The following is a 54497-nucleotide window of genomic DNA, read 5'->3' on the forward strand; positions in this document are numbered from 1 at the left end:
GGCCGAGGAGTCGGGCAAGCATCGTTGGATGAAGCCCCTGAACGACTTCCGCAACTACCTCAAGGCCCGCCACTATGATCCAGCGGCCCGCAACTGGGCGTCGCGCACTGTCGACCCGGACACCGGTTACCTGACGATCGCCGCCAACGCCTATTCGCCGGACTTCTGCCTGGAGCTCTTGCGCTATGCCCTGACGATCGATGCCGAAGAGGCCGACTGGGCCATGGCCAACCGCAAGCCGCGGCGCTTCACGCTGCTGGGCATGAAGGAGATCCTGACGATCGACCTGTACTGGGGGCGCTACGCCTACCAGCGCCCGTTCACCGCGCTCAACGAATACCGCGAGATCTGTGAGCGCGGCCGCCGGTACGCGATTCCTGAGGCCTACGAGGAGCACCCGCGGTCTGCGCTGAAGGTCGGCCAGTCGATCCAGGTTCCTTTCGCGGATCGCCACTTCAACGGCTTCCACCAGGGCCTGCGTTCGGTAAGCGCTGCAGCCGCCGGCGCCGAGCATGTAATCAACAAGGGCGGGGTCTACTACACCCACGTCAACGAGACCCAGGAATTTGATATCGACGACGAGGGGGTGGAGCTGTTCTACGAATTCGAGCTCGACCGCGCGCTCGAGTATTACGGTCCGCACACGGACATCTATCCCTCCGAGGTCGTGCACTACCTGGCGCGCTTCGGCGTGGTCTCTTTCAAAAAGGGCGGTCACTCCTCCTGGGATCGCATGTTGCGGATTGGCAACCAGCTGCATCGCGCCGGTGTGCGCGACGTGCTCAACGATCCAGAAGCGCTGGCTGCGCGGCTGCGTGCGTACGCGGCGTCCGCCGAACGCCCTGCTGCCGCCGCCCGGCCGCAGGCGGCTGAACGGCCGGCGCCGGCGGTGACTGACTTCGGCCAGTACCTGATGGCGTTCTAAGCCAGGGGGCCTACAGGCATGCAAGATACCGCCGGCGCTAGCATCCCGGATGCCCCGGGCGCATCGACGTATAATGGGATGCCTGGATAGCGCCAGGACGCGCCAGGTAGCAGAGCGTTTCAACGGGTCATGGCCACTGGGCCGAGCGCCCCAACCGAGCAGTTAACCGACGTTGCGCTGCTTTATCGGACCGAGGATTTGATATGCGTTTTCTCCTGAGCATCGTCTGGACGGCCATGTGCTTAGCCTTCTTCATGAGGCTCGGCTTCGCCCTACAGATCATGGATCCGGTGGATGTGTTTCTGGACAAGGAACGCTGCGCGGTCGTGAAGTCGTACGGTGCGTCGAGCTGCAAGGTCAGAGGCAGAGCCGAGGGCAACCTCGACGGTACCTGGACCATCACGCTGCCCGAGCCGCCACTGACGATCCAGATGCCAGACGGACCGATGGCTTATCAGCAGCCGCATTGGCGTCTGCAGGGGGGCAATTTGACCGGTGTCGGGCTGTTCGCTGGTCTGGTGATCTCTTCCCTGGCTGGGAGCTACCTGATCACCCGGCGCCGCCCTGAGCGTCAGGCTGGTGAATCGCTGGCGTGAGGTCGCGCGACATCCCGGCGATGAAATAGCGCAATGCAAGGATGCATGCTTGGGCGGCTCACTGTGCGCCAGGCGACTTAGTGGGTTGTTCGGACGTTTCGACTCCCAAGGCAGCTCCTAACACGAAAACCAGCGATGGTGAACGAGGTACCAATGCTCAATTCAGTGCAGAAAAGACATGTAGCCAAGGTGTTCCCGGAGTCTCGTGAGCAGATGGCTCAATACCTGCTCGCTGGCGTCGATGTGGTGATCTATCACCAGACCGAATGCACGCCTGATGTTCCTGCGTTTGCAGTCGCGCCAAAGGAGGACATCGAATTCTGGATAGGCTGCTGGGACAGTGCGGAAGTGGCGCAGCGCGAAGCTGAGGCCCTTGGCTTGCACGTCGTGCAGTAACGATGACCTCCCTTTCGGTTGGGTGCCCCTACGTTCTGAAGGCCGCTGAGTTCCTGGCAGACATCGGCCTGACCGTTCTGTGGCGCTCGGGCGCATCGGGCTTCATCGACCATATCGAGGTCGTTGCCGGGGCGCTGCACCTGGATCCGCGGTGCTCGATCTCGGCACTGCTGCACGAGGCTGGCCACCTGGCGCTGGTGCCGACACGCTACCGCGCGATGCTGTCCGGAGACGTCCACCGCGCGATCGGCAAGGTGTTCGACGATCCGTCGGTATCGGAGCTGCCTCCGGATCACCCGACTCTTCGAGCGCTTCTGCAGGCGAGCGACCCAGAAGCCACCGCCTGGGCCTGGGCTGCCGGCCGCCATCTGGGCGTACCGGATGAGCTCATCATCCTGGATGGGGAATACAGCGGTGGCGGCCGCGACATCCGTCTTGCGTTGGCGGCACGTCGCTACATCGGCATCCATGGCTTGATGCACGCCGGTTTCTGCGTCGTCCGCGCTGCCCCTTACCGTCCGTTGCCTACCTACCCCGACCTCGCGTTTTGGCTCCAACCATGAAGTAAGTACCTACCACAGGCCTTGATGGGCCGTTGACCCTATCAGGATGCAAATCCGCAATTTCAGACGTAATGGAGAGTTAAATGGGCATTGAAGGGTTTAAAGCTACTTGGGAAGCTCAGATTCCCGAGCTAAGTGATCGTATCAAGGCAAACTGGTACCGCCAGCTTGCCGCGGTATCGGCGAGCCCAACGCCAGCTGCAGCCACTGAGGCTGCGCTGATCGCCAAAGGCTATCTGGTCGGCTTGTTGGATGCAGAAGCCATTGATGAGCCTGCGGCAAGCCTGCTGGCTGGGTATCTCGTACAAATAGAACAGGATGTTATGGCACGCCTTGGCTCTTCGTGACGCCGGCCGAGCGTTCTCCTTCCGATGCTGAAGACCACGCAATGTTGACCTGGAAAGAGAAGCGAGATGGCCCGCCCGCCGAGGTGGCCGAGCTTCTTGGAACGCTACCCGATGCCGAGTTGGCCAAGCGACTAGGGGTCAACCGCCGCTTGATCTGGAAATGGCGCACGGAGCGTGAGATTCCGTCGCCTCCGCGCGCTGCCCCAGCGCCGGCGGTCTTGAGCCCTGACCAGGTAGCACAACTCGGCAAACGCGCGGATGGCGAGCTGGCGCGCGAATTCGGGTTCAGCGACTCCAGATCCAACAGGTACGCACGCGGCTAGGCATTTCCCGGTACGTGCCGGATCGATCAGAGATGGACGCCATGCTGGGCACCGTCACTGACCTAGCGATCGGCTCGACGCTCGGCATCGCCCAACCCGTGGTCAGCAAGTTGCGTCGGGACCGTGGCATTCCGGCGTCCCGCGACGCCCTAAACTGGACGGCCGAGTTGCAGGCGCTGCTACCCCTCCTATCTGACGATGCCTTAGCCGCCCGGGCTGGCTGCGGCGTGGTGCAGGTCCAGGCGATCCGCCGCGGCGAGCAGGTGCTTTCGAACAAGACGCCGCTCAGGGAAATTACCGGCCTGCTGGGCGTCTGGTCCGATGAAGACCTGGCGGCGCAGCACGGCGGGACCCCTGCCCGATATGCCAGCGCCCGTCAGCGCCGCGGTATCCCTGTGCGCCGGCGCGCACCTCAAGCACAAGCCGATTCAATGCGATAATCCCCCCCCTCCCCTACTACTTCACCGTCGCCCACTACCGATGCAATTTTCCTCCACCCTCCTCGCCCCTCACCAGCTCGAAGCCCGCGCCCGCATCCTGGACGGATTCAAACGGCGCGCCCGGCTGCAGGTGCATATGGCGTGTGGGACCGGCAAGACTCGGCTTGCTCAGGGTGTCGCCGCGGCGCTCGATGCCCGCAGCATCGTCATCTTCCTACCCTCGCTCGCGCTGGTCAGCCAGACGCTACAGGCCTGGGTCAGCAACGCCGAATTGGATCTGGAGCGCGTGCTGTGCGTGTGCAGCGACGAGAGCGTGGCCACGCTCGACGACGAGCATGAGGTGCTCGAGAAGCTACCGGTGGCGGTCACTACCTCGCCTGAGGAGATCGCGCTGAAGGTCGGTACCCTGGGTCGAGACCTGATCGTGTTGTGCACCTACGCCAGTGCCCCTACCCTCGCCCAGGGCCTGCCACCCGGCTTTGCCTTCGACCTGGGGATCCTCGACGAGGCGCACAAGACAGCCGGCGCCGCCGGCCGCCGCAACAGCTTCGTGCTAAACGATCACCCTACCCTGCGGATCGACCGGCGCCTTTTCCTCACCGCGACGCCGTTGGCCATCGCCGAGGAAGAAGGCCCGGCCGGCAGCGGGCCCACCTACTCCATGACGGATGAGGCCGTCTTCGGTCCCGTCGCCTACGAGCTCAGTTACTCCGCGGCCGTCGCGGCGGGGATCATCTGCGATTTCCGCGTCATCATCTCCGTAGAAGAGGTGGACGACGAGCAGCTCGCTGAAGCGCTGGACGATGAGGAGCGCCGCTACGCGGTGCATGCCCAGGAGTTACTGCGGGCGATGACAGACGTCGGCGCCCGAAAGGCCTTTGCCTTCTACTCGCGGATCTCGCAGTCGAAGCGCTTCGCCACTGCGCTGCGGGAAGCCGTCGGCGCCGGTGACTTCTGGGCGCGCCACATCGATGGCTCTTTCCCCTCGTGGCAGCGCACGCGGTTGCTGCACCAGTACGGCCGGGCCCCACGCGCAGCGCTGTCTTGCGCACGCTGCCTGGCTGAAGGGGTGGACGTGCCAGATACCGATCTGGTCGCCTTCATGCACCGGCGGGAAAGCCACGTCGACATCGTCCAGGCACTCGGCCGCGCCGTACGCAAGGCGCCGGGCAAGCGTTACGGCTATGTCCTGATACCCCTGCGCCTGAAGCGGAGCTCAGGCGAGTCCCTCATCCAGGCCGTGGCGCGCAGCGACATGTCCACGGTCTGGCGGACCCTGGCGGCGCTCGCCGAGCAGGACGACGCCATGCTCAACGAGGTGCAGCGCGCCGCGGTGGACCAGGGCGAAACCGGACAGCCTGCCTCGCCCGGCTGGTTCAACAAGCTGCACGTCATCGCGCCTGCTGGCCGTCCCGACGCCGGCGCCTGGGCCGCCAGCCTCAAGGTTGTGCTCTCAACGGAGCTGGTAGGACGCATCGCCGGCAGCTGGCCGCACTTTTACGGGCTCCTGCGCGCGTTCGTGACTGACCGCGGCCATGCCCGGGTCGCGCGCAGCTATCGCACACCGGGTGGGCACACCCTGGGCGCCTGGTGCTCACGCCAGCGCGCGCTCCACCGGCTAGGCCGACTTGCGCCTACCCGTGCCGAGCAGCTGGAGGCCATCGGCTTCGAGTTCGATCCGCGAGAGCATGCCTGGGAACGGGGGTACGAAGCCTTGCGCAGCTATTTGGCTGACACAGGATCGCCCTCCCCCGCCGTCGACGTCGTCACCGCTGACGGGCTCGCCCTGGGCCAATGGTGCAGCGAGCAGCGCAAGGCCTATCGGCTCGGCCGGCTGGCGCCGCGGAAGAAGCGGCTGCTCGAGGCCTTGGGCTTCATCCTGAGCCCCTTCGATGACGCGTGGGAAAAACGGTATCAGGCGCTCGCCGCGTTCAAAGAGGAGCATGGCCACCTGCGCATTGCCCAGCGCCAGGTGCTGGTAGACGGTACCGATCTGGCCGACTGGTGCCGGAACCAGCGCAGCCGTCAGATCGACCTGTCCAGGCGCGATCGGCTGGCCGCCCTGGGCTTCGACTTCGACGCTGGCGTGCTGGATGCTCGCTGGGAAGCCGCCTACGCCGCGCTGCAGGAGTTCGGTGCACGGCATGGCCATGTGAATGTGCCGCTCGACTTCGTGCTGCCTGATGGGACAGCGCTCGGTACCTGGGTCGGGAACCAGCGCGCGCGCTACCGCGACGGCCAAATGGACGCGCAGCGCATTGAGCTACTGAATCAGCTGGGGTTCGTGTGGGAGATGTTCGGTGCGGCCTTCGACCAGGGCCTGCAGCACCTGGAGCAGTTCAAGGCTGCGCATGGCCACTGCGATGTGCCGATCGCCTACGTGACTACCGATGGTTACAAGCTCGGCAGGTGGTGCTCGAATCAACGCACGCGGCTGAAGGACAAACCGGAGGATCCGGACCAAGGCCGGCTGCTGGCCGCTGGGTTTTCCTTCGATCCTGCGGAAGCTACCTGGCAACAGCACTACGCAGCACTTCAAGACTACCTGGCCGCCAACGCCGGCGGCTCGGTACCGGTGAAGCATGTAACTGCCGACGGGCTGCGGCTGGGTTCGTGGGTGTCTCGGCAGAAAACGCTGCTGAAGGCCGGCAAGCTCGCCGATACGAAGCAATCCGCGCTGCGCGGATTAGGCGTTTTCTCGTAGCAGCCCGCGCTGTGCGATAAAGCCTACGGGGCGCCCATATTTCGCAGTTCACGCCCTTGAAGGGGGTGAACCTGCCCCCTAACGCATTGAAACTCCTCTCTAATTCGTTAGCCGAGACCGCACTCCGCCCGTTTGATGGCATTTTGCCGCTGGAAAAGGGTGCTCTCTGTGCAATTGCGCGCGGCTCGTCCTTCGATGTCAAAACGAGTGTACGGACGTTCGCACCCCGCAAAAGATGCTGAATGCACTATTGCGGACTGAACGCTCAAAGAGCATTATTAGGCCGTTGACCATTCAAAGCGGAGTGTGGGATGAATAAGCTGTTCGAGCACGTACCGAGTCAGTTGGGCGCAAAAAACGCTGGCGCTTTGCTCCGAAGCTTCTCTGAAAAGGGAAACGCGGAGCTGGCCATGCTGCGCACCGATGTCATCAAGCCGGACGAGCAGAAACGTGCCCGCACCTGGTCCCTGGCTGAAGCCGCTCAGCTGATCGACAAGTCGCCCAATACGATACGCGCCGCCGAAGCTGAGATCGTGGCGGCCTTCGAGGCAGGCGACTCCTCTGCCAAGCCGATCCCGAAGGACGAGCGCGGTAAGTGGTCATTTACCCTGGACGACATCAACCGCTACCGCGATCGGTTCGGCTCGCGCTACCTCCGACCGGCCGGCTCCAGCTCGATCATCATCGCCGTATCGAACTTCAAGGGCGGCGTCGCCAAGACGACCACTGTCGTCCATCTGGCTCAGAAGGCAGCTATCGAAGGCCTCAGAGTGCTGGTGGTCGATCTTGACCCGCAAGCATCTAGCACGGTCAACCTCGGCCCTTATATCCCGGATATCGAGCTCAGCAGCGAAGATATCATCAACCAGGCGCTGTTGTTGGATCCCCAGGCAATTCGACGCTGCACTTTCGAATCCTATTTTCCAGGTATCCATCTGATACCGGCGAATTTGAGTTTGCAGGAGCTGGATATCCAGTTGCCTAACCCCGAGATGAACAACTCGGAAAATCTTGGCAGCCCGGTGTTCCGCCTTCGTAATGCACTCGATGTTGTCAGAGACGAATATGACCTCATTCTTCTCGACTGCGGCCCTAACATGGCGAGCGTATCGCTGAACGCCATGATGGCGGCAAATGGCCTTATTGTGCCAATCCCGCCAGGCACCTATGATTACGCATCCTTCGTGATGCTCTGCTCCGCTCTGGCCAGCCTGTTTGAGGCGGCAGAAAAGGAATTTGATTACTTGCGCCTGATGATCACCCGTCATCCAGGACCCAAGTTTCAAGCGGCGATGAAGATAGAACAGCGTATTCGCCATCTTTACGGTGACTACGTGTTAAGCAACGTAGTCAATCTTACGGCCGCCATTGAGCGCGCCAACGCGGAACTTTCTTCTGTGTACGACCAAGTTCCGTCGAGATCCACTCGCGACTCTTATCGCCGCGCGGTCGAAATTCTCGATGGCGTCAACGATGAGATTCTTAAAGATTTGAAAACTATCTGGGATCAGCAGGCGCAAGCTGCGGGGAGAGATAAGTGAGTGACATGCCTCGAGCGCCCGGTGTAGCAGGACTGTTCACCGCGCAGCTTGTCGAAGAAAAACAAAAGCAGGCTGCCGCAGGCCCCCGACGTGTTCATCCTGATGCCCAGAGCGTAGGTGGTGACAGCCTGCTTGCGCGGTTTCCTGAAAAGCCCAAAGTGCCGCAGCAACCCGAGAGTTCTGATGCCGAAGGGCACGGAAATCTCATTCAGCAGATCGACCCGTCTCTTATAGAGCCGTGGGCCTTCGCTGATCGCCCCGAAGATGAAATGGGCGATCTGGACCAGCTCACCCAAGCGATTCGCGCAGCAGGCCAGGCCGTTCCCGGGCTCGTTCGTCCTCATCATGAAAAGCCAGGTCGATACGAGCTGATCTTCGGCCTGCGACGTTGGCTGGTGGCCAAGGATCTCGAACGGCCCTTCTCGTGCGTGGTCAAGGACTTGGACGACAAGTCCGCCTTCGCCGCCATGGAGCACGAGAACAACAACCGCGAGAATCTGTCGAGCTGGGCCAAGGCCAAGTCGTATCAGCGAGCCCTGGACCAAGGCGTCTACAAGAATCAGACGTCGTTGGCTGCGGAGCTGGGCCTGCAACGGCAAACGCTTAATAACCTACTGACCTTCTTCCGGATTCCGCGTGAGCTGATGGATGCGATCGGACCCATGGGCAAGGTCAGTGTCTTGACCGCTAAGGCCATCGTGGCTCTGGTCAACGACGAGAATCACGGGGAGCGCTACAAGCGCACCCTTATAGAGCTGGCCCCACGGATCAGGTCGGGTGCCATGAGTGACAAGGTCCTGCAGCGCATGGTCCGCAGTAACCAAGGTTCTGCGGGCGCCGCTAGTGCGATCGACGTCTTAGGTAAGGGCGGTGAGAAGCTGGGCAGCATTCGTCGCACGGAGCGTGGGTCGGTGCAGATCACCCTGTCTTCAAAGCTCAATAGCGACCTGTCCCTGGATGACTTGTCGAAGCGGCTTGCTGCTTTGCTCGATCAGCAAGGAGATGCTCCCGCCAGTGAAGACTAGACCGTCGGGCAGCTGTGCATGTGGGCGAGCACCTTTTAGGTTGCTCGCCTTTCGTGCTTATAGCCCGCCGATAAGTTGCGTCGTTCAGTGCCGGTTCAATGCTGGGCGGTTGGCTGCGGGTTCTACGGATGAGCCCTCGGAGACCGGGCAGCGTACAGCGAGACCTCGCCGTCCCCTACTGAAGCACGGGGCGCTTATCTCGCGTTCCCTCGATTCGAGGGTGGTAAGGATTGCATTCGCTCCATCCTCTGTGAATTTGTCGTATGCATACGACAAATCTGATTTCGTCCTTCGTCAACGCCGCGTAAGTGAGCGAAGCGTGGACAGTCAGCCGTATGCATACGACAGCTTCGCCCTACAACAGGGGCCTCGGGCAAGGCCTGTTTCAGCACGCCCAAATTTGTCGTATGCATACGACAAAACGGTCCGGTGCTCCCCGGCGCCGGCCGCTTCCACCCTGGACGTTCAGGATTTGTCGTATGCATACGACAAGATGGCCGGTGCCTCGGCCCGGTACCTGGTGCCCGATCTGGGTAGCTGGATTTTGTCGTATGCATACGACAAAACGGTCCGGTGCTCCCCGGCGCCGGCCGCTTCCACCCTAGACGCCCGGGACTTGTCGTATGCATACGACAAGATGGCCGGTGCCTCGGCCCGGTACCTGGTGCCCGATCTGGGTAGCTGGATTTTGTCGTATGCATACGACAAAACGGTCCGGTGCTCCCCGGCGCCGGCCGCTTCCACCCTAGACGCCCGGGATTTGTCGTATGCATACGACAAGATGGCCGGTGCCTCGGCCCGGTACCTGGTGCCCGATCTGGGTAGCTGGATTTTGTCGTATGCATACGACAAAACGGTCCGGTGCTCCCCGGCGCCGGCCGCTTCCACCCTAGACGCCCGGGATTTGTCGTATGCATACGACAAGATGGCCGGTGCCTCGACCCGGTACCTGGTGCCCGATCTGGGTAGCTGGATTTTGTCGTATGCATACGACAAAACGGTCCGGTGCTCCCCGTCGCCGGCCGCTTCCACCCTAGACGCCCGGGGCTTGTCGTATGCATACGACAAGATCGCCATCGCCTCAGACCTGCGCCAGGTGCCTGATCTGGTTACTTCGGTTTTGTCGTATGCATACGACAAAACGGTCCGGTGCTCCCCGGCACCGGCCGCTTCCACCCTGGACCTTCAGGATTTGTCGTATGCATACGACAAGATCGCCATCGCCTCAGACCTGCGCCAGATGCCCGATCTGGCCTCTTCGGCTTTGTCGTATGCATACGACAAAACGGTCCGGCGCTCCCCGGCGCCGGCCGCTTCCACCCTAGACGCCCGGGATTTGTCGTATGCATACGACAAGATGGCCGGTGCCTCGACCCGGTACCTGGTGCCCGATCTGGGTAGCTGGATTTTGTCGTATGCATACGACAAAACGGTCCGGTGCTCCCCGTCGCCGGCCGCTTCCACCCTAGACGCCCGGGGCTTGTCGTATGCATACGACAAGATCGCCATCGCCTCAGACCTGCGCCAGGTGCCTGATCTGGTTACTTCGGTTTTGTCGTATGCATACGACAAAACGGTCCGGTGCTCCCCGGCACCGGCCGCTTCCACCCTGGACCTTCAGGATTTGTCGTATGCATACGACAAGATCGCCATCGCCTCAGACCTGCGCCAGATGCCCGATCTGGCCTCTTCGGCTTTGTCGTATGCATACGACAAAACGGTCCGGCGCTCTGCTGTGCAGGCGGCCTCGACCTTGGTCGCTCAGGATTTGTCGTATGCATACGACAAAATCGACGAGGCTTCGGACCTGCGCCTGGCGCCCAATATGGATGGTTCGGACTTGTCGTATGCATACGACAAAATGGTCCGGCGCACCGCTGAGCTGACCGCTTCCACTCTGGGCGCTCGGCATTTGTCGTATGCATACGACAAGATCGCCATCGCCTCAGACCTGCGCCAGGTGCCTGATCTGGTTACTTCGGTTTTGTCGTATGCATACGACAAAACGGTCCGGCGCTCTGCTGTGCAGGCGGCCTCGACCTTGGTCGCTCAGGATTTGTCGTATGCATACGACAAGATCGCCATCGCCTCAGACCTGCGCCAGGTGCCCGATCTGGCCTCTTCGGCTTTGTCGTATGCATACGACAAAACGGTCCGGCGCTCTGCTGTGCAGGCGGCCTCGACCTTGGTCGCTCAGGATTTGTCGTATGCATACGACAAAATCGACGAGGCTTCGGACCTGCGCCTGGCGCCCAATATGGATGGTTCGGACTTGTCGTATGCATACGACAAAATGGTCCGGCGCACCGCTGAGCTGACCGCTTCCACTCTGGGCGCTCGGCATTTGTCGTATGCATACGACAAGATCGCCATCGCCTCAGACCTGCGCCAGGTGCCTGATCTGGTTACTTCGGTTTTGTCGTATGCATACGACAAAACGGTCCGGTGCTCCCCGGCGCCGGCCGCTTCCACCCTGGACGTTCAGGATTTGTCGTATGCATACGACAGGATGGCCGGTGCCTCGGCCCGGCACCTGGTGCCCGATCTAGGTCGCTCGATTTTGTCGTATGCATACGACAAACCGGTCCGGCGCTCTGCTGAGCTGGCCGCTTCCACCTTGGACGTTCAGGATTTGTCGTATGCATACGACAAGATGGCCGGTGCCTCGGCTTTGTGCCAGGTGCCCGATTTGGGTAGCTCGATTTTGTCGTATGCATACGACAAAACGGTCCGGTGCTCCCCGGCGCCGGCCGCTTCCACCCTGGACGTTCAGGATTTGTCGTATGCATACGACAAGATGGCCGGTGCCTCGGCTTTGTGCCTGGTGCCCGATTTGGGTAGCTCGATTTTGTCGTATGCATACGACAAAACGGTCCGGTGCTCCCCGGCGCCGGCCGCTTCCACCCAGGACGCCCGGGATTTGTCGTATGCATACGACAAGATCGCCATCGCCTCAGACCTGCGCCAGGTGCCTGATCTGGTTACTTCGGTTTTGTCGTATGCATACGACAAAACCGTCCGGTGCTCCCCGGCGCCGGCCGCTTCCACCCTAGAACTTCAGGATTTGTCGTATGCATACGACAAAATCGACGAGGCTTCGGACCTGCGCCTGGCGCCCAATATGGATGGTTCGGACTTGTCGTATGCATACGACAAAACGGTCCGGTGCTCCCCGGCGGCGGCCGCTTCCACCCTAGAACTTCAGGATTTGTCGTATGCATACGACAAGATCGCCATCGGCTCAGACCTGCGCCAGGTGCCCGATCTGGCCTCTTCGGCTTTGTCGTATGCATACGACAAAACGGTCCGGCGCTCTGCTGTGCAGGCCGCCTCGACCCTGGTCGCTCAGGATTTGTCGTATGCATACGACAAATTGGATGACCCCATTTATAGCTTCTGGGCCAACCGGCGATTAGCGCCGACCACGATTGGCCTCCCTCGCCACTCAACAGGCTATGAGGCCGCTCCGCCAGACACAGGCCCACCACCACCTCACATAGACCGGCGCCGCCAAATCGGTAGGACGCCCAAGAAACCCGCCACTAGGCGGGTTTTTTTATGCCTAGGAAAAACACGATGACCACCCTATGCACTGTGAACGACCTCTACCATCACAGCAGATCGAAGCCCTTCACTATGATTCCCGTCACCTACCTGAGGCATCTCCAGCGCGTCGCTGAGATCGGCCTTGATAGCTTCGGAATGTGGCTCTCGCTTTACGATCTCTGCAGCAGCAATCCGAACATGGAGCGGGAGATCAGCTGGTCTTTCCTCGCGAAGCGTTTTGGGTTTTCAGAGAACACGGCCAAGCGCTTGTGCAAGCGACTGGTCGAGCGGGGGCTGCTTGAGGTCGTGGTACGAAGAGCAGAGAACGGCATGAGTCTGCCGAACGTCTTCCGCATTAGGCTCACCGAAGTGATCCTGGCCAAGCTGAACGTCAGCTGCCCTGATCGAAAGCAGCGCGAAGCTGCGCTCGAAGGGTTAGTCGAGACCCTCGAGACCAGCGGGAGAAGTAACCAGGTAGAAGGGGAGATCGGTGTGAAGCCGACGGGTATTCGTCAACCGGACGTGCCGAAGTCCACTGCCTCTACCCAGGGTGAGCTATCGGCTTCTGAAGGGCATTCAGATCAAATGGCAGTAACGGTGGAAGCGCACGGTGACGGGATATCCACCAGTGGTGACGTAGAAAGCATTTGCGCTGACGTAAAACAGACGTGCGACACGGAGGTAGATGCTGCGATGGTCATCCAGGCAGCAGCTCAGAGAGAAGGCCGTTCACTCACTGCCATCGAGCGGCTTGCCCTCAGAAGCATCGGCACAAAACCGAAATCGCCCGAGGTGCCGAGCCGGCTACTCAAGGACCAGGAGGCGCCTCGCGAAGCCGGTAATCAGGTGCCCGCGGCAGGGGGGCCAAATCTGAAAAGTGGGGGGACCAGAATTGCCCCCCAAGAAATAACTCTTCCGAAAGAAAAAACACAAAACGCGTCGTGGCTTTTTTCAATCATGGAAAAGCTTGTGAAGAGCGGCGTCGCCAGCGATCGCCTACCTCAGTTGGCCAAGGAGGTTTTTCAAAGCCTGCAAAATGGCGCGCTGGCCAAGCACCCAACAGCTAAAGCTATCAACATCGCTGCGAAGCTGATCAGGCAGGGCACGTGGACGACGCCAAGACTTCACCACCCGGCGATGCCAGCCTGATGGCCACGAAGCGATCACTACACGCCTGGGTATTGGGCAGCGCGGGTAACCACTCAGCGTCGCGATCAGAACTCGAACGCGATCTGCGATGCAGCCCCGTGAATCAGGTGAACGGGTGCATCCACGATCTGATCGGGCTTGGCCGCGTACAGCTCCGCATAACGAGCCCTGACCTCAGAGCCGGTGGTGCACGCTATGTCGAGCTTCAACGATCGCGCGACGGTCAGCCGCACGCCTGCGAGCAGTTCAGCTTCCTGTGCGGTCGGGATACAGGCGGGCCAACCCGAGACGTAGTGGAGATGCCGAGGGATCGTCGCCTCTGCAGATTCGCGTATGCGGCATACCTCTTTCGCATTACGGATTCGTTCCAATGCCTTGTGGTCGAGCAAGTGAGGGGCGATGTCGCCCAGCCAGGCGCCAGACTGAAACGAGAACGAAGACCTTGCTTCAAGGGCAACCATCCGGCGATAGGTATCCTGGTTGCTCGCGCAGGTCGCGGAAGCGATCAAATCAGGCTTGGAGGCCATGATGCAGAACGAGCAGCTCACGCGGCTCATGCCGTAACGTGTGTAGGCCTCGTGCAGCTCCCTGCCGTGGCCGGCAATCTCGCCCAAGACCTCAAGCAGCGTCCATTCGATGATCGAATTCCACACCAGGCCCTGCAGACCTCGCCGGTTGAGTCGGGTGTCTACCTTGGATACCGGCATCTTGCTGCGGCTGGAGCTTTCCTGACGACGGATGCCGGTGACGTTGATGATGTCCTGCCCGGGAAACCGCTTCTTGAGGTAGCTGGCGATCACCGCGCTCTTGAGCTCCGAGGTGCAGAAGCGCATCGACGGTGTGCTCCAGGGCAGGATCAGCTTCACGCACGAAAGGTCAGCGTAGCGACGAACGTTGTTTTCCCAACGGCCCTCCCAACGCTCCATCATCCCGCCTGCCTCACGGCGTACGACGGCGAGCTCCCAGCCGATCTCACTCGCCAGTTCCTCGCACTTGGGGAGGCTCTGCTCCCACTCCACCGAGCCAAGATCGGCATGAATCAGCAGCCGGGGACCACGGTGGCCAACCTGGTCGAGGTAGGCGGCCGTTGCCAGTGCACAGGCGTCGGAGTCCTTGCCGCCGCTGACCCCGATGGCGACCACGGCATCACGGGAGAGGAGGGCATCGATTTCAGCGGTTCGGGCGACGACAGACATGGCTGGATCCGTAGTTGGGGGGACCACTGCAGGATCTCCCATTCTCCAGGAATGCAACGTTTGCACGGTTTGGGTACATGCGGGATTGCCCTTGCATTCTCAGGAAAGGTGTCAGGGTATCGAGGTACCCCTCATGGACCTGAGACGATGGATATCCGTTACGACGATTTCGTGGAGTTACTCGAGCACCTTGCTCACGCGCCGGAGAAAGACCTGCCGCCGATGAGCGTCGCGTCAACGATCAAGAAGGCGCGAGGCACCGGCAATCCGCGGTTGCACTACGCCCGCGGCCACGTGACGGTGACGTTCCAGACGCAGTACGGGCCGCTGCAGATCGGTGAGGCGTGGGTGGCCTACCCAGGTACGGATGACGATACGACCGAGTGGGAGGTGTTCATGGCGGTCGAGCTGCACGAGCAGACCTGGTCTTTTGGCGACACCCGTATTGTCGACGAGCACGGCGCCACGGCGCTGATCGGAGCGGGTGACTTGTGCATAGAGCTGATGGATGCGATCAGTTGGGTCGGCTGGGAGCCCTATGTCGAAGCCACCCTGCCAGCGCGTGAGGCGAGCTGGAACGCGGTCAAGGATCAGTACCCTGACATCCGGGTTGACCCCTGGGGTGCGGGGTGGGGTAAATCAGGCCGGAAGGGTAGGAAGGGCCGAAAGAGCCGCGGCGGAAAAGGTCGGTCAGGCAGAAAATCCGGTACCGCGCGCCGAGGTGGCAAATAATGCGCAGTAGCAACCTGCAGACGATCGTTGAGCCGGTGTCCTGTCCGTCTTGCGGAAACCAGGCAAATTTTTTCATCAAACGACACTACCAGGGGTCAGGCGAGTACTACGTCGACCTGGACGGGGGGACCGCGGACAATACCGACATGTACTCGAACCTGAAGGTCCGCGATGGAAAGATCCTCTATTGCGCCGACTGCGATGAGCCGGTTGCCCAATGGCGCGCGGGTGACCTGGGCAAGGTTCTGTCGGGCCGCGTCGGTGAGAAGGGGAGGGTAGATGGATAAGCCGGAACCTGCAGGCACCGTCTGGCATCTGCTTGACCTGGTCTCGCTCGATAAGCCCCCGCATGGAAAGCCGTGTAATGGATGTGGCCTGTGCTGCATTGCCGAGGTGTGCGACCTCGGCAAGGAGCTGGGTGACGAAGAGCAGTGCCGGGCGCTGATGCCGCTCAGTGCCGGTCGTTTTGCCTGCGGGCTGGTGGCCGATCCCTATCGGTTTCTGCCGCCGGAGCGGTTGGTGCCTTGGCATGCGATCGACCAGCTCGCCCCGGGCGGCCAGGGCGAACAGGCCTTGAAGGCGCATTTCGCCGGCCTGCTCGGCGCCGGCCGCGGGTGCGACGCCGATGACGAGGCGATTCAGGCGTTTCAAGGCGAGGCGGATGCAAATCGGCAGCTGTCTCTGCTGTGATGCTGCAGCAGCAGGCCCTGGGCGTTTACCCCTCCCCGCTGTCTCGCACCTGGCCCTGGAGCATCGTGGGCGGGGCGTACCTATGACCAGAATCCATGTGGCGGCGCTACGACCCTAAGCGCAACGACCTGGAGCAAAGCACGGGTAGAGGTCTGCCGGAATGATGCAAGGCAGGAGACCACGCTCGACTGCCAGAACGCCCTGGAAGCCGAAGCCTCGGTGTTCCTGTTTGGCAAGGATCCTTCCAGTAACAAGTCCCCGGATATCACACCCCGGTAAGGTCTCTCGGCCAGGAGCAGAGTGGCATTCTAAGCGTCGACCGGCTCGAAAGGGGCGGTTTGATCAACTCCAGTAGCGCGGATGGGGTCTTTGGCACCAGCGGCTTGCTGCAGGTGCCACCTATGCTTTGCCTGGCCGGCACCTGGTGATACGCCAGCGGCCCTTTACGGCCTGTCCTCCTCTCCGCGGCTCAATGGCGGCATACTGACCTGACAAGCCGCCCCAGGAGAATCGCAGTGATCAAAAACGGTATGCCACCGATCCACCCGGGCGAGATCCTCAGGGAGGAGTTCCTGGTACCGCTGCAGACCGACACGATAGCGTTTGCTGAGCGGCTTGGCGTTCCGGCCGCTACGGTGGAGGCGGTGGTGAATGAGCGCGCGCCTGTGACGCCTGAGCTGGCGTCGAAGCTGGCGGCACATTTCAAGACATCTGAGGGTTTCTGGCTGTCGCTACAGGCCACCTACGATGAGAGGGTTGCAGCTGTTGCCCAGCAGGCGGCCGAGACCAAGCCTGCTTGCGGATTGAAGCAATAGCGCATGGCGTTTCAACTGACCCCTGCTGCGCCAGCGACAAGCCGATATGCAGCAACCCACGGCGACACATTGGGCGGCCGGCTATGGCCGATCTAGTCGTCCAGGCGTTCGTCGATGGTCATTGGCAGGATGCACTCAACATCCACTTTGACGATCCAGGCAGGCATCCTGTCAACAGCCCCTGCAGCTGCCGCTACCTGGCGTCATTTCTCGCTCAGTACCTGACCGAATCCGGCCCATCGCTGCAGTACGCCGTGAGCGCGAATCTCCCGCTGAGCTGGGACGTTGTTCGTCTCTCACATTGGCCGGCGTTCCTGTTCGATATCGTGCCCTCCGGTGCGGCGCGTCGATTCCTGCTTCCCCGTCTCGCGCTGGTAAGCGGGCAAGCCAACCAGCCGGCATTCGAACTGCTAGCGCGCTGTACCCTTGCCCCGATCGGTCAGCTGCGGATCCGCGAAGCAGCAACGATCGGCGAGGAGCGGGCGCCGATCGCATTCCGGCAAGACCAGGTCATTGAGCAGGGTCGCGACTTCCTTGATCACGCCTATGCGCACGGTGCCCTCCTAGGAAGCGCCACCGGCGCCGGGGGCGATGCGCCAAAGCTGCTGCTGACCCAGGGTACTCACGGCGAGCTGTACCTGGACGGCACTTTTGCTGACGACTTGGCAGCTCGGCACTGGCTCGTCAAATTTCCCCGCAACCAGGGGCGCGCGGCGGACCAGGACGTGCTTCGTAGCGAGTACCGGTATTACTTGGCGGTGGATAGCCTGGGCCTGGAGACGATCTCTGTTGATGGGCTCATGCTCGAGGAAGGTAGGCAGCCGAGCCTATGGTTGCCACGCTTCGACCGCCGACCCGGTGCCGCGGGGCTTGAGCGGGTCGCTGTCGAGTCGATCTATTCGCTGACGGAGACGCTGGTGCCCGGGAGCTACCTGGGGCACCTCGAGGCTCTTGAGGCGCTGGTGAGGGTGTGGCGGGCTTACGGCCAGGAAGCCGCCATTCCAGGCCTACTTGATGAGTACCTGCTGCGAGACCTGCTGAATAAGGTGGTCGGCAACACGGACAACCACGGCCGCAATACCGCCATCCTGCGCGACGGAGAAGGCGTACGGCTGGCGCCGATCTACGACCTGGCGCCCATGGTGATGGATGAGCAGGGGGTCACTCGGGCCACCAGATGGCCGGCGCCAGTGGAGCAGGGCGGTACCATCAACTGGCGGGAGGTCTGCCAGCTGTTGGCGGCATGGGACGATCCGGAGAGGCTGTGGCTGGCGCTGAGGAACAACGCTGAGCGACTGCGTGCGCTGCCTGACCTCCTGCAGCCGGTGCTGCCGAGGAGTACCTGGGAGCATCCTCGGATCCCGCTGCGGTGGCTAGAAAGTTACCTGCAGAGTGCGGATCTGCGATAGCGAGACCCGGCACCGTAAGTTGGTAGGTGGGTGCGAGACACTCGCCGGGCGTGCCGGCGAGAGGGTAAGCATGAGTACAGGCCCGTGCGATAAGGGCCTGCTGAGACTGGGGCTGTGGTCGGCCGGAATGGCTAGCTGGCGAAGGCCGCGGCCAGGGCTTTTGCGCGAGCTGACACCTTCAGCTGCCGCAGCTCGGCGTCTTCGATGGCGAGAGCGCTGATGAGCTCCTCAGCCAGCTGGTCGGCAGTGCTCAGATCTGCCTGGTCGAAGTCCAACTCCAGCTCCTTGTACTTGCTGTAGGCGGTGACCTTCGAGGCAATCGCTTGGATGGCGAGAGGTCCGTATGCATCCGGATCCTCGTGATAGAACGCGAAGTCGCCGACGGCAAGGTCGCCTGCTTGGCTGTGCGCACCATAGGCTTCGGCCAGGGTGCGAGCGTAGGCCGCCAACTGGTCAGCGCTCACCGGTGTTGCCGCTTGGCCGGCGAGATCGATGATGACGCCGGCCAGCTGCGCAGCGGTGAGGAGCGCCTCCGGCTCAAACGGCAGGATCTGCTGTTGCTTCGTCGACAGGCCCTTTACCAGGCCATCCTGGCTCATTACTTCGATGGCACCGAAGCGGGATGGCTCATCGCGATGAAAGACCAGGCGGCCCAATACGACGGCGCTCTGTGCGGTAGCAGTGGTAGGGGAGGGGAGGGTTTCGGTGGTCATGGTGAAGCTCCTGGTTGATATCTGCCCTCCACCCTGACACAGCTTTTCAGAACGCAAGGGGTCGGCTACCCGGCAGACCTTGCGTCGAAAGAGACCGCTATTTCTTGGAGTAGCCTGGCAGGCCGGGCTTGCCTTGCGTCACTAGGTGGTCGTGCACTTCTTGCATCGCTAACTCGTGAATGTTGAATCTCCCAATATCATGCCAATTTGTCTGCTCTACTTCTATTTTCTGCCACCACTGTATCAAATGAGAAAAAAGCAGCTTAAGAAGCATTCGATATATTGAATAAAACTCTGCTAGTGGCTGACCGCTTTTTGCTCTCTTGATCAATGCATGAGCTGAGTTATTTCTTGCCTGCCTGAAATGCTTAGGAAAACAACTATAGCTACCGTAGAACCTCGTTTCAGTCATATTATAGAAGTAAGAGCCTGGATTCTTAGATTCGATTCGCCATGCTTTCTCTATCGCTACCATTATGTGCCTTTCAGCATCGGCAGCGATTAATTGATCAAGGCTGTTTTGGTCGCGCTGAATCAGTGCGACACAGAATTCATACAGGTGATGGACAAAAGATTGAAAAGCCCCGTGTGCAAGAATTATCTGCTCAACACTATTACCAACGTGGGCCAACTGGTATTCCATATCGAAGAATTCATCATGCGCTTTTCTGCATAAGATGGACTCGTGCGCTAGCACGGCACAGAGTAGTCTGTCCTTCTCTTCACTAATAGCCATTCCTAAGGTTCCTTTTTACCAACGCTTTTAGCACCGAAGCCGAAACTGGTTAATAATGAACGCGTACGGTCAGACCTGAGCGGCTCGGCTCCGTAGCCATCTTCGAATGACATTATCTGGCCGAAATCCTACTTCCACGAAGGGCAGCAGTGGGCAGGAAGCGGTCGCTTGTCGACATCCACTTCTGGCCGTTTCCGACCTGAGCCGTCGTCCAGATAGAAGCTCCAATTCCGTCATTCAGCCATGATGCCAGAAAACCTTCGATTTCTCGCTGCCCCATGTCTCATGGCTGCCGCAAGCTTCGCCGTGTCGAGAAGATGCGCACCTACTAAACATAGGCCTGCTCATTGCGTAGGTTATAGTGTTTGTAACGAATCCGCTCATGGAATTGGACCAGCAACCGTATGGCGCGCAACACAGGAGGAGCGCCGGGTTTCATGATTGAACTGAGTACTGCGCTTTCATACAGTATAAGCGCCATCTAGCTGGGCTACAGGCCCTTTTGCGCGTTTATATCGTGCTAATTTTGACCGCAAGCGCCAGATATGGCCCGTGGCTTGGCGCGGTTTACATTACGTTACGCCTTTAGGAGATCGGTATGAGTTACGAAGAAGAAAACGAGTTCGAACGCCTTATGAAGAATCGACCACATGTCGTTATTTTAGGCGCGGGCGCAACAATGGCTGCGATCCCTGGCGGGGATAAAAATGGTAGGAGATCATCTGTCATGAGCGGATTCATCGAATCACTAGGAATGACAGAAATCCTCGAGGAGGTTGAACTTAAAACTAGTAGCACCAACTTAGAAGACATTTACTCCGAGCTTCATAGTCGCCCTGAGTGCGATGCTATACGGAAAGAACTCGACAGCAGGATACGCGCGTACTTCTCTGAACTAGAGTTGCCTGATGAGCCCAACATCTACGACCTCCTGCTCTTGGCATTAAGAAAGAAGGATATTGTCGCAACTTTCAACTGGGACCCGCTGTTGTTGCAAGCGTATCAACGTGCGTGTAGAGTCACGAAGGACTTGCCTGATCTAGCGTTCCTGCACGGGAATGTACTTGTAGGCTACTGCCGCGATCACAGACGCGGCGGAATTTTAGATACATACTGCCCCGAATGCGGCAAACCTTTTGATCCTGCCCCACTACTCTATCCTGTTGCGCATAAAAATTACGCTGCGGACCCATACATCCTAGACAACTGGAAAGCCATTCAAAACAAGCTGAAGCGCGCATATTTAGTAACGATCTTCGGCTACAGCGCCCCCAAGACCGATGTAGAGGCTATTGCTCTTATGAAGGGTGCCTGGGGTGCAGTCGAAGAGCGCAGTCTAGAAGATTTCGAGTTTATTGATATTTGCGATGAAGATTCCCTAATTGCAAATTGGCAAGAATTTATTCATTCGCATCATTATCAAGTGCATAAAGATTTTTTCTCGTCTAGCTTGGCACAGCATCCACGCCGGACGACTGTAGAACTTTTTGATCGCACCATGAATTCAATGTTCACTGGAGCTTTTCGAAAATTTATTCCGGGCATGACCTGGAAGAATATTGAGTCGCTTATAACTGAACTTGTTGAGGAAGAAAGAGGACTTTCGGCCGAGGAATTTCTGATCACACACTCGGCCTAAAAAGTCATCAAGCCAACGCCGCGTCGTGGCGCGGCTCAATTCGAGCCTCTGGGCTATCGCGTTAAGTGCCGCTCGCCGCCGCGACTGTTCCTGAAATCTGGAGCGCCCTATTGTGATCTCCGCCGCGCAATGGCCGCGACTATTTTGGGAACTGACACGTTGCGTTCTTTCGTTCCTCCGTACGCTGGCTGCATCAACTGCAGGCCACCAAGATGAAATCCATAGAATCCCTCGCCCAGGAACGGGCTTCTTTCCCCCTCGAGCACTACCACCAGGCGATCCTGTGCAGAGAGGCTTATCCCTGGGCGCGAAGGTACCTCGCATCCCTTCAGGAGGACGCTGTTCGTGACGTGCTGACCGCGGTGCCACTTCACCTACAGCGGTCCGTCCAGCTCATAGCCGAAGCCGTCCAGTGTGGTTGGTTCGTAGTGCCCAACGGCAAGAACGGGACGTTCAGCGCTCGCCAGTTTGCCGAGCGCTGGCGGATGGCCGCAGCGCTACCATGGCTGCCGGACATCTTGCAGCGCGCGCTACAGGCGGAAGCACTGGCGCGAGGGCACCGCCCCGCGGAACGCCACACCTTCGGCGTTAGGCGGCTGCCCGGTTTCGTGGATCAGGCGCTGGGCCTGCCTCACCGCCTGTCTCGGCTTCCGCTCAATCACCAGGCCGGCGCCATCACGGCAGAGCTCTGGTTCCAGGCACTGGTCGACGTGCACGCTGCGACCGTCGCGCTCACGGCGCAGATCGAGTGCTTTGCGCCGGCGTGGATGTGGGATCCGGCCGCGCCACTCGAACACCAGGTTGAGCGCCTACGGCAGCACGGATGCACGCACCTGCTGGTTTCCTATGTGTCGCAGACCCGTGACCGCTGGATCGATAGTCCTGAGCAAAAGAAGCTCGAGGATGTGTTGTACCGAGGGTTACCGGTGGTGGAGTACGAACGGTGGTACCTGGAAAGGGCGGCGCGAGCGCGAGCAGAGGAGGAGGGACGCTGGCGCGCGCACTTCGCCCGGATCCGTGAACTGGCCGGTATCTTCGACGACGCTCGCAGCTTTGCGCGGATACCGCTGGGGCGGCTGATCCGCGAGCTTTCGGGCGGCCGCTTCACACTGCAGCGCGAGGCAGATTCAAATCCCGGGCTGGTCGTCGAAGTCTCGCCAAACTACCTGGTCGGCGCGGGAGAGGGGATAGAGCAGCCCTTTGCGCTCGCAAATTTTTGCTTGGCGCTTGCCGATGCGCTGGCCGATGTTCCGTTTTCCTTTCCTGGGTACCTTGAGGCGTGCCGCCAGGCGCGCGCGTCGCTCGTCGCGTTTCAATGCGGGATGGCTGCACCCTGCGACCGTGCCGGCTAGCGCCTGAGACGAGCTAACTGCAGGTTCACACCCCTGGCCGGCGTGAACCGGGTCCGCAGCAGTGCTGAGCTATGCGAGGATGATGGTCATCTGACCTATAGGGGAGACCAACGATGAAGGTACGCATTGAAGTAACAGCGGACGAGCTCGAGGACATGGGGTGCGACTCGGTCGAAGAGCTTGCAGCCCGCCTGCGGGAGCAGCTGGATACCGGCGTTGTGGGCGACGCCGGCGAGGCAGGTAGCGATTGGCTCGTCTCCTACGAGTTGACGGCTAAGCTCGCGGGGTAGTGGAACATGGAAATCGTTCCTGCCTTCGGTGCCGACGTCATGTACGCCCTGATGTGGCTCTGCGTGATAGCCAGCGTCTGCAGCGCCGGTGTGTGGCTGTGGAAGCTCCTCATCAACCTGGATATCCGGCAGGACTACGCCCCGGCTCTGTGGGCGCTAGGCCTGGCGTTGGGGGCCGTGTTGCTGTGGTATGGCCAGGGCGCGCTCGGCAATGAAGCGCCGCGCTATGAACGAGGCGAAGCGACGTTCATCACCTTCTGGATCTTGCTGTCGGGCGTCTGCCTCGTTGGGCCTTTTGCACTCCTGTTCCATCGTTCGCCGGACTCACCCAGAGGGCCCGGCGCCTAACGCTCCAAGTCGCGTGCTTACTCCTTCTGAACAGCCTGGCAATCGTCAAGGTCAAACGCTTGCCCGCCGGCCTGGAAGCTGACATCCAGGTTGGTCAATCGCCTGTAGTGGTTTTGCCTGTCCGGCAATCTCCAAATGCCACGCGGGCGAAGGGTTCCCTCGTATCGGGACGGCGGCTGCCGGGAGCTCAGTCGTTGGGTGGGCTTATCCCCTTGCCCCCCGTCAGCAGACACGCCGGTCAGGCCCAGCCCACGTCCAAAGTCTCGTTTCCTCAGATTTCCCGCCGCAGTAGGACCTTTAAGCGAGATCGGCGATCTCTATGACCTCGGTAACCGTTGCCCATAGCAAGGAGAGGTCATGGAACAAGGAATCGATCGGCTTAGAGCGGCTCTAGCGCCGTACACCACCACAGCTGCGCCACGTCCGGCTGACAAAGCGCTGGTGGTAACCGTGAGTTATGAGGCGGCGGAAGTCACTCGCGCGGTGAAGCTTGCGGACCTGGAAAATCCGGCCAAGCTCGCCGATGTCATCAACGACTTCAGGCGCGATATGGCACTAGGCCGGGAGGGCGGTGAGGAAGAGCACGCGAAGCTGATGCGGCGCTTGGGCTCGCGCGGGTTGGAGTCCTTTAATCCAGAGCTGCATGCCTTCAGAAAGACGAAGTAGATCTACAGGGGCCTGCTGCGCCGAAGTCTTCGTCTGGCGCAGCAGGCCTGCGCTAGGCAGGCAAATCGTAACCGATGCAGCACCGTGCGCTTACCTGTCAGCTCTCCACCGGCGTGATCTTCAGCTGCTGCAGAAGGCGATGGATAAAGTCAGGGCTGGCAGTGAGTAGAATGCGGGTGAGGTTGCGTTCTCGTACGCGGACTTTCTCCGCGGTACTGAGATGCCCGGCCGCCTCGTTGCAGCGCGCGTGGGCGAGCACAAGATTTTCATTGCGGTCAGATCCGCCCGTATGTGAAGCGAGCAGATGCTCGCGTGTCATTTCCTCGCGCGTCATCTCATTCAGGCAGTAGAAGCACAGATCCCCATCGCGTTTACGCAGTGTGGCTATGTTGTGTCGCCGGGCCCTCGCCGACTTTGTTTCCGTCACCTGGTCCTGGTCCTGGTCCTGGTCAGGATCAGGTTGCGCAACGACCATGAACGGTACATAGGTCAGCTGGAGTGCGGACAGCTCGCCTTCGCAGCCGCCTGGCATCCATTCGGCTCGATTGCTTAGCACCAACTCTTCAGCACGCTGCCAAGAGGTGCTGGGGTATTGACTACCCATTGGATCGAATACCCGTACCAGACGTTCTTCATTCGCCGGGGCGAGCACTTTTGCGATAGAGGCCTGAAGGTGTCTTGGGGTCATCTTCACCATGTGACTCATCGGAGCGACACGCCGCTGAAGCCGAGCGCCATCGACAGCTGCTGCGCGGCGGAGGCGCCCAGGCGCTTCGCGAAGCGATCGAACGCATTGTCCTTGACCGTGAAGTCGACCTGGCTCGTGGCGCCCACCAGGTCCCGGGCGACGTAGTCGACATCCCCCAGCTTATCGATCAGACCCAGCTGCTTGGCCTGCTCACCAGTCCAGATCAGGCCAGAGAACAGCTCCGGATGATCGGCATCCTTCAGGCGATCGCCGCGGCCGGTCTTCACCGACTGGATGAACTGCTGGTGCGTCTGCTTGAGCACGTCATTCCAGAAGATGGTCTCTTCGGGGTTCTTCGGCTGGAATGGGTCCAGGAACGCCTTGTGCGCCCCCGAGGTGTAGGCCCGGCGTTCCACCCCGACGCGGTTCATCAGGTCAACGAAGCCAAACGACGCGGCTGTCACGCCGATGGATCCGACCAGCGAGGCCTTGTCGGCCACGATCTCGTCGGCGGCCGCGGCGATGTAGTAGGCGCCTGATGCGCCCAGGTCCTCGATGACGGCGTAGACCGGCACCTTCGGGTGCAGGCCGCGCTGGCGCTTGATCTCGTCGAACACCTGCCCGGCCTGTACTGGGCTGCCGCCGGGCGAGTTGATCTTGAGGACCACGGCCTTGGCGCGCTCGTCGTCGAAGGCGCGCCCGATGGCCTTCTTCAGCGCCGCGGCATTCGCTTCGGCGCCGTCGGCGATCTCACCTCGCACCTGGATGACGGCCGTGATCTGCTTGGCCTCATCCGCCTCGTCGAGTTGCAGGTGCTCGACCAGTACCGCGCCGGCAACCAGCAGCAGGCCGGTACCCCAGAAGGAATACTTGAGCAGCTTCAGCCGGCGGGAAGCGCGGCGCTCTTTGATGAGGTCGCGGATGAGTTCGGGAAGCAGCGTGTTGTCGTGTTCGGACATTGGAACCTCGTGGCGGGTATCAGACCGCCAGTGTCGCGAGGCCAGCGCCGCAAAAGTCACGAGTTCGCCCCGCCAATGGGCGTATACCTGCCTGGTTCCCGCCCATAGAAGGCTCGAATCGGCGGCCTCGGCAGCAGTGGCCCGCTGATACTGGTGCCTTCTTCCAGTCGGGATACCAGCTATGAAATACGCGCTCGAGCACAAGGGCGGCCGCACCCTACCGGTCGACCCGGCCATCTATCTGAAGGCCATCAAGGGTCGTTTGGCATGCGCCCAGTTGCAGGGCGCCAAGAGCATCTGGATCGATCACCGCGATGGACTGTGGCACGGCAAGGCAACCCATACCGCGCTGATCGGCGCCCTGGAGCAGCTGGCTGCCGAAGGGTACGGATTGAGCTGGGATGAGATGCGCGGCATTCAAGCGCTGCGGTTGGATGTCGATCCGAAAGTGTCCCTGGCGCCGGCGGCCGTTCGCAAAGCGCTGGGCTTGGTCGAAACCTGGGACACTACTCCCTTTGCAGCACCAGAGCCTGTTGCTGCGCCGGTGAGCCATAGTAGCCAGATGGGTGACTACCTGTTGTTCCTGATGCTGATCGCGTCCCTGGCCGGCGCCCCCTTCGGATTGGCCCGTGTGCTCGACGCGCCTACACCTGGCCCCTGGCTACTCGCGTTCTACTACGGGATGTTTGGACCGACTCTCTACAGCTGGGGCTCGGTCCTCGTGAGGGGCATCCTGGCTGCGGAACGTACGCGCCGACACACCCGTCCCGCCTGATGCACCACCGGCGCCTATCGATGACGCAAGATGCCGGCGGCTGGCTGAATGTCCTCTTGACGCTGCGCGCGACGGGAATGACATTTAGCGGCCCACGTTTCGGAGGGTGAACATGACTCAACCTCGTGCCCGGGCACCTGGCCCGGCTATCGCTGGGCCAGCGCGCAATCAGTCGGCGTCGGCTGCCGAGCATCATGCCCACTCGCTGGCGCGGCAGCTCCTGGCAGAGCTCACCGGCACGCCAAGCGAACTCCAAGCCGAGCTCGATGCAGCATCCCGGGCAACCCCCGAATCCCCTACCAAGAAGGGCGTGAATCGCCGATTACGCTGAGGGCGGCAGCTGCACACTAGGCCGACCGCCCGGGTTGACGCCTTTGCTGCCAAGTGGGAAAGCGCGTTGATCTGGGACGGACCACTTCTATCGAGGACGGCCCCATGCTCGACCTGTACAACATGATCGGTGCACTGATCCCCACCGCTGGCCCCACCAAGGCGCATCCGGATGACGCTTACCGTGAAGGCTACGCCGCCGCGGTTGACGACGCGTTGAAGAAGGTCGACCAGGCGCCGGATGCATCCACGGCCGCGATCGCCTTCGCGCTGGAGACCGATGAGGGCATGACCTTCCTGCGCTGCTGGAACGAAGGCGACTTCGACGCCATCCGCCGTGAGTGGCCGGAAGCGCCAGACGACGTCTTTGAGGGCGCTGATCCGCTGTTCAAGCGGGCGACCTCCCAGCTGCCGCCCGGCTAGCACCCCGACGCGCGAGGCAGCCGCTCATGCTCATCCACCTGGTACCACGGTTCATGACCTGCCCTGTCTCGGGACCGCACGTCCAACTGATCGACCTGCGGATCGACTCGGTTGGCCTGATCTTGCGTGATCGGGTTGACCTGGCCACGCGCCGGCCGATGCCGAACAAGCGCATGGCGATCGGCTGCCGCGAGCGTGGCCGCCTGGCGCAGGTAGGTCTGCTGACCGATGCGCTCCGGCCGGCTCAGCCATTCACCGTGGTGTATCGCTGGGCGGTAGCGGCGTAAGTTTCCTACACGTCAGCCGGTTGTCCAAAGAGGGCACCGTGATCGCCCGGCGCAAGCATCCGTTGGAGCGCTTCAAGAACCGGCGCCAGGGCCTCGTACTGCTCCACCGTGACGCCAAGGCTCGCGGCCTCCCGCACCTTGATTGCTTCATACAGATCGCGCATGCCTGCGCCCTCTGGCAACTCTGAAATAACGGTGAGGATCAAGGCCTTTTTTTCGGCACTGAGCTTCGTACCTGCGAACTGTTCCAGTAACTGAACAATAAAATCAGGTTCAGCCCGGCCCGCTTCCAACGGGTTGAATTTGAATGGTTGTACAGCGGATGGATCAATCTTCAGGATCATGGGCCTACCTACATATTCGCGGACGCGAAATCCGCGCCCTGGTACTGCAAAAGGCCCAATCAAGGGCCGGTTGTGCGCAGCGCTTTCCTTGATCAGTTGGTCTTGGCCAACTCGCGGACCTTCGCTACGAAAGCGTTGAGGCTCTCCGCAGCCGCCTCAATCCCATCGAGGGGCAGATTGCGAGGTACTTCCAGCGAAACTGACGGTTGCTCATCGACGAGTAAGGTGGCGTGAGCAATACGCTTTTGCTTGCCCTTGATCTGCATGAAGGCATTTACCATCCCTCGGACGTTGCCGGCGGGCTGTTCGAACACGATGACTTCGATTTCTGCAGTGGTGGCCATCGGTGTTTTCCTATAAGTCTGAGATCGGGAACCCGGCACCAATGAGCACTGCTCGAAGTACCGCACGTTCCTCTCGATACGTCCAAGCGCCTGGATGGTGGACTGCGGGGTGCCGCGACGCCTCCTCCCAAGAGCTATACCAGCTGTCTCCGGCCGCTATGTAAACCGGCGGCCGACCTTCAAATTGATCGCTGGTGATGTCGATGATGACACCATCACACTCAATCCAAGCATGGGAGCCTCCGTCCTTTTCTCCACACACATAATCAACCTGAAGGCCTAGCTGAGAGTTCAGATAGTCACCAAGCAACTCCGACACCACACCACAGCAGCCACGGGGGAAGTTTTTCAGATGGCTTGGGAGTTGATCCAAATCCTTCTGAGTTTCAAGCTCAGTGCGGAAAGCATGCGCTACGCAGGTGTAATCCATTGCTTTTTTCTTCTCGATCCCAGGGCTGAAAGTGCCTTGTTCGTACTGGCAAGGCCGGCATAGAGACGGCCTTCCAGGTACGGCGATGTTTTCCTAATCGGTGGTGATGTTCCGGCAATGAGGGCAAGCCCATACTGTGTGCCCATCCTTCAGGTACTGCTGCGAATAGTTCGCCGTGCCTACCGGGCAGGCTGGACAGGCTCGAAGTTTCCCACAGCGATTAACGAGAACTTCCTCATAGCCGCCCAGCTTCATGGCCATCACGAAAGGCGTAATCACGGGATCGCGGGGGCCTCGGTTTGGATCGCTCATCGTCGCGGCGCATCGTTTCCGGCCTTGTTCAAGGAGCGCGGTTGACATCTGCATACAGAATTTTCCTAGGGTTCGTTATGGAGTCAACGTCTCACGGGGCGCCGGAAACGCAAGCCCATGATCGGGCACCAATCAGCGTGCCGGCAGGCCACTCAGGAAAATGTGCTCGGAGTAAAACGGCCATGGTCGAAATCCCAACTCTGTCCCGGCTTTTTCCCACACGCCAGCAGCTTGGACCCTTTCGCCCCCTGGACACCGCCTGGCCAGATCGCAGCTGCCGCTACGCCTTTGTAAGATTCTTACACGGTGGAATGCCGGACAGCGTCCCAACGGGCTCAGGGGCTAGGCCTTGGCCGCCTGGTGCGACTGACCGATCTTGCCACCGGACCGCACGAGCTGCTTGAAGCGTCTTTTGAATGCCAAGCGCGTGAAGGCCGGCGCCCAGGGCACTATCTGGTTGGGAAGCGGCTGGATCCTCTCGAGCGACGGCCAAGGCGAACCCGGAGGTAGCAGGTCGCGTCGCTCGGTTGCCATCAGCACCAGGTCTGCCTCCTTGATGCTCGCCGGCATCTGCTCAGCGATCTCGAAGCGTGCTGCGATGGCCATCCAGATTTGCGCCTCAATCGCCTTGAAGCCTGGCAGCAGGTCTTTGAGGGGACTCACCATGTCGCCGACATAGGCCTCGGCGGCATCATGCAGCAGCGCGTGAAGCGCGTCCGCCGGCGGCACCAGGTGGCTAGCCAATACGCTGTGTTGGCCAACGCTGTAGTGGGTCTGGGTATAACCCGCAAATCGGCAGATGTTCGCCAGTGCATGGGCGATGTCATCCAGCACCACCATGTCGGCTTCAGGGGCCAGCAGGTCAAACTGCTTTCCAGACTGGGTGAGGATCCAGCTTGAGCTCATGCGCTACTCCCGTGAGGCGAAAGACCAGGTAGTGGCCAACGTAACCGATCTCCGTCGACGCGCTAGCGCCAATACCCGCCTGCGCCGGGGCCTCAATAGCGAGGGGCACTCCTCCGCGCGCGCAGTTCTACACGCCGCGGGATCGTGGACCGCAGCCGACGCTCAACCGGCGAGCTGGGCGCAGCGCAGTGCCAGCTTGTGGTGGTAGTCGGCACCGGTGCAGGTGCGCTCCAGGCGGATAACTTCGTCGAGCGCTACGTCGCGCCCGCTGCACTCGGCGGCGGCCCGGGCCAGTGCTTCGCACATTCGCACGACATAGCCGGGCGCGAGATATCGCGGATCCCGAGCGAGATCACCCTCCGCGGTACCGCGTGCTTGAAGCGCCCGCTGGATGATTCCTGCAAACGGTTCATAGTCGATCTGGGGCACGATTCTCTCCTTCAAGGGTTTCCGCGTAGCGTAGTGCGGTCTGAACGAGACGACGGCCGCCGGCGGCACGTGCGGCCTTCTGCGTTTTTCCGATCACGCGGCGAAGGCCATCGCGCGCGAGTTTTAGACTGGTCGCCTCAGCGTCGGCGGCTTCGAAAAGCGCGTACAGAATACCGTCGGCTTCCTGCAAGGCATCCAGGTCCTCGGCCGACACGTAGATCGTTGCGCCGCTCATGGCTGGTCCGCCCGGGTGTTCTGGGCTGTGTTCATCACTAAGCGGCGACGGTGCTGCACCGCCTCCACCGTTGCGCCTTGAAATGAGTCGTTCACGTCGTTCTTCTCCTGAGCAATGGGTGTTGCTCCGATCGGCCAGGCGTCGCCGCCACCGGCCGAATCGGTGACTTGACGCTATGCCGCAGCTGTTCGCCGCGGAGTGGCCACTGCGGCGCGCCAGGGGTCGTTGGCCCGGGCAATCGCCGCCATGTGCGGCGGGGAGACGCTGTTGCCGCACATGTGGACCTGTTCGGACTTGGTGAACGGCTTGCCGTCGTGGCCAAATTCGATCTGGTAGGAGTCCGGGAAGCCCTGGGCGCGGTACAACTCTCGCGGCTGCAGCATGCGCAGGCCGATGTCGACCACGATGTAGGGGGTGCCTTGAATCGTTACCGTGACGAGCGCAAGGCGGTCTTTCGTCGTGACGGTGGGGGAGGGCTCGTCCGGCCGGCTGGTGTTGTCCGCACCGTAGTAGCTCATCAGGAAGGCGGCGACGCGCAGGGCACCGGCTTCGACTTCGGGCGAGAGCTGCAGCTCGACCACCGAGGTCTTGCCGCCGCCGCCAGCGGTGATGGTCGGCGCCGGCTCGTCGATGCGTTGGCCAACGGAGCCGCCGAACTGCCGGGACAGGAAGGCGGTGATCGCGCCGTGGTGCTGGCCGGAGGCACTGATGGTGTGCAGCGGCTCCTCGAGTGAGCGGGCATCGCAATTGCCGCGCAGATGGGCGAGGGTGGCCACCGCCAGACGCTGTTGGCTGCCCGTGTTGGTGATGGTGGTCATCGGCCGTTCGACGCTGTGTGCAGGCGTGGTGTTGAAACCGCCGTTCGCCTGTTCCAGGAACGCCGTGCAGACGCCCATCGCATGTGCTGCGCCGGCGGGGCGCTGGCAGTCACCGCCACTGGTGATGGTGGGCATCGGCTCATCGGCAGCGGCGCCGGCGGAGTCAAAGCGAAATTTCACGAGGTGCGCGGCCGCGACCGCGTGCTTGATCCCACCGGCCATCACCGTGCCCAGCGGCTTGTCCAGGTCCGGTACGCGCGGTTCCTGCCCCTGGCGCTCGCCGTAGCCCACCGATACGAGCGTGGGCGCCACCACCGCGCGGTGGTTCTCGGTCAGGATGCTCCCCAGCGGGGCGCCGGCGTCGGCAGGCTTCCCTGCATAGGCCGGGCCTCCCAGGCCGATCAGCGTGGGGCTGACCAGCATCTGCTCGCCGCGGTTGGCGCACGTCACGGTCGGCAGTGGCTCACGCGGGTCGTGCACCCGATCAGCGCCCTGGTGGGTAGCCGGCGCGATGATCGGGCTTGCCACCGCGAAGGATCCGCCTCGAGGCCAAGCCGTGATGGTGTGCAGCGGCTCACCCACCGAGACGGCCGCCTCTCGGGACCAGTTGGCGATCGGCACGATGAAGGGATCAGCCGACTCCAGGACGAATTTGCGCAGGCCCTTGGCGACGCGGCGAAGTGTGGCCGCGGCCAACGGCTTTTTGCGCTTGAAGATCGACGGGCACGGGACTGACCAGTCGATGCACTCCGCGGCGACGCGCAGCGGCTTCTGTCCCTTGGCCGGCTTCTTGGCGTGGGTCTGTGCTGGCCAGACGATCGGCTGACCGTCGCAGCGAGCGATCATAAACAAGCGCTCGCGGCTAGTCGGCGCGCCATAGCTGGAGGCACGGCCCACCTCCCACTCGACTTCGTAACCCATGCCCTGCAGCAGTTGCACGAACCGGCGCCAGGTTTGCCCCTTGCGCTTGGGGTCAGGCACCAGGAATTGGTTGTGGACCGGCACCTGCTCACCGACGTCAGCTACCCGGTTCACGAACTTCTTCGGCTTCGTCGGGTGAGGGATACGGTCCAGGGTCACGACCCGGCCGGTTGCAGGGTCGCGCTTGGCGATCAGCGGGCCCCACTGCAGGATCTGCTTCACGTTCTCGAGGCTGATAACCCGTGGACGCTTCTTGCCCGCCCATTTCAGGCCTATCCAGCTGAGGTTGCGGATCTCGTGCTGCCGCGGCTGTCCGCCGGCCGCCTGGCTGTGGTGGGTGCAGTCTGGCGACATGTGAAACCAGCCCACCCGGCGGCCGCCGCACTCGGTGTCGGGGTCGCCGTCGAAGACATCGGTGGTGAAATGCCGCGCCGCCGGGTGGTTGGCGGTGTGCATGCTGATGGCTTTTGCAGAGTGGTTCTTGGCCACCGCAACTGGGCGCCCCAGGCCCATCTCGAGCCCGGTCCCGGCGCCGCCGCCGCCGCCGCCGCAGAAGAAGTCGACAACGATCTCATCTTCCTGGGCGGTGAAGCTCAGGCTGTACTGAGTCTTGAAGTCGACAGGAGGTTGCTTGCGGGGAAATGCGGTCATGGGGAGGGGCCTCAGTGCGTCGAGGCGCCAGCCGCCTCACTGAGCCCATCCTCCAGGCGTCCCTGAAAACGCAAGCTCGTGAGCCTGCACTAGCGGGCCGGCGACGTAGCCACTGGCTGCCTCAGGCAGGTAGGTCCTCAGAAGATGCGGGGTAGGGAAAGAATCTTTCGCTCCCCCTCATCAAGGCGTCGTCACCCGGGCGCGCACCGTCGCAGGCCTGGACTCCACCGTCTTGATCTGCAGCGGTGTCGTTGCGGTCGGGGCGTCGTTGATCGGCCGCACCAGCACCGTCACCCTTGCAGCAGCTGAATAGGCGCCCTCGGGGTCGCGTGCCCGGTAGGTGAAGCTGGCTGTGCCATTCCAGTCCTTGGCCGGCTCGAAGCGCAGGTTGGCGCCTTGGATGGTTGCAACGCCCACGGTCTTGAGTGGCGGAGAGACCAGCTCGAAGTAGGAGGGCGGCGCCGAGTCGATGTCGGTACCGGACAGCGTCGTCTCAACCGGCGTGTCCTCGTCCGTGGTCAGGGAAACCGGCTGGACGACGGGCGGATCATTCACCGGCATGACGACGATGGTGACCGTGCCGGTACCCGATGTGGCACCGCGGTTATCGGTAGCCTGGAACGTCAGCGTTGTGGTGCCAGACCAGTCGGCCGGCGGCCAATAGGTGATGGTCGAAGTGCTTTGGGAAATGCTGCCAACGTTTGGCTGTTGAAGGATGGTGTATCGGCTGATACTGCCGTCGGTGTCCACCGCTTGCAGGCTGAATTGACCTACGGTGTCTTCGTTCAGGGTAGCGGTTGAGTTCAGGGCCGTCGGCGGCGAGTTCGGGATGACGCGGGTGATCTCACACATGTTGCCGGTGTAGTGAACATAGCGCGCGGTAACGACATAGCTTCCGTAAATCTGCCGGGCAGAGTCGAGGCACTCTTTATCGAACGTTGCTTGGTAGCCAGCGGGCCCGCCTTTGGACCGCACATCCGCGTCGGCCGCTTCATTCCACCGCTTGCTGAAGCTGGCATAGGTATCGTTGTACTTCGGGATGTCTCCTTGCCAATAGTCCCACCCGCCTTGATCGGGGCAGCGTCCCACGTTGGTCCCGTACTGCCGATAGACGGAGATGATGTGGTTCTTCCAGCCAGCGTCCAGCCCGCCTCTCCAATACCCGGGTGAGTTCGAGTCGCAGATGAAGGAGTTCTGGCTGAAGGTCGTGCCGACCTCGTCCGCACGGGACAGCGCGCTGAAGAGGCTGAGCAGCAGGAGTAGGGCCGCAGCGACGATCGTGATCGGTGCAGGTGCGGTTGGGCGCGAAGGCATAGCCACCTCGGCATAGGGGAGTGGGACAAGTAAACGGGACATGGGATAGCCCTGGGGCGTGAGTTCACGCCGTGGAAAGGGATTCAACGGGCCGTTCCAGACGCGCGGGCGTCGATGAAGTCGAGGATGCGGTTGATCCTCCACATCGCATGACGGCGGGAGCCCGGTATCGATCGAGGTGTTTTTCGCACCGCTCGGACTAATAGCCGTCCCAGCTGGGCCGCCGGCCGATCGGAAAGCTCCAAGGCCTCGAAGGCATCCGTCGCGTCCTGCAGCTGCAGAAAGCTCGCGACGTAGCACCAACGTGTGGCCAGGCGAAATCGCCTGGTGGTTGGCTGGAAGAGCAGGTAGACCCGCTCGCCGCCGGCAGTGAAAGAGCTGCGTAGTACTTCCATGGGGCGCCTCATATGACTGGGTCAGTCGAGGCTATTGCCTATCTCCAGAATGCAAGGCTGGCGAGCTGTCACTGGATGACCCGGGCACGCGTGGTGACCGGCACCGATTCCTTCGTGCGTATCTCCAACGACACGTCAGTCAGCGCCGGGGCGTCGTTCACCGGCCGCACGGTGACGGTGAACGCCGCCGGCGCCGACCAGGCGCCGGCGGTGTCCTGGGCGCGGTAGGTGAACTGGGTGGCGCCGTTCCAGTCCTTGGCCGGCTTGAAGGTGGCGGTGGCACCGGCAAGGGTGACCTGGCCGACCGCGGCCGGCGGCACGGCTACGAGCTGAAAGACGGTGGAGGCAGGGGAGTCGATGTCCGTTGCGGACAGCTGCACGCTGGCTTGGGTGTCCTCATCGAGGCTCAGGGTCTTGGCCTCGGCGACGGGGGCATCGTTCACCGGGCGGATAGTGATCGACACGGCAGCCACGTTCGACCAGGCGCCACTGGGGTCCTGGGCGCGGTAGGTCATCGACGTAGTGCCATTCCAATCGGCTGTCGGCGTGAAGATCACGGTATTGCCGGCGAAGCGCGCGGTGCCCGCGGCTGCAGGCGCCGCGCTGACGATCTGGTAGGTGAAGGTCGAGTGGTCGTCGTTAACCGGCAGTGCGCCGCTGGCCGGCGAGTCCTCGTCGCTGGTGATCGCCAGGTTGCCGGCGACCGGCGTCCGGTTGTAGCAGGTGGCGGTATCGATCCAGGCGGACTCATTGCGTCGGCTGCCGTCGCTGTAGACGTCGTAGGTGCGACGCTGGGTCCAGGGTCCCGTCGGCGTCGCAGCCGGGCAGGCGAGCTGGCGCGTTTCCGATGCGCTCGAGGAATAGACCGCGGTGCAGGTGTTGCCCGTGGTGGTCCAGCCAGAGTCATTGCGCTGGCTGCCGTCGGACCACACTTCGTAGGTCCGCCGCTGGTTGATAGTGCCCTGGGGTTGAGTAGCGGGGCAGCTTTGGTTTCGGTACTCAGTCTGGGTCGAGTTGTAGACGGCCTGGCAGGTGCGGCTCGTCTCGCTCCAGCCGGAGTAATTGCGGCGGCTGCCGTCGGACCACAGCTCGTACGTTCTGCTCTGCTGGATATTCCCTGCAGGCCTATCCGCCGGGCAATAGGCCGTTTGTGACTCGCTTTCAACGCGCACGAAATACGTATTTGGCGCTTGGCAAATCGTCCATTGATACCTGGTGCCACCATACTCGCTTATTCTTCCAACAGAATTCCCTACGAAGGGCGGCGGCAAAAACTGAGTGCAACACCTGACCTTTCCGGTACGGTGCTGCCCCTATGTCTTATACCGAACTCAGCGTTGAAGAGCGCGCCACCATTCAAATCAGTCATGCCCAAGGCTTCAGCCTGCGTAGGATTGCCTGCTTGATCAACCGATCCCCTTCGACCATCAGCCGGGAGCTGCGCCGCAATCGAGATGTCTGTGGCGGCTACTCGGCCCACGCGGCCCAGCAGCAGATGCAGGCTCGCCGCCAGGTGTGTCGACCGAAGCGAAAGCTGTTGCGGGGTGGTGAGCGCTTCGAGTTGGTGGCGCATATGCTCCGTGAGCGTTTGTCTCCCGAGCAGATTGCCGGCAAGCTGCGCAGCATGAACATTCCCAGCCTCAGAGATGCCTACGTCTGTCGCGAGACGATCTATAACGCGATCTATGCCCTGCCGGTCGGTGAACTGCGCAAGGAGCTGATCATCTGCCTGCGGCAAAGCAAGACGACACGTCGACCGCGCTCTGGTGGTGTGGATCGGCGCGGCCAGATTCCCGAGATGGTCAGCATCCATGTGCGCCCACCGGAGATCGAAGACCGGCTGATGCCAGGGCATTGGGAAGGCGACTTGATCAAGGGCAAAGCCAACGCCTCGTGTGTAGGCACGCTGGTGGAGCGAACCAGTGGCTACCTGATGCTGGTGAAGATGAACGACGCGACGGCGACCTCGGCGATGGAAGGCTTCAGTGCAGCGCTCAATGGCATGCCGCTGGCGATGCGCAAGAGCATGACCTACGACCAGGGTCGAGAAATGGCGCGGCATGCTGAAATCACCCAGCAGACTGGGGTGGCGATTTACTTCTGCGACCCGCACAGCCCTTGGCAGCGCGGTAGCAACGAAAACATCAATGGCCTGATCCGCCAGTACCTGCCCAAAGGCACAGACCTGTCGGTACACAGCCAGGAAGAACTGAATGCCATCGCACTGCAACTGAACATGCGTCCGCGTAAGCGCTTCGACTTCAAATGCCCAATCGAAGTTATGGGCGAGGTGATGCAGAAGGCCATGGCTATGCGCCATGATGCTCCAGCTTCAATTCAATGACCGTGTTGCACTCAGCTCCTGCAACCGCCCTTGGTTACGATTTAAACGATTTTCCACTACCTCGGCCAAGATCGTATTAAGCAGGCGCATAATTGCATTAGGCTGCTCACCACGACGACGTGATGCGACCAGCGGCGTTTCGATGCTTTTATCTGCTAATGTTACGAACTCTACTCCTTCACGGCGCAAGCTCCTGACTTGCTCTGGCACCAACGAAAAACCCATATCTGATGCGACCAATGACAGGGCAGTTTGTAAATCGTGCACTTGCTGAATAACCTGCACCTTAAGACCTTGGCGATAAAAAACACCCATAAGCATATCGGCAAAGTTGGGACTGCTGCTGGCTGGGAAGGTAATTAAGGGCAGTTTAGACAGCTGTTGCAAAGTCGGTTGCTGATTACTTAAAGGGTGACCTGAAGGCAAGGCAACGATCAAGGGCTCACTGAAGAGCACCTCGTCTCGCCAGGCACGCACCGGTTGCCAGCAGGCCGGCCGGTTTAATACTGTATAAAAGAACATCCCCATGGGACCTGTGGAGATGGCCCGCACCCCACCGCCGGCATTGACGCCCTATGACCAGCTTGCCGCTAGGGTTCATAGGCAAGTCATGAGCGCGCCTGGCGTCCGAGAAAAGCACGTCCACGTTGAACGACGCGACGCGAGAGATCAGGACTGGGACCAGCTGCTCGAGGCGATCAGCGAGATGGAGGGCGTCATCATTGCCCACCGCGATGACGGTAGCGTCGACCTGTTCTGGAAGGTCAGCTACGACGACTTCTGAGTGATCGTATGACGCACTGGAAGGTTCGACCCACAACCGCGCTAGAATCGGCGTTTGCAATTTTCGAAAGGCATGGAGACTAGGTTCCAGTTACCTGCCGAGATCCAAACGATGACCTATAAAGTTTGCAAAGTGAGCACCGCGGCCACGGACGCGCCAGGCGTCTACAGCGTCCTGTTCAATGGTGACGACCGCTTTTTCCGCCGGATCGAGGTCCACCTGAGCCGAGACCTCGGCGACAACGTGCTCGACTTCATCGAGCTCTACGGCTTGTGGTGCGCCCTGGTGCAATTCGAGCTGGCCGGGCACCAGCGTAACTGCGGAAACCTGAAGCTTGTGGTGTCACGCGGTGCGGTGAAGCGCCTGTTGCTCTCAGACAGCTCCAAGGGCGAGCTCTACGAGACGTCGAACGCGCTGCGCACCCAGTTCTTCGGCCTCAGCGGTATCAGCGTCGAGAAGAACAAGCCCTGGACCCGTGGGGATCACCAGGCCTTCTGCGTTAAGTGGGACGGAACGCCCCCTCCGCAACCGTCGGTAGAGAACCCGGTATTCGGCAAGATCTATCTGACCCATCACACCCTGGTCGAGTACCTGGACGAGACGAAGGGTGAGTGCAAGCCGGAGAACGTCTTCCCGCGGCTGGCGCGGGTGGTCCGTGACCTGAATCGCGAAGTGACGCTCCCTGCCGAGGTACTTCGGCATAAGCAGCATCGCCACGCAGGTAACCAAGACGGCGTGCGGTACCTTGGCAGCATGGCGGGCTGGCAGCTCGTGACGAGGCCCGCGCTGGACCGGTCCGGTCTGCTAGCGATCACCGTATACCAGCGACAACAGATCTGAGGTCCCAATGTCCCACCGGCTGAACAGCTACATCGCGCGGCTGCGCACCGAGCTGATGAGCGTGCTCATGATGGCGGAGCCGGAAGTCTGGGAGCAGGTGCGCAACGCTTCACCTGAGGCGCAGATTGACGCGTTGTTCAAGAGCTCTGCGATCAGGCGCTTTATTTGCGAGCACGCGCTGGGGCAGGCTGGGTACGAGAAAGACGGGATTGTTCAGCGGCTCCGCAACGGTGTGCTGTACCAGCTGGAGCGCCTCTCGATCGACTGGGATCAGAATGGCTACCCGGCGAACGTATTGCTCTTCGGCCGCCCCCTCTCGAACACAGACGACGCCGCTGCATTCTTGGGCCGAATCAGCGATTTCGTGAGCGTCCCTGCTGGCATTCCAATTTCAGGACCTGAGATCTTGGATCTGGTGAAGTAGGGCCACATTTCGCCCGGAGAATTGGGGAGCAGCTTAGCTATTGCCCCGCTTCAGAGGACCGCGATGCTATCGGTGGAACTCAGATATCTGCTGATGATCATGCTCGAATCCCATGGTGGGTGGACCCACTCACCTGTCCCTGGCGCTGAGCCTGCGGCTGGGAGGCGGGGGTGCTTGCGGCTCCTTGACCGATAAGGTGGCAGCAGCCCATCTGGAACGCAGCGTGGCCAACGGGTCAAACAAGGTGGCGCGGCCAACAAGGCGGCTGCACCAGGTTAGATTTCCCGGAGGCGACAGGGCATGTGCAGTCACTATGAGGCGCCGACGCCGGCGCGGTTGAAAAGCGCATTCGGCGCTTCCGTCGACGAGCAATACCAAGGCGAGCTCTGGCCCCTCTACATGGGACCCTTCGTTCGGCTGAACCCAGCCGAGGCGCAGGATGACGGCGCACCGGAGTACGACATATCGGTAGGCCAGTTCGGCTTGCTGCCTGGTTGGGCAAAGGGCAGAAAGCTCGGGCGCAGCACCTACAACTGCCGCTCCGAAACGGCTGCCACAAAGAACTCCTTTCGCACCGCCTGGAAGAGGGTCCAGCACTGCATCATCCCTGCAGCAGCGATCTATGAGCCCGACTGGCGCAGCGGGAAGGCTGTGCCCACGCGGATCGAGCGTGCCGACGGCGGCCTGATGGCGATCGCTGGGCTGTGGGAGGAATGGAGCGATCCAGATGGCAAGGGGCGCTTCAGCTTCACCATGCTGACCGTCAACGCTGACGATCACCCCTTCATGAAGAACTACCATCGGCCTGAAGATGAGAAGCGGATGTTGGCGATACTGCCGAATGGCTCGATCAAGGAATGGCTGCAGGCGCCAGCCGAAGCAGCGAGCGAGTTCCTTCGTCAATATCCCTCAGATCGCCTGCGCGCCACTTAGGTAAGGGCTGGGTCGACCGCCGCTGCTTCGATTGGAATACCTTCTTGGATAGCCTACTTGCGGCCGCTCAGCGGACCGGCTTTCCGCTCCTGCTGGTAGATTGATGCGAAGCACGGCGGTACTGGCGGCGTTACAGTTGCACCGGGGCCGAGGTCATCCGCATGCAACGTGCGCGCGAGGCTGACGCGGCGCTGTACAACGGCGTTGGCGAGCCGCTGGTAGCAGAAGATGGTGGAAGCGGGGGACCGACCCTCGCCTAACCCAGACCGGCCGTTACCGGTGTCGCCCAGCGTGTAGCCTAGAACTGGTCTTCTGCGGCACGCGTGCGAGCCAGCTTTTCACGCCCGCTCTAAGTATCTAAAAGCGCGCTGCAGGCCAATTATTCCCAACCTCGCCGACCTCGCGCGCTTGCGCAACAGGTAATTTGCTGTTCTTATTGTCCCGTGTCCTAGGACTTGGGACAAGTAGAGCGAGCAAAAAATGAAAGGTCAAGACGTAGGCGTGATGCTCAGACTCGTATGTCTGCAAAAACACGAGGCGAGAGACAAGGTTGTAGCGACGTGGCCACACGATTGGCGCGACTGGCACCATAATGAGGAAGATGCCGCCTTCTCGTATCAACCGGATTTCGATCTCGACGATATGTCACCAGGCGCCTCCTACTACACCGCACGCGCGTTGGAGGAACAGACCGGGATCAGCAAATCACAGATCGCCCTGGCTCTGAAGCATTGCGTAGAGATCGGCCTAGCTAGGGTGGATGTGCGCTCTCAGCTTCCCCGGGTCAACACCCAGGCTCTATTAGAGTTTCTCGTCTATGGACTGCGGTTCGTCTTTCCAGCTCGGTACGGCGAACTGACCAGAGGCATTGCGACCGGATTCGCCGCTCCTGTCCTTTCGCGCTCACTGATCAGCAGCGGTGAACATATCCCGGTGTGGCCATATGCCCGAGGGAAAACGATGGGAATGAAAGTTGAACCACTCTTCAAGACCGCAGTGCTAGCAGCTCGAAAGGATCCAGAGATGTACGCGTTGTTGGCGCTAGTGGATTCCATTCGTGTTGGCCAACCACGGGAGCGAAATTTGGCTATTGAGCTTCTGCGCGAACGCCTGGAGATGACATGAACGTCTTTCCGATTTTGAAAGAGATGATATGCAAGGTGGCGCACGCTCTAGGGCCTGATTTGTGCGAAGACATGACGTTCGTAGGAGGGTGTACAACCGGTCTACTGCTCACAGACGAGTTCATTCGCGATCAAGTGCGGGCTACGGATGACGTCGACTTGATCGTACCCGTAATGGGAGCGATTAAATATTTAGAGCTACAGAACCGCCTGCGAGCGTCTGGGTTTAGGACGCCCCACCTTGCGAAGCAAAACGTTCCAATTTGCACGATGATGCTTGGCGACCTCCGCGTTGATTTTATGCCGGCCGACGACTCACTGGGATTTACGAATCGCTGGTACCAAGATGCGATCAAGAGCTCAAGTCGATACCGATTGGACGAGCACACTTCAATCAAACTGGTCAATCCGGTGTACTTCATCGCGACCAAACTCGAAGCATGGAAGGGCAGGGGAAATGGAAAGCCGGTCGCCAACCGGGACCTAGAAGACATCTTTAATCTTATTGAGGGCCGCGAAGAGCTTTTGGATGAGATCCAAGAGGCAGGTGACGATGTTCGAAATTACATTGCTGCCGAGATCGGCCTTTTATTCAGCGACTGCCCCCAATTTCCAGAGGCCATCAGCGACCAAACCAGAAACGATCCCGAGCGTGAAAGATTGCTGTACGAGCGTATGCGAGCCTTGATCGGGGAAGTCGGCTGATGCACGTTACGTGGCAGAGCCGCCAAGGCGTAGGGCGCAGCAGCAATAACGATGCTGCTGCGGTAGGGTATACAGAATATGGCGTAATGGCGGTAGTAGTTGACGCGGCCGAAGATGGCGATGGGGCCGCATTTGCGCAGCACTGGGCAAGGTCTATCGTCATCGCTACACAAGAGTCTTCTTCGCCGCTTGATGGAGACTCACTCCGCGCGCTTATCAACGCTGAGCAAGACCGGCTGAGATCGAAGTTTTCGATTGAGAAAGCGGCTTATTGTTGCGTATTCGTTGACCTACGCGTCCTCCAAGTGGAGGTACTTTATGCAGGCGACTGCCAGCTAGGCATCCTGAAGACCGATGAGTCGGTTACCTGGATAACGGTTCCGCATACGCTCAGTCGCCAAGCGGAACTGCTGGGGATTTCAGCGCCGGTCGATGCACGGCATGTGCTGACGCGATGCTTAAAGGTGCATCGTGCGCACGTCCCAGAAAGCTGCAGCGTTACCTATGCTCAACCGGATCGGCTAATCGTATGTACAGATGGCCACTGGTACAAAAGCCATGCTGCGCAAGATGCGATAGCAGATGGATCAGATGACGCCAGCGTACTTACCCTTCAGTTCGGCGGCCGGACGCAGTATGTTGAGTCCGACTGCGAGAACTTTTTTCCTTGCGGCCCTCTTGAATAGCATGACGACGCCTAGGATGTATGGAGCCCGAGGAAGCTCGATAGCTTCCCCGTACAAGCCCCGCTTCGACGTTTTTTGTGCCTAAAGCTTTTCTATCTACCGCCGATAATCATGCCAGAACTCAGTATGGAAGGTGGATATGAACGGTAGGGCATGGAAATTTATTCTGGTATCGAGCGTGCTCGCTTGCAATTGGGCTCACGCTGACTTCCCAAGGACGTCCGTCGAGTGGAAAGCTCAGGAAGAAGGCGAAGCTCCCACCTCTCGCTACGATGTTTATATCGATACACTCCGATTCGAGTCTGACGATGGCAACGCCGATTCGCAGATTCAGCTCGCTCAAGAGCTACTGATGAGCACTAAGCTCAAGTCAGACGACCTTCCAAAAATCAAGCTTCTGATAGACGCAGCCGAAAGCAAGCTTGGAGCGGAAAAGGTAAGCATGGCCCGCAGTCTGCTAAAGGGTCAGGAGGGCAAGGTAGCGGGTACCACTATCATTTCTGAGCCTATCGTTGTTGGTCTATCACCCAAGCGTCCTCATAGCCCAGAAAAAGCGGAGTTTTATGCACGTTGCTCAGCAATGGCGTCTGTATTAAATGAAGAAATCGAAAAAGCCAAGGGTGCTACAGATCAGCTGTTCACTGATTTTTCTGTCAACTCCGCGGTCGCTTCGATTTTATACTCGGATTCCGCATACTTTCTAAAAATTTATCAGCCGAACGAATATAGCTACAAATACCAAATGGCCAGGCACCGGGCACAAACTATTTATGCATTGCAAAACACAATGAATGCCTGCATGGCGAGCATGAAGAAGGATATCGCCGAAATGAAGCCATTCGAGAAAAGTGCGCGTGATGATTTTTTTAAAATGGCTGATAACAGTGTAGGATTTAAATAATCCCGTCAGTTGTAAAAGTTTTCTAACCAGTAAGGCATTTTTCGTCATCCTTGCTGGCTGCACATCGTTTCGAACCGCGTGCACGGATTCTGGATCTGATCTTGCGCCATGACCGGTTGTAGGCACGCACGGCCGCCCTGTCCGGCTGCGCGTCCTGTCAAGGCTAAGTAGAGATGTCGCTCTGACAGCTAAGTAAAAATGTCATTATGACCTTACGTCCGAGCCTAACTCTTATCGGAGTGACATCAATAGTTGGTACCTAGCTGCAGGACTGCTGATAGTAGCCGCCGTCTTCTAGCTTCACGAAAGCAGCGATGACAATCGCAGCTCGGTACTGGCTTCTACCAGAGGCTTCGTGCTGTCACGGTGGTTTCCGCCAGGTTTGGGCAGCTGAGTGCAGGCGTACATGGCCGGACCGGGACGCCCAATGCCCTGAAGCCGTTACAGGTCAGTGAAGTGACTGATGCAATTAAGTGTGACGGAGGCATAGATGGTGAGGGCAGCCGAGCCGCCCCACCTCTGACTGACCGATATCAGGCGGCCATTCGCTCGCATTCCTCGGCACAGCGCATGCAGGCCTCGGCACACGCCTGACAATGCTGCGCCTCGTGCTTGGCGCACTCTTCGCCACAGGCACGGCAGATCGTGGCGCACAGGGCACAGAACTGCTTGGCGTACTCGCTCTCGCGAGCCATTAGCGTGGCAGCCATGTAGCAAATGTCGGCGCAGTCTCGGTCGAGCTCGATGCAGCGCGCCATCATCTTCACGTCGTCTTCGCGCAGGCAGGCGGAGGCGCAGGTTTCACAGACGATAGCGCAGTTGGAGCAGGCCTGGATACAAGATTCGAACATAGAGTTTGTCATGGTAAATCTCCAGATTGGGAAAGAGTGACGAACCTGAGTGGCCCCGAAGTGAGTAGGCAACTCCACTCGCGTGAGCGGCTGCCGACCTCGGTCCAGAGGACCCAAAATATGCGACCGGCGCCTGCCGCAATTGGTTTTGCCTGGAACATTACAATTCTGTAAGCCATTCCCGATGGTAGTTTTGAAAGCGCCCGTAGGTATGGCCCGCTCACCGGTAGCCATCCGCTCAGGTTTGCATGCCAACAGGTCGCAAGAACGTCAGGGTGAAGGCCGTTCGGCCTCTTTGGGATGTACAGTTGATCGTGCCACCATGCGCCGTCATCAGCGACCGGGCGATGGCCAACCCGAGCCCCGCATTGCCGTCACCTTCGCGACGTGCTGGATCCACCCGATAGAACCGGTCGAAGATCCTCGCCTGGTGCTCCGGTGGAATTTTGGGGCCGGGGTTTTCTATCCGAAGCTCTACACGGCTGCCATAGTCCTGGATGTAGACCTCAATCGTCTCTCCAGAAGGGGTATAGCGCAGGGCATTGGACAGCAGATTCGACACGACACGGTCGATCATCACGCTATCCGCAAAGATCAAGGCGCTTCCCGATGCCTTGAGCTGGATACCCTTATCCTCAGCCAGAAGCTCGTAGTATCCGAACAGCTTGCCGATGACCCTACCCAAATCCAGCTCGACCGGTTCAGGTACGATCAGGCCGTTGTCGGACTTGGCCAGGAACAGCATGCCGTCGATGATTCCCGACAGGCGATTGAGCTCTTCCAGGTTGGAGGTCAGATTCTCCTCGTACACGTCCGAGTCCCGCTTTTGGGCCAGGATCACCTCGGTATGAGTCCGCAGGTTGCTGATCGGGGTTCGTAGCTCGTGTGCGATGTCGGCAGAAAAATTCGATAGACGTATGAACGAGTCGTCCAGGCGACCGAGCATGGAATTGAAGGCGGTGATGAGCTCGCGTAACTCATCGGGCACGGGCTCCAGAGGAATACGCTCCTTCAAGGAGCCTGCGGACATCGAGGCGGCTGTCTGGGTCACCTTGGCCACCGGCCGCAGCCCATTCTTGGCAACCAGCCAACCAAGTGCGGCACTCAGCACGGTGCTGGCTAGCAGAACGCCCCAGAACCAGCGCTCCAGCATGGCGAAGAAGTGCATATGCGTCGTGACGTCCAGTACCAACCACATGGTCAGCGGAGCAGTGGCCTCCGACGACGAGACTGGCGCCTTCAAGGCCCTGAACATGTGTCCGTCACTTTCCCACTCCCACACGCCATCGTGCTCGGTCGCCTGAGCCAGGGACGGCACCGATGACTGGGGAGGCTCTGCAAAAAAGAGGCTTCCGTCAGCCTGGAGGAATACCGCGCTGAGATCGGGATGTGCTCCCAGTAGCGTGTGCCAGCGAATCTTGAGCTGGTCCGAATTCGCGCCGGGCTCTTGAGCAATCTGGGTGATCGCTTCAAGCTTTTCTTCCAGAGCCTGGGCATCCAGAGCACGAAAATGGTGGCGGCTCAGCTCGTTGAAAGCGATGCCCACGATGATGAGGACAGCGACGACCGCGGCTACAAACATGAGGCTGAGGCGGAAGGTAAGTGAACCTGGCTTCATCCTTCGTCCTGCACGTCTAGCCTGTAGCCCATTCCACGGCAGGTGTGGAGAAGTTTCGCCTCGAAGTCATCGTCAATCTTGGCCCTTAACCGCCGAATCGCCACCTCGATGACATTCGTATCGCTATCGAAATTCATGTCCCATACTTGTGATGCGATAAGAGATTTTGACAGGACCTCGCCTCGCCGACGCATCAACAACTCCAGCAAGGCGAACTCTTTAGCGGTAAGGTCAATTCGCTTGCCGCCCCGCGTGGCGCGGCGCTTGAGTAGGTCAACCTGCAGATCTCCGATCTGCAGGTTCGTTTGAATCGGTGGGCTACCATGCCCGCGCCTTAATAGCGTTCGAACACGTGCCAGCAGTTCTGAAAAGGCAAAGGGCTTGACCAGGTAGTCATCGGCGCCCAGCTCTAATCCTTTGACTCGGTCGTCCACGCCATCCCGTGCCGTCAGAAACAGCACCGGTACCGACTGACCGGCAGCACGCAGGCGTGTGACCACCCCCCAACCATCGAGGCCGGGCATCATCACGTCGAGAATCAGCAGGTCATAGGCTTCAGTCTGCATCTGATCGATGGCATCCGTTCCGGTGACCACTCGATCTACCGTGAAGCCAGCCTCTCGGAGGCCCTGCTGCAGATAGATTCCGGTCTTGGGTTCGTCTTCAGCTACCAGCAGCTTCATGCTCCATCCTCGGCTACACGATCTTTTCGGGACGGCACTACGGGGCCAGGCAAACTCACATCCCCGCTTCCATCTCGGGAGATAGCGTACCAAGCCAAGCAATCAACCCAAGCACCAAAATGGCGGAACCCAGTTCTAAGGCCATGCTGTAGCGAATAGACCGTGCCGCACGCGTGTAATCGCCTTGGTGGACTGCTTGCTCCAATGCCGGGCTCAAGAGAAAGCGGTTGGCCGAAGCCAGCCCGATCATCACGCCGAAAAGGCCCAGCTTTCCCAGCAGCAGCAGGCCATAGGTGCTTTGCGCCAGTCCCCTGATTTGGGGTCCGACGATGAGCAGATAGTTCATCACACCTGTGAAGACGATCAGCACCACGATCACCGCCCCGGCTCGCTCGAAGCCGGTAAGCGTGCGCGATAGGATCTGGACTGACGCCCGCGTTTCCACTTTGCTGGGCCGCAGCAATAAGGCAAAAGCCACCAGCGCGCCGAACCAGCCACTGGAGGCCCATAGGTGAAGTATGTCTGCGCTGAAGTGCCAGAAGCGGCGGGAGCCTTCGTCCATGGCGCCGTGCCCGGCCCACGCCAGTGTGGCCAGCGCCACGCCTGCCAGCAGCGAAACCACGGTCAGGCTCGCCATTGGCCAACGAGGATTGAAGGCAATGGCCACAGCAGCGGCCACGAGTGCGGCCATACGGATAAGCCAGGCGGTGCCAAGCTCCGTCTCGGCGATCATCATCTCAACGTGCGGCATGGCCTCGCCCCATTCCGCCACGCCACTCATAGCCTTGGCCATTTGCACCATAGACACGGCGGAGAGCAAGAGACCCGCCACCGCGGTTGTAGCCAGCAAAGGCAGGAAGGGCAACACCATGCCCGAGCGGCGCTCAGGGCCACGCAAACTATAGAGACCGAAGAGCGCCAGCCCGAACAGCATCATCAAATCGGCATACAACGCGAAGCGAAGTCCGATGCTGAACGGATCTTCCATGTCTATTTGACCTTGAACGTCACGCTACCGGTGATGGGGTGGGTATCTGATGACACCGCCCGCCAATCGACCTTGTAGGTGCCGGCCGTCAAAGGCGAGGCAGGTGCGATGACCATGGTCTTAGGATCACTGCCACCCGAAACAGCCGCTTTGACCGCCATCGGCGGATGCTCCATACCCGACATCGCCGTCATGACCAGCTTCGCGCCGGAAAACTGAGTGACCAGGTTTTCAGAAAAGTGCAGCTCGATCTTTGCCGGGGCGGCGCCTTCAGTTCCTTCGGCAGGCGTCGAAGACACCAGCTTGGGATGGGCTTGAGCCAGGGCGCTAAACAGCATTCCAGCGGCAAAGAGCGTGATGAAAGGTGCACGATTGAACATGCGAACTCCTACAGCCCAAGGGGCGTTCGTGGGGAATGAGATTTGGTGTCTGGTTAGAACCACATACGTACGCCCAGGACCAGGCGGGCTTCGCTGCGGTCTTCCCCTTCCTCCCGGGCAAAATCGGCAGTGTTGCCATAGGAGCGGTTCCAGCTAACGCCAATGTACGGGGCGAATTCCCGGTAAATTTCGTACCGCAAGCGCACTCCGACTTCCGTCTCGGACAAGCCTGAGCCGATTCCGCGTTTGGGGTCGTTCTGCCCGTAAAAATTAGCTTCGGCGGTGGGCTGCAAGATCAGGCGATTGGTCAGCAAGATGTCGTAGTCGCCTTCCAGCCTCAACGCAGTTTGGCCACCCTCTCCAAGGAAAGCGGTCGCTTCGGCCTCGAAGTTGTATAAGGCCAGACCCTGGAGACCAAATGCGGCCCACGTCTGAGGCGGCCCTGGTTTGAAGTCCTGCCGTACGCCACCCACCACGTCCCACCACGGGCCGATCGAGTGGCCCCACAACGCTTGTAGCTCGGCGGATTCGGTTTTGCCGTTGGTGCGCTCCCCCTCGGAGCGAATCCACAGCCGATCAATATCCCCCCCTACCCAACCGTTGACGTCCCAACTCAGCACACTGCCGTTATCAGCGTCCTGCCACTCAAGCTGATCGAACAACAGGAAGTAGTTGAGGGCATCGTCATGGACCGTGTGACCTTTGCCGCTTTGATAGACGGCCGCCCGGTTGGCATCCGTGATGGGCGGAATAGGTGTGCGGCTTTGAGCGAGGGCTGCCGGCTTGCTGGGCGCCATGGTGGTCATTCCAGAGTCCATGCCCTGCATCTTGGAATGATCCATCCCCTGCATCTGGCTGTGGTCCATGCCCTGCATCTTGGAATGATCCATTCCCTGCATCTGGCTGTGGTCCATGCCCTGCATCTTGGAATGATCCATCCCCTGCATTTGGCTGTGGTCCAGGTCAGAACTGCCCGCTTCGGCAGCAAAGGCACCAACCGAAGCGATGCTGAAGCTGGTGATGGCAAGCAGCGAACAAACGTGGAGTCGATTCAACGCGGTCACTAGCTTCACTCCTCTACCCGGACTTCGCGGAACATACCCATCTCCATGTGGTACAGCAGATGGCAGTGATAGGCCCATCGCCCCAGGGCGTCGGCGGTGACGCGATAGCTGCGCTTGGATCCGGGTGGCATATCGATGGTGTGCTTGCGAACCAGGAAGTTGCCTTCCTCGTCCTCCAGGTCACTCCACATTCCGTGCAGGTGAATCGGGTGCGTCATCATCGTGTCGTTCACCAGCACAATCCTCACCCGCTCCCCGTATTTCAGAACCAGAGGATGAGCTTCGGAGAACTTGATGCCATCAAAGGACCAAGCGAACTTCTCCATGTGTCCTGTCAGGTGTAGCTCGATAGTACGGCTTGGTTCGCGGCCGTCAGGGTCTTCAAAAGTGCTTCTGAGGTCGGCGTAGGTGAGTACCTTACGTCCGTTGTTACGCAGACCCAGGCCGGGGTCATTCAATTTGGCGGTAGGGGTCATCGCCTGCATGTCGACCAGCGGGTTGTTCTTCTCACTCGCGGGATGACTTTGCATGGTCATTCCGGCCATTCCAGACATCGAACCATGGTCCATCCCCGCCATAGCGCCATGGTCCATGCCCTGCATAGAGGACATCTTGCTGTGGTCCATGGCTGGCATGGGGCTGCCTCCCATGCTGCTCATGGTCTGCATATCATCACCAGCCGCCGAATTCATGCCGTCCATGCCGCCATGGTCCATACCGCCCATACCCATGTCGTCCATCGTGACCAAGGGGCGAGGATCAAGTAGAGGGACTGGAGCCACCAAGCCATCCCGCACGGCAAGGGTGCCGCGAGCATAGCCGGTACGATCCATTGACTGGGCGAAGACCGTGTAAGCCTCGCCTGTGGGCTCGACGATGACATCGTAGGTTTCGGCCACGGCGATACGAAGCTCGTCGACCTCAACCGGGTTCACGTAAAGGCCATCAGACGCTACGACGGTCATTTTCAGGCCTGGGATACGGATGTCGAAGTACGTCATGGCGGAGCCATTGATGAATCGAAGCCGTAGCTTCTCGCCAGGACGGAACAGGCCTGTCCAATTCATGTTCGGAGCCTGGCCATTGAGCAGGTAGGTGTAGGTTGCGCCGCTTACATCCGCAAGGTCCGTGGGGTTCATCTTCATCTCAGCCCACATCTTGCGATCCGCCAGCGTCGCGGCCCAGCCCTTGTCAGCCACGTCATTGACAAAGTCGCCAACGGTACGCTTGTGGAAGTTGTAGTAGTCGGACTGTTTTTTCAGCGTGCGCATCAGCGAAGCCGGATCTTCATCCGTCCAGTCCGTCAGCATCACCACATGCTCACGATCGTATTTGAACGGCTCCGGCTCCTTAGCCTCGATGACCAAAGGCCCATACACACCGGCCTGCTCTTGGAAGCCGGAGTGGCTGTGGTACCAGTAGGTCCCGTTTTGCTGGAGCTTGAACTGGTAGACATACATGCCGCCTGGCTCGATACCCGCGAAGCTCAGTCCCGGTACCCCGTCCATATTTGGAGGCAGGATGATGCCATGCCAGTGTATGGAGGTAGCCGCATCAAGCCTGTTGCGCACGCGAAGCGTCACCGTGTCGCCCTCCCTCCAACGCAACAGGGGGCCCGGCAATCCGCCATTGATCACCATCGCCGTACGGCGCTTCCCGGTGATGTTCACCGGCATCTCGCCAATCGACAGATCGAACTCTGTACCCGTCAGTGTGCGGGGCGTTGTCGACCCAGCCGCCGCCCAACTGGGCGAACGCCACAGACCCAGCCCACCAAGCATGCCGGCGGCCGTGAGGCCTTTGACGAAGGTACGTCGAGAGGTTCTTGATTCCATACGAGCAGGTCCTGGTAGCGAGGACGGCACCGGTGCCGTGTACAGGAGTTAGAAGATTAGGCGGAAAGATGTCATAGCGCTTTGTAGGGCGCGATTACATTTCTGTAAGCATTGGGTAGGCCGCTTCGCTAGCAGCAAGCCTTGCCGTCTTCATCTTTTTTTCTGCAGACGTGCCAGCTAGCCTCGGCTCGGCTTTCTTGCTTTGCGCTGCTTGTTGGGCGTCCATCATGCGAGTGAAGACGCGATCGGCGCCCCCTTCAGCAAAAGCAGACGAGGAAAGGGTTAAAGCAAGAGCGAGGAACACAGCTTTAGAAACGTTCATGACGAAGCACCTTGGGCAAATACAGCGGCACATGCCGCGGACCACAAGGTAGCGCTGGAAAGCTTTCAGTTGACTGAGCCGAGGATTACAAAAGAGTCAGGTTTCGATCCTGAACCCTCGTATTCCAATACCCTGTGCATACCTATTGAGCGCATCGAGTGACCGAAACACCCTTATTAATTCGCGCCGGGAGCGGAGAGGAAAATGTCGGCTCTCTTTGCTATAACGCACCTGCAATTGCCACCCATGGCCCTCGGGACCTGGAATTGCGCGCACGTCGTATGCGGCCCCGGCCGCTACAAGCGCACTGAGCCCTTCAGCGCTGATTGACTGACGCATGACGGCTACGCTTCGGAGGCCGGCTTTTATCGAGGGCAGCCACGATATCCTCCGGCATGAAATCTTTGGCCTTCTTCTTCGGCGACTCTTGGCGCTGCGCTTTGGTTGGCTTTGGATTGCCAGGTACCGCTTGGGACCGACGGCTATCGCGCTGCTCTTGCATCCGCTGCGCGGCCTGCAAGACGTGGCCCAGCCGCTTGTTTTCCACGATGGTGCCTTGGCTGACCTCAGGCAACTGATCCAACGTCTCGTAGGAAAAGAGAATCCCTGCTGAACGGACCTCAATCCGGCCGTCAGGGTAGTGATAGATCTCTGCGTATCGGCCTGCTAAAGCTCGTGCTTGTAGCGTGTCGTGCAGGACATAGAGACGTCTGTCGTACTGCAGCGTGAGGCTTTTCGATACCCGCCGCGATTCCCGCCATGTGAAGGTTAGAGACAGGTCCTCGTCGTCGCGTACTGGCCGGTGCGCATCGAAATCCGAGCAGGCAATTTTACCGAAGCGGCGATTGTAATCGGCCATGAAAAGCGGCAGATAAGCGTTAGCGGCGTCGACAGTGCTGATGTTTCGTAGTCGCAATTCTTTGACCAGGCGATCCTGCAAGGTGAGATGGGCTCGCTCCACGCGGCCCTTAGCCTGGCTGGAGTTGGCGCAGAAGGTATCGATGTTCAGCTCGAACATGGCCCTGGCGAACTGCGTGTGGCCATCGCCACCCTGAGCATCTTTGCTGTTGACTCTAAACACACTGGCCTTGTCGCTGTAGAGCGCCAAGGGCTTACCGTGGTGCTCCAAGTAGGCCCGGGTAGCCTGGAAGTAGCTGAAGGTCGATTCGCTGCGGGTGAAGGCTAGGTGCATCAGGCGACTGGTGGCGTCGTCGATGTAGACCAGAAGGGTGCATGCCGGTGCTCGGTCCTCGAACCATCGATGATCGCTGCCATCGATCTGGATCAGCTCGCCCAGGCAGGCCCGGCGATTGCGTGGCTGGTACACCTTGGGCAGTCGCTGCCGACGCGGCGTCCATAACCCGGCATCCATCATGATGCGCCGGACGGTTTCCTTGGCCAGGCGTAAGCCGTGACATTCAACGAGCTTTTCGGCCGCAAGCGTGGGACCGAAATCCTGGTAGTGCTGCCGGATTAGAGCGGCGGCACGCTGCTCAAGGCCAGGCCGCAGCTGATGATTGCTGGGCTGGCCGCGCTTACGTGAGGTCAGGCCCGAAACGCCGGCGTCCCGGTAACGTTGCACCAGGCGGTGAACCTGCCGGGAACTCAGCTGCAGGCGCTGGGCGGCGCGTGTTGGCGTAAGGAACCCCTCGGTCACCGCCTGGATGACCTTGAGGCGACCAACTTCACGTAGGCTCATCGTGATCCGCTCGTAGGCTGACATCCTGATCGCTCCGCATCGGCTGCAAAGCCGGTAGGCTAGCTGCAATACGTGATCGGGACATTTCTATCTGGCTGGATCGCGACATTACTATTTGGCCGTAACACGTCCACTTCGCATAACACAACTTATGTTAAATTGGATATGGGTCTAGGCTAACGACTGCCCTTTGCCTTCCCATCCAGTCTTTAGCTTTACCCCTGATACGGCCCCCAGCTGCGACTCTCGCTTCCCTACCCTGGTGTTGTCGATCAGCCTCTTTTGCGAAATTCAGGATTTCTTGGAGTGACGATCCTGAAAACGCGTCCGTTACGAACGACGCCTTCAGGATCTCTCGACGGGTCACCCGCTTGCCAACGGTTCTCTAGCTCGCCAACAGCTGCTCCAGTCGCTGCAGGCGTTCACGGTAAAGACGCCGTGCGGCCAGCGCGTCTTCCAGGGTTACCGCCACGAACCGCCGTCTAGTACGGCTGCAGCTGGCCGATCAACTCAAGGTCGCTGCTGATGATCGTGCCGATCATGGCAATGGACCGTACTGTTGGTAGTGGTCGTAAGCTTTGCGAAAGCACACGTGCGAAAGCGGTAGCCTGATCGGGTTTGGCGTGGGAATTTCGCAAATTCACGCTTGAGCTTAGGCCCTAGACCCAGGCCTCGTAGGTATGCCGCCTACCAGATAGGTGAAGGCGTCTTGAGAAGGGCCTCGTCCTCCCTCCTTCACCTCCGGCCGCTCGCCACCTGTCGGCAGGTACAGCATGGTTAGGTCGATAGGTGCTGAGCAAAGCGCCCCACGGCGCCGACCACGCGCTGAGCGCCGTCCTGGATCTCCACGATCACCTGGCCGGCCTGACCCGCCAGTTCCAGGCCCTGCTCGGCCTGGCGACGGCCGTTCTCGATCACCGTCACCGCTTCGCCGGCCAGTTGCTGATTCTGCTGCACCACCCCGACGATCTCCTCGGTGGCCTTGCTGGTGCGCGAGGCCAGCTGCCTGACCTCGTCGGCCACCACGGCGAAGCCGCGGCCCTGCTCGCCGGCCCGGGCCGCCTCGATGGCCGCGTTGAGCGCCAGCAGGTTGGTCTGCTCGGCGATGCCGCTGATGGTCTTTATGATGGTGCCGATCACCTGGGACTGGTTGTCCAGCGCCTCGATGCCCTTCACCGCCTCCTGCATCTGGGTGGCCAGGGCACGCATCACCTCCACCGTCTGCTGCGCCACCGCCGCGCCCTTGCGGGCCGTGTCGTCGGTGTGCCGGGAGGTCTCGAAGGCCACGCTGGCGGCTTCGGACACCGCCTGCTCCTGCTGGACCTGATCGGTGATCACGGTGGCGAACTTGACCACCTTGTACAGCCGGTCATGGGCATCGATCACCGGGTTGTAGGAGGCTTCCAGCCAGACATCGCGGCCATGGGCATCCAGGCGCTTGAAGCGATCCACGACGAATTCGCCGCGACGCAGGCGCGCCCAGAATTGCTCGTAGGCCTCGGAATTGGCCTCGGCCGGCTCGCAGAACAGCCGATGGTGCTTGCCCTTGATCTGCGCCAAGGAATAACCCATGGCCTGCAGGAAGCGCTCGTTGGCATCGAGCACCTCGCCCTG

59 protein-coding genes and 1 pseudogene (2 of these 60 only partly in view) are annotated in these 54497 nt (G+C 60.3%); 34 read left to right on the top strand and 26 right to left on the bottom strand.

Going from position 1 to position 54497, the window contains the following annotated elements; genetic code table 11:
* The 11 genes from ACWPW1_RS21290 to ACWPW1_RS21340 all read left to right on the top strand — a co-directional run.
* A protein-coding gene (locus ACWPW1_RS21290) for a phosphoadenosine phosphosulfate reductase domain-containing protein (RefSeq protein WP_454253964.1) crosses the window boundary here: on the top strand, nucleotides 1-925 show its 3' portion. Its footprint begins 941 nt before the window's first position; the window shows 925 of its 1866 coding nt (coding positions 942-1866); its start codon lies off the left edge, out of view; it ends in the stop codon at nucleotides 923-925.
* A 203-nt stretch (nucleotides 926-1128) separates the two neighbouring features.
* Nucleotides 1129-1521: a hypothetical protein gene (locus tag ACWPW1_RS21295; RefSeq protein WP_454253965.1), complete on the top strand. Its 393-nt coding sequence runs from the start codon at nucleotides 1129-1131 to the stop codon at nucleotides 1519-1521.
* 153 nt (nucleotides 1522-1674) lie between these two features.
* Nucleotides 1675-1917, top strand: a complete 243-nt coding sequence (locus ACWPW1_RS21300; RefSeq protein WP_231357375.1) for a hypothetical protein — start codon at nucleotides 1675-1677, stop codon at nucleotides 1915-1917.
* A 2-nt stretch (nucleotides 1918-1919) separates the two neighbouring features.
* Complete coding sequence (locus tag ACWPW1_RS21305) at nucleotides 1920-2480, top strand: hypothetical protein (protein ID WP_454253966.1); 561 nt, start codon at nucleotides 1920-1922, stop codon at nucleotides 2478-2480.
* 83 nt (nucleotides 2481-2563) lie between these two features.
* The gene (locus ACWPW1_RS21310) at nucleotides 2564-2827 is read left to right on the top strand and encodes a hypothetical protein (protein ID WP_454253967.1); all 264 of its coding nucleotides are present in this window, start codon (nucleotides 2564-2566) and stop codon (nucleotides 2825-2827) included.
* 355 nt (nucleotides 2828-3182) lie between these two features.
* Nucleotides 3183-3590: a hypothetical protein gene (locus tag ACWPW1_RS21315; RefSeq protein ID WP_454253968.1), complete on the top strand. Its 408-nt coding sequence runs from the start codon at nucleotides 3183-3185 to the stop codon at nucleotides 3588-3590.
* 40 nt (nucleotides 3591-3630) lie between these two features.
* Nucleotides 3631-6294 carry a Helicase associated domain protein gene (locus ACWPW1_RS21320; RefSeq protein WP_454253969.1) on the top strand — a complete coding sequence of 888 codons (2664 nt, stop codon included), beginning with the start codon at nucleotides 3631-3633 and terminating at the stop codon, nucleotides 6292-6294.
* A gap of 311 nt (nucleotides 6295-6605) precedes the next feature.
* A complete protein-coding gene (locus tag ACWPW1_RS21325) occupies nucleotides 6606-7835 on the top strand; it encodes an AAA family ATPase (RefSeq protein WP_454253970.1) in 1230 nt (409 codons plus the stop codon).
* Nucleotides 7836-7840: 5 nt separating this feature from the next.
* Nucleotides 7841-8860, top strand: a complete 1020-nt coding sequence (locus ACWPW1_RS21330; RefSeq protein ID WP_454254042.1) for a ParB/RepB/Spo0J family partition protein — start codon at nucleotides 7841-7843, stop codon at nucleotides 8858-8860.
* A gap of 319 nt (nucleotides 8861-9179) precedes the next feature.
* Entirely contained in the window at nucleotides 9180-12440 is a 3261-nt protein-coding gene (locus tag ACWPW1_RS21335; RefSeq protein ID WP_454253971.1) for a hypothetical protein, read from the top strand.
* A complete protein-coding gene (locus ACWPW1_RS21340) occupies nucleotides 12437-13555 on the top strand; it encodes a hypothetical protein (protein WP_454253972.1) in 1119 nt (372 codons plus the stop codon). The genes ACWPW1_RS21335 and ACWPW1_RS21340 overlap by 4 nt, the downstream gene beginning before the upstream one ends.
* A 65-nt stretch (nucleotides 13556-13620) precedes the next feature.
* Here ACWPW1_RS21340 and ACWPW1_RS21345 read toward each other — a convergent pair whose 3' ends face one another.
* On the bottom strand, nucleotides 13621-14751 hold the full coding sequence (locus ACWPW1_RS21345) for a phosphoadenosine phosphosulfate reductase domain-containing protein (RefSeq protein WP_454253973.1): 1131 nt from the start codon (nucleotides 14749-14751) through the stop codon (nucleotides 13621-13623).
* Between the two features lie 147 nt (nucleotides 14752-14898).
* On the opposite strand from ACWPW1_RS21345, the gene ACWPW1_RS21350 reads away from it, so the two are divergent.
* The 5 genes from ACWPW1_RS21350 (at nucleotide 14899) to ACWPW1_RS21370 (ending at nucleotide 18397) form a co-directional block, all read left to right on the top strand.
* A complete protein-coding gene (locus tag ACWPW1_RS21350; RefSeq protein WP_454253974.1) occupies nucleotides 14899-15483 on the top strand; it encodes a hypothetical protein in 585 nt (194 codons plus the stop codon).
* Nucleotides 15483-15770 (top strand): hypothetical protein, encoded by a 288-nt coding sequence (locus ACWPW1_RS21355; RefSeq protein WP_454253975.1) that lies wholly within the window; start codon nucleotides 15483-15485, stop codon nucleotides 15768-15770. The genes ACWPW1_RS21350 and ACWPW1_RS21355 overlap by 1 nt, the downstream gene beginning before the upstream one ends.
* Nucleotides 15763-16173 (top strand): hypothetical protein, encoded by a 411-nt coding sequence (locus tag ACWPW1_RS21360; protein ID WP_454253976.1) that lies wholly within the window; start codon nucleotides 15763-15765, stop codon nucleotides 16171-16173. The genes ACWPW1_RS21355 and ACWPW1_RS21360 overlap by 8 nt, the downstream gene beginning before the upstream one ends.
* Before the next feature lie 515 nt (nucleotides 16174-16688).
* Nucleotides 16689-16988, top strand: a complete 300-nt coding sequence (locus tag ACWPW1_RS21365) for a HigA family addiction module antitoxin (protein WP_454253977.1) — start codon at nucleotides 16689-16691, stop codon at nucleotides 16986-16988.
* 83 nt (nucleotides 16989-17071) lie between these two features.
* Nucleotides 17072-18397: a type II toxin-antitoxin system HipA family toxin gene (locus tag ACWPW1_RS21370; RefSeq protein WP_454253978.1), complete on the top strand. Its 1326-nt coding sequence runs from the start codon at nucleotides 17072-17074 to the stop codon at nucleotides 18395-18397.
* 131 nt (nucleotides 18398-18528) lie between these two features.
* Here ACWPW1_RS21370 and ACWPW1_RS21375 read toward each other — a convergent pair whose 3' ends face one another.
* Entirely contained in the window at nucleotides 18529-19110 is a 582-nt protein-coding gene (locus ACWPW1_RS21375; protein ID WP_454253979.1) for a hypothetical protein, read from the bottom strand.
* 97 nt (nucleotides 19111-19207) lie between these two features.
* Complete coding sequence (locus ACWPW1_RS21380) at nucleotides 19208-19846, bottom strand: hypothetical protein (protein ID WP_454253980.1); 639 nt, start codon at nucleotides 19844-19846, stop codon at nucleotides 19208-19210.
* A 598-nt stretch (nucleotides 19847-20444) separates the two neighbouring features.
* Here ACWPW1_RS21380 and ACWPW1_RS21385 point away from each other — a divergent pair.
* The 5 genes from ACWPW1_RS21385 (at nucleotide 20445) to ACWPW1_RS21405 (ending at nucleotide 24141) form a co-directional block, all read left to right on the top strand.
* Nucleotides 20445-21485: a hypothetical protein gene (locus ACWPW1_RS21385; protein ID WP_454253981.1), complete on the top strand. Its 1041-nt coding sequence runs from the start codon at nucleotides 20445-20447 to the stop codon at nucleotides 21483-21485.
* A gap of 212 nt (nucleotides 21486-21697) precedes the next feature.
* Nucleotides 21698-22837 (top strand): hypothetical protein, encoded by a 1140-nt coding sequence (locus ACWPW1_RS21390; protein ID WP_454253982.1) that lies wholly within the window; start codon nucleotides 21698-21700, stop codon nucleotides 22835-22837.
* A 113-nt stretch (nucleotides 22838-22950) separates the two neighbouring features.
* Nucleotides 22951-23127 carry a hypothetical protein gene (locus ACWPW1_RS21395; protein ID WP_312732411.1) on the top strand — a complete coding sequence of 59 codons (177 nt, stop codon included), beginning with the start codon at nucleotides 22951-22953 and terminating at the stop codon, nucleotides 23125-23127.
* 6 nt (nucleotides 23128-23133) lie between these two features.
* Nucleotides 23134-23475, top strand: coding sequence for a hypothetical protein (locus ACWPW1_RS21400; RefSeq protein WP_454253983.1), 342 nt, complete (start codon nucleotides 23134-23136; stop codon nucleotides 23473-23475).
* Nucleotides 23476-23832: 357 nt separating this feature from the next.
* Nucleotides 23833-24141 (top strand): hypothetical protein, encoded by a 309-nt coding sequence (locus ACWPW1_RS21405; protein ID WP_454253984.1) that lies wholly within the window; start codon nucleotides 23833-23835, stop codon nucleotides 24139-24141.
* A 97-nt stretch (nucleotides 24142-24238) separates the two neighbouring features.
* Here the strand turns inward: ACWPW1_RS21405 and ACWPW1_RS21410 are convergent, their stop codons facing one another.
* Nucleotides 24239-24838 (bottom strand): HNH endonuclease, encoded by a 600-nt coding sequence (locus ACWPW1_RS21410; protein WP_454253985.1) that lies wholly within the window; start codon nucleotides 24836-24838, stop codon nucleotides 24239-24241.
* Nucleotides 24839-24843: 5 nt separating this feature from the next.
* The gene (sppA, locus tag ACWPW1_RS21415; RefSeq protein WP_454253986.1) at nucleotides 24844-25788 is read right to left on the bottom strand and encodes a signal peptide peptidase SppA; all 945 of its coding nucleotides are present in this window, start codon (nucleotides 25786-25788) and stop codon (nucleotides 24844-24846) included.
* 181 nt (nucleotides 25789-25969) lie between these two features.
* Between sppA and ACWPW1_RS21420 the strand changes: the two genes are divergently transcribed.
* The 4 genes from ACWPW1_RS21420 (at nucleotide 25970) to ACWPW1_RS21435 (ending at nucleotide 27603) form a co-directional block, all read left to right on the top strand.
* Nucleotides 25970-26563 (top strand): hypothetical protein, encoded by a 594-nt coding sequence (locus tag ACWPW1_RS21420; RefSeq protein ID WP_454253987.1) that lies wholly within the window; start codon nucleotides 25970-25972, stop codon nucleotides 26561-26563.
* Nucleotides 26564-26675: 112 nt separating this feature from the next.
* On the top strand, nucleotides 26676-26894 hold the full coding sequence (locus ACWPW1_RS21425) for a hypothetical protein (protein WP_454253988.1): 219 nt from the start codon (nucleotides 26676-26678) through the stop codon (nucleotides 26892-26894).
* Nucleotides 26895-26998: 104 nt separating this feature from the next.
* Nucleotides 26999-27316 (top strand): hypothetical protein, encoded by a 318-nt coding sequence (locus ACWPW1_RS21430; protein ID WP_454253989.1) that lies wholly within the window; start codon nucleotides 26999-27001, stop codon nucleotides 27314-27316.
* A gap of 26 nt (nucleotides 27317-27342) precedes the next feature.
* The gene (locus ACWPW1_RS21435; protein WP_454253990.1) at nucleotides 27343-27603 is read left to right on the top strand and encodes a DUF6012 family protein; all 261 of its coding nucleotides are present in this window, start codon (nucleotides 27343-27345) and stop codon (nucleotides 27601-27603) included.
* Nucleotides 27604-27608: 5 nt separating this feature from the next.
* On the opposite strand, the gene ACWPW1_RS21440 is transcribed toward ACWPW1_RS21435, so the two are convergent.
* The 9 genes from ACWPW1_RS21440 to ACWPW1_RS21480 form a co-directional block, all read right to left on the bottom strand.
* On the bottom strand, nucleotides 27609-27947 hold the full coding sequence (locus ACWPW1_RS21440) for a hypothetical protein (RefSeq protein WP_454253991.1): 339 nt from the start codon (nucleotides 27945-27947) through the stop codon (nucleotides 27609-27611).
* A gap of 92 nt (nucleotides 27948-28039) precedes the next feature.
* A complete protein-coding gene (locus tag ACWPW1_RS21445) occupies nucleotides 28040-28291 on the bottom strand; it encodes a hypothetical protein (RefSeq protein WP_454253992.1) in 252 nt (83 codons plus the stop codon).
* Between the two features lie 1084 nt (nucleotides 28292-29375).
* Entirely contained in the window at nucleotides 29376-29939 is a 564-nt protein-coding gene (locus tag ACWPW1_RS21450; RefSeq protein WP_454253993.1) for a phosphohydrolase, read from the bottom strand.
* Between the two features lie 162 nt (nucleotides 29940-30101).
* Entirely contained in the window at nucleotides 30102-30368 is a 267-nt protein-coding gene (locus ACWPW1_RS21455; protein WP_454253994.1) for a hypothetical protein, read from the bottom strand.
* Nucleotides 30349-30603, bottom strand: coding sequence for a hypothetical protein (locus ACWPW1_RS21460; RefSeq protein ID WP_454253995.1), 255 nt, complete (start codon nucleotides 30601-30603; stop codon nucleotides 30349-30351). The genes ACWPW1_RS21455 and ACWPW1_RS21460 overlap by 20 nt, the downstream gene beginning before the upstream one ends.
* A 173-nt stretch (nucleotides 30604-30776) precedes the next feature.
* Nucleotides 30777-32993, bottom strand: a complete 2217-nt coding sequence (locus ACWPW1_RS21465) for a DNA cytosine methyltransferase (RefSeq protein WP_454253996.1) — start codon at nucleotides 32991-32993, stop codon at nucleotides 30777-30779.
* 180 nt (nucleotides 32994-33173) lie between these two features.
* Nucleotides 33174-34349: a tandem-95 repeat protein gene (locus ACWPW1_RS21470; protein ID WP_454253997.1), complete on the bottom strand. Its 1176-nt coding sequence runs from the start codon at nucleotides 34347-34349 to the stop codon at nucleotides 33174-33176.
* A 41-nt stretch (nucleotides 34350-34390) separates the two neighbouring features.
* Nucleotides 34391-34702, bottom strand: coding sequence for a hypothetical protein (locus tag ACWPW1_RS21475; RefSeq protein ID WP_081348021.1), 312 nt, complete (start codon nucleotides 34700-34702; stop codon nucleotides 34391-34393).
* A gap of 68 nt (nucleotides 34703-34770) precedes the next feature.
* The gene (locus ACWPW1_RS21480; protein WP_454253998.1) at nucleotides 34771-35634 is read right to left on the bottom strand and encodes a tandem-95 repeat protein; all 864 of its coding nucleotides are present in this window, start codon (nucleotides 35632-35634) and stop codon (nucleotides 34771-34773) included.
* Between the two features lie 383 nt (nucleotides 35635-36017).
* Here ACWPW1_RS21480 and ACWPW1_RS21485 point away from each other — a divergent pair, with 383 nt between their 5' ends.
* On the top strand, nucleotides 36018-37046 hold the full coding sequence (locus tag ACWPW1_RS21485) for an IS30-like element ISUnCu4 family transposase (RefSeq protein WP_095016300.1): 1029 nt from the start codon (nucleotides 36018-36020) through the stop codon (nucleotides 37044-37046).
* On the opposite strand, the gene ACWPW1_RS21490 is transcribed toward ACWPW1_RS21485, so the two are convergent.
* Nucleotides 37035-37568 (bottom strand): LysR substrate-binding domain-containing protein, encoded by a 534-nt coding sequence (locus tag ACWPW1_RS21490; protein WP_454253999.1) that lies wholly within the window; start codon nucleotides 37566-37568, stop codon nucleotides 37035-37037. The genes ACWPW1_RS21485 and ACWPW1_RS21490 overlap by 12 nt on opposite strands.
* A 19-nt stretch (nucleotides 37569-37587) precedes the next feature.
* Between ACWPW1_RS21490 and ACWPW1_RS21495 the strand changes: the two genes are divergently transcribed.
* From ACWPW1_RS21495 to ACWPW1_RS21530, 8 genes are all read left to right on the top strand, one after another.
* Nucleotides 37588-37830, top strand: coding sequence for a DUF1654 domain-containing protein (locus ACWPW1_RS21495; protein ID WP_231893056.1), 243 nt, complete (start codon nucleotides 37588-37590; stop codon nucleotides 37828-37830).
* A 111-nt stretch (nucleotides 37831-37941) separates the two neighbouring features.
* A complete protein-coding gene (locus ACWPW1_RS21500; protein ID WP_231893055.1) occupies nucleotides 37942-38670 on the top strand; it encodes a hypothetical protein in 729 nt (242 codons plus the stop codon).
* Between the two features lie 7 nt (nucleotides 38671-38677).
* Nucleotides 38678-39094 (top strand): hypothetical protein, encoded by a 417-nt coding sequence (locus ACWPW1_RS21505; RefSeq protein ID WP_007162841.1) that lies wholly within the window; start codon nucleotides 38678-38680, stop codon nucleotides 39092-39094.
* Nucleotides 39095-39394: 300 nt separating this feature from the next.
* Nucleotides 39395-40027 (top strand): SOS response-associated peptidase, encoded by a 633-nt coding sequence (locus ACWPW1_RS21510; RefSeq protein WP_007162842.1) that lies wholly within the window; start codon nucleotides 39395-39397, stop codon nucleotides 40025-40027.
* A gap of 480 nt (nucleotides 40028-40507) precedes the next feature.
* The gene (locus ACWPW1_RS21515; protein WP_007162843.1) at nucleotides 40508-41152 is read left to right on the top strand and encodes a hypothetical protein; all 645 of its coding nucleotides are present in this window, start codon (nucleotides 40508-40510) and stop codon (nucleotides 41150-41152) included.
* Nucleotides 41149-41856: a nucleotidyl transferase AbiEii/AbiGii toxin family protein gene (locus tag ACWPW1_RS21520; RefSeq protein WP_007162844.1), complete on the top strand. Its 708-nt coding sequence runs from the start codon at nucleotides 41149-41151 to the stop codon at nucleotides 41854-41856. The genes ACWPW1_RS21515 and ACWPW1_RS21520 overlap by 4 nt, the downstream gene beginning before the upstream one ends.
* The gene (locus tag ACWPW1_RS21525; RefSeq protein WP_132833155.1) at nucleotides 41856-42542 is read left to right on the top strand and encodes a PP2C family serine/threonine-protein phosphatase; all 687 of its coding nucleotides are present in this window, start codon (nucleotides 41856-41858) and stop codon (nucleotides 42540-42542) included. Before ACWPW1_RS21520 ends, ACWPW1_RS21525 begins: the two co-directional genes overlap by 1 nt.
* Before the next feature lie 352 nt (nucleotides 42543-42894).
* The gene (locus tag ACWPW1_RS21530) at nucleotides 42895-43443 is read left to right on the top strand and encodes a hypothetical protein (protein WP_169854969.1); all 549 of its coding nucleotides are present in this window, start codon (nucleotides 42895-42897) and stop codon (nucleotides 43441-43443) included.
* A 533-nt stretch (nucleotides 43444-43976) separates the two neighbouring features.
* Here ACWPW1_RS21530 and ACWPW1_RS21535 read toward each other — a convergent pair.
* From ACWPW1_RS21535 to ACWPW1_RS21585, 11 genes and pseudogenes are all read right to left on the bottom strand, one after another.
* Nucleotides 43977-44306 (bottom strand): four-helix bundle copper-binding protein, encoded by a 330-nt coding sequence (locus tag ACWPW1_RS21535; RefSeq protein WP_007162846.1) that lies wholly within the window; start codon nucleotides 44304-44306, stop codon nucleotides 43977-43979.
* 226 nt (nucleotides 44307-44532) lie between these two features.
* Nucleotides 44533-45912, bottom strand: a complete 1380-nt coding sequence (locus ACWPW1_RS21540; protein ID WP_074585337.1) for a heavy metal sensor histidine kinase — start codon at nucleotides 45910-45912, stop codon at nucleotides 44533-44535.
* Nucleotides 45909-46595, bottom strand: coding sequence for a heavy metal response regulator transcription factor (locus ACWPW1_RS21545; protein ID WP_074585336.1), 687 nt, complete (start codon nucleotides 46593-46595; stop codon nucleotides 45909-45911). The genes ACWPW1_RS21540 and ACWPW1_RS21545 overlap by 4 nt, the downstream gene beginning before the upstream one ends.
* Before the next feature lie 55 nt (nucleotides 46596-46650).
* Nucleotides 46651-47583, bottom strand: a complete 933-nt coding sequence (copD, locus tag ACWPW1_RS21550; protein WP_074585335.1) for a copper homeostasis membrane protein CopD — start codon at nucleotides 47581-47583, stop codon at nucleotides 46651-46653.
* Between the two features lie 2 nt (nucleotides 47584-47585).
* The gene (gene copC, locus ACWPW1_RS21555; protein WP_007163121.1) at nucleotides 47586-47963 is read right to left on the bottom strand and encodes a copper resistance system chaperone CopC; all 378 of its coding nucleotides are present in this window, start codon (nucleotides 47961-47963) and stop codon (nucleotides 47586-47588) included.
* Between the two features lie 53 nt (nucleotides 47964-48016).
* Nucleotides 48017-49027 carry a copper resistance protein B gene (locus ACWPW1_RS21560; protein WP_017641153.1) on the bottom strand — a complete coding sequence of 337 codons (1011 nt, stop codon included), beginning with the start codon at nucleotides 49025-49027 and terminating at the stop codon, nucleotides 48017-48019.
* 5 nt (nucleotides 49028-49032) lie between these two features.
* Nucleotides 49033-50862 (bottom strand): copper resistance system multicopper oxidase, encoded by a 1830-nt coding sequence (locus tag ACWPW1_RS21565; RefSeq protein WP_257706749.1) that lies wholly within the window; start codon nucleotides 50860-50862, stop codon nucleotides 49033-49035.
* Between the two features lie 94 nt (nucleotides 50863-50956).
* A complete protein-coding gene (locus ACWPW1_RS21570; RefSeq protein WP_074585333.1) occupies nucleotides 50957-51184 on the bottom strand; it encodes a co-regulatory protein PtrA N-terminal domain-containing protein in 228 nt (75 codons plus the stop codon).
* 316 nt (nucleotides 51185-51500) lie between these two features.
* Nucleotides 51501-52907, bottom strand: a complete 1407-nt coding sequence (locus ACWPW1_RS21575) for an ISNCY family transposase (protein WP_231357415.1) — start codon at nucleotides 52905-52907, stop codon at nucleotides 51501-51503.
* 753 nt (nucleotides 52908-53660) lie between these two features.
* Nucleotides 53661-54092, bottom strand: coding sequence for a methyl-accepting chemotaxis protein (locus ACWPW1_RS21580; RefSeq protein ID WP_371099789.1), 432 nt, complete (start codon nucleotides 54090-54092; stop codon nucleotides 53661-53663).
* A 108-nt stretch (nucleotides 54093-54200) separates the two neighbouring features.
* Nucleotides 54201-54497 (bottom strand): annotated as a pseudogene (locus ACWPW1_RS21585) (PAS domain-containing protein); its annotated part runs 480 nt beyond the window's last position; the annotation flags it as partial.

Source organism: Pseudomonas sp. Marseille-Q7302 (assembly GCF_965111925.1).

What these genes read in the sequence shown, in the direction of transcription:
- ACWPW1_RS21545 (WP_074585336.1), bottom strand. Translation starts at nt 46,595, where the DNA reads ATGAAGCTGCTGGTAGCTGAAGACGAACCCAAGACCGGAATCTATCTG.
- ACWPW1_RS21370 (WP_454253978.1), top strand. Translation starts at nt 17,072, where the DNA reads ATGGCCGATCTAGTCGTCCAGGCGTTCGTCGATGGTCATTGGCAGGAT.
- ACWPW1_RS21330 (WP_454254042.1), top strand. Translation starts at nt 7,841, where the DNA reads ATGCCTCGAGCGCCCGGTGTAGCAGGACTGTTCACCGCGCAGCTTGTC.
- copC (WP_007163121.1), bottom strand. Translation starts at nt 47,963, where the DNA reads ATGTTCAATCGTGCACCTTTCATCACGCTCTTTGCCGCTGGAATGCTG.
- ACWPW1_RS21340 (WP_454253972.1), top strand. Translation starts at nt 12,437, where the DNA reads ATGACCACCCTATGCACTGTGAACGACCTCTACCATCACAGCAGATCG.
- ACWPW1_RS21425 (WP_454253988.1), top strand. Translation starts at nt 26,676, where the DNA reads ATGACTCAACCTCGTGCCCGGGCACCTGGCCCGGCTATCGCTGGGCCA.
- ACWPW1_RS21355 (WP_454253975.1), top strand. Translation starts at nt 15,483, where the DNA reads ATGCGCAGTAGCAACCTGCAGACGATCGTTGAGCCGGTGTCCTGTCCG.
- ACWPW1_RS21435 (WP_454253990.1), top strand. Translation starts at nt 27,343, where the DNA reads ATGCTCATCCACCTGGTACCACGGTTCATGACCTGCCCTGTCTCGGGA.
- copD (WP_074585335.1), bottom strand. Translation starts at nt 47,583, where the DNA reads ATGGAAGATCCGTTCAGCATCGGACTTCGCTTCGCGTTGTATGCCGAT.
- ACWPW1_RS21475 (WP_081348021.1), bottom strand. Translation starts at nt 34,702, where the DNA reads ATGGAAGTACTACGCAGCTCTTTCACTGCCGGCGGCGAGCGGGTCTAC.
- ACWPW1_RS21535 (WP_007162846.1), bottom strand. Translation starts at nt 44,306, where the DNA reads ATGACAAACTCTATGTTCGAATCTTGTATCCAGGCCTGCTCCAACTGC.
- ACWPW1_RS21580 (WP_371099789.1), bottom strand. Translation starts at nt 54,092, where the DNA reads ATGCGTGCCCTGGCCACCCAGATGCAGGAGGCGGTGAAGGGCATCGAG.
- ACWPW1_RS21395 (WP_312732411.1), top strand. Translation starts at nt 22,951, where the DNA reads ATGAAGGTACGCATTGAAGTAACAGCGGACGAGCTCGAGGACATGGGG.
- ACWPW1_RS21390 (WP_454253982.1), top strand. Translation starts at nt 21,698, where the DNA reads ATGAAATCCATAGAATCCCTCGCCCAGGAACGGGCTTCTTTCCCCCTC.
- ACWPW1_RS21505 (WP_007162841.1), top strand. Translation starts at nt 38,678, where the DNA reads ATGTCCCACCGGCTGAACAGCTACATCGCGCGGCTGCGCACCGAGCTG.
- ACWPW1_RS21465 (WP_454253996.1), bottom strand. Translation starts at nt 32,993, where the DNA reads ATGACCGCATTTCCCCGCAAGCAACCTCCTGTCGACTTCAAGACTCAG.
- ACWPW1_RS21305 (WP_454253966.1), top strand. Translation starts at nt 1,920, where the DNA reads ATGACCTCCCTTTCGGTTGGGTGCCCCTACGTTCTGAAGGCCGCTGAG.
- ACWPW1_RS21350 (WP_454253974.1), top strand. Translation starts at nt 14,899, where the DNA reads ATGGATATCCGTTACGACGATTTCGTGGAGTTACTCGAGCACCTTGCT.
- sppA (WP_454253986.1), bottom strand. Translation starts at nt 25,788, where the DNA reads ATGTCCGAACACGACAACACGCTGCTTCCCGAACTCATCCGCGACCTC.
- ACWPW1_RS21385 (WP_454253981.1), top strand. Translation starts at nt 20,445, where the DNA reads ATGAGTTACGAAGAAGAAAACGAGTTCGAACGCCTTATGAAGAATCGA.
- ACWPW1_RS21530 (WP_169854969.1), top strand. Translation starts at nt 42,895, where the DNA reads ATGAGCACTAAGCTCAAGTCAGACGACCTTCCAAAAATCAAGCTTCTG.
- ACWPW1_RS21360 (WP_454253976.1), top strand. Translation starts at nt 15,763, where the DNA reads ATGGATAAGCCGGAACCTGCAGGCACCGTCTGGCATCTGCTTGACCTG.
- ACWPW1_RS21470 (WP_454253997.1), bottom strand. Translation starts at nt 34,349, where the DNA reads ATGTCCCGTTTACTTGTCCCACTCCCCTATGCCGAGGTGGCTATGCCT.
- ACWPW1_RS21500 (WP_231893055.1), top strand. Translation starts at nt 37,942, where the DNA reads ATGACCTATAAAGTTTGCAAAGTGAGCACCGCGGCCACGGACGCGCCA.
- ACWPW1_RS21345 (WP_454253973.1), bottom strand. Translation starts at nt 14,751, where the DNA reads ATGTCTGTCGTCGCCCGAACCGCTGAAATCGATGCCCTCCTCTCCCGT.
- ACWPW1_RS21525 (WP_132833155.1), top strand. Translation starts at nt 41,856, where the DNA reads ATGCACGTTACGTGGCAGAGCCGCCAAGGCGTAGGGCGCAGCAGCAAT.
- ACWPW1_RS21430 (WP_454253989.1), top strand. Translation starts at nt 26,999, where the DNA reads ATGCTCGACCTGTACAACATGATCGGTGCACTGATCCCCACCGCTGGC.
- ACWPW1_RS21310 (WP_454253967.1), top strand. Translation starts at nt 2,564, where the DNA reads ATGGGCATTGAAGGGTTTAAAGCTACTTGGGAAGCTCAGATTCCCGAG.
- ACWPW1_RS21380 (WP_454253980.1), bottom strand. Translation starts at nt 19,846, where the DNA reads ATGGCTATTAGTGAAGAGAAGGACAGACTACTCTGTGCCGTGCTAGCG.
- ACWPW1_RS21410 (WP_454253985.1), bottom strand. Translation starts at nt 24,838, where the DNA reads ATGGTGAAGATGACCCCAAGACACCTTCAGGCCTCTATCGCAAAAGTG.
- ACWPW1_RS21510 (WP_007162842.1), top strand. Translation starts at nt 39,395, where the DNA reads ATGTGCAGTCACTATGAGGCGCCGACGCCGGCGCGGTTGAAAAGCGCA.
- ACWPW1_RS21400 (WP_454253983.1), top strand. Translation starts at nt 23,134, where the DNA reads ATGGAAATCGTTCCTGCCTTCGGTGCCGACGTCATGTACGCCCTGATG.
- ACWPW1_RS21570 (WP_074585333.1), bottom strand. Translation starts at nt 51,184, where the DNA reads ATGAACGTTTCTAAAGCTGTGTTCCTCGCTCTTGCTTTAACCCTTTCC.
- ACWPW1_RS21320 (WP_454253969.1), top strand. Translation starts at nt 3,631, where the DNA reads ATGCAATTTTCCTCCACCCTCCTCGCCCCTCACCAGCTCGAAGCCCGC.
- ACWPW1_RS21420 (WP_454253987.1), top strand. Translation starts at nt 25,970, where the DNA reads ATGAAATACGCGCTCGAGCACAAGGGCGGCCGCACCCTACCGGTCGAC.
- ACWPW1_RS21325 (WP_454253970.1), top strand. Translation starts at nt 6,606, where the DNA reads ATGAATAAGCTGTTCGAGCACGTACCGAGTCAGTTGGGCGCAAAAAAC.
- ACWPW1_RS21565 (WP_257706749.1), bottom strand. Translation starts at nt 50,862, where the DNA reads ATGGAATCAAGAACCTCTCGACGTACCTTCGTCAAAGGCCTCACGGCC.
- ACWPW1_RS21485 (WP_095016300.1), top strand. Translation starts at nt 36,018, where the DNA reads ATGTCTTATACCGAACTCAGCGTTGAAGAGCGCGCCACCATTCAAATC.
- ACWPW1_RS21295 (WP_454253965.1), top strand. Translation starts at nt 1,129, where the DNA reads ATGCGTTTTCTCCTGAGCATCGTCTGGACGGCCATGTGCTTAGCCTTC.
- ACWPW1_RS21495 (WP_231893056.1), top strand. Translation starts at nt 37,588, where the DNA reads ATGGCCCGCACCCCACCGCCGGCATTGACGCCCTATGACCAGCTTGCC.
- ACWPW1_RS21515 (WP_007162843.1), top strand. Translation starts at nt 40,508, where the DNA reads ATGAAAGGTCAAGACGTAGGCGTGATGCTCAGACTCGTATGTCTGCAA.
- ACWPW1_RS21575 (WP_231357415.1), bottom strand. Translation starts at nt 52,907, where the DNA reads ATGTCAGCCTACGAGCGGATCACGATGAGCCTACGTGAAGTTGGTCGC.
- ACWPW1_RS21315 (WP_454253968.1), top strand. Translation starts at nt 3,183, where the DNA reads ATGGACGCCATGCTGGGCACCGTCACTGACCTAGCGATCGGCTCGACG.
- ACWPW1_RS21375 (WP_454253979.1), bottom strand. Translation starts at nt 19,110, where the DNA reads ATGACCACCGAAACCCTCCCCTCCCCTACCACTGCTACCGCACAGAGC.
- ACWPW1_RS21520 (WP_007162844.1), top strand. Translation starts at nt 41,149, where the DNA reads ATGAACGTCTTTCCGATTTTGAAAGAGATGATATGCAAGGTGGCGCAC.
- ACWPW1_RS21460 (WP_454253995.1), bottom strand. Translation starts at nt 30,603, where the DNA reads ATGAGCGGCGCAACGATCTACGTGTCGGCCGAGGACCTGGATGCCTTG.
- ACWPW1_RS21490 (WP_454253999.1), bottom strand. Translation starts at nt 37,568, where the DNA reads ATGTTCTTTTATACAGTATTAAACCGGCCGGCCTGCTGGCAACCGGTG.
- ACWPW1_RS21300 (WP_231357375.1), top strand. Translation starts at nt 1,675, where the DNA reads ATGCTCAATTCAGTGCAGAAAAGACATGTAGCCAAGGTGTTCCCGGAG.
- ACWPW1_RS21450 (WP_454253993.1), bottom strand. Translation starts at nt 29,939, where the DNA reads ATGAGCTCAAGCTGGATCCTCACCCAGTCTGGAAAGCAGTTTGACCTG.
- ACWPW1_RS21445 (WP_454253992.1), bottom strand. Translation starts at nt 28,291, where the DNA reads ATGGCCACCACTGCAGAAATCGAAGTCATCGTGTTCGAACAGCCCGCC.
- ACWPW1_RS21540 (WP_074585337.1), bottom strand. Translation starts at nt 45,912, where the DNA reads ATGAAGCCAGGTTCACTTACCTTCCGCCTCAGCCTCATGTTTGTAGCC.
- ACWPW1_RS21440 (WP_454253991.1), bottom strand. Translation starts at nt 27,947, where the DNA reads ATGATCCTGAAGATTGATCCATCCGCTGTACAACCATTCAAATTCAAC.
- ACWPW1_RS21405 (WP_454253984.1), top strand. Translation starts at nt 23,833, where the DNA reads ATGGAACAAGGAATCGATCGGCTTAGAGCGGCTCTAGCGCCGTACACC.